Raw genomic sequence first — 57,671 nt, forward strand, 5'->3', positions numbered from 1 at the left:
CGGTAGTTCAGTTGGTTAGAATACCTGCCTGTCACGCAGGGGGTCGCGGGTTCGAGTCCCGTCCGTTCCGCCACTTATTAGAAAATTAAGCCTGCTTAGTAGCAGGCTTAATGATAAGAAAATTTAGGGGCGTAGCTCAGTTGGTAGAGCACCGGTCTCCAAAACCGGGTGTCGCGAGTTCGAGTCTCTCCGCCCCTGCCAGAAACAATCCTTAGCATTCTTGCTAAGGATTTTTTTTATCTGCAATTTGCGCTGTGCCTTCCAGTTGTTTTATTCCCGGCATCCTTGCCCGTATTTTCTTTAATCTTCCAGAATATTCGTTCTCAGCAAGTCGCAAATCAGTGCATGTTTATCGCTGTTTTGCAGCCAAACTGCATATAACGGGCGCGAAAGGGTTGTACTGTCAGTAACCGTATGGAGATCGCTTTTACCTTTAGCCCAACTGACCGGAAGCCAGCTAAAGCCTCTAAGGACTGAAAGTTGCTGCCTGGCCAATTCTGCCGAACTGGTGGTGAGTACCGGCACTTCATCTCCCGCAATCAATCCCGCTTCGTGTTGCTGAAAGTCAGGTCCCCATTCCAGACGCAGATAATTCAGTTCATCCTTGGTTTGCGAAGGAGAACTGCAATAGAGCGCCAGCGTGAAATATCCCAACAGTTGGCTGCTAAATTCGTCCATTTTGGGCGTTTCGGTAGTAATCAGTAGATCAAGCTGTCGTTCATGGAGCTGTTTTACTAACGACTGTCGCTGAGCGATCCTCGCTTCAAACTGCAGGCTGGATTGCGGCTCCTGGGATTGGTACAAACGCCCCAGCCAGCCATTAAGCATGCATTCCCAGAGGGATGCGCTGGCACCAATAGAAAACTCGTTATGCCGCGAGGTATTTGCAACCTCCTTACGTGCGGCTTGCCACGTATTCATCAGCGTTTCAGCGTAAGGCAGTAATTTTTCACCTGCAGCGGTTAAACGGATATTGTTTCTGTGTCGGGTGAACAGGTTTACACCCAATTGATTTTCCAGTTGTCTGATCCGGAAACTAACCGCTGATTGGGTCAGATAGAGCGCTTCAGCAGCTCTGCCAAAGTGGCGTGTCCGGCTAACTTCCAGGAAAGTTTTTAACAATTCCGTATCCACAACTCGCTCCATAAAATTATTTGTCGTTATGATTTAAATCTTTTGTTTGACGCTCTGTCAAGCGTAACTAATACTCCGCGCCATAAATAGCTCGGCCAAAGAATTAGGAGCGTGCAGGATGGCGGAAAGCTTTACGACGACTAATCGATATTTCGATAATAAATATTATCCCCGCGGATTCTCCCGTCATGGTGATTTCACCATTAAAGAAGCACAACTGCTTGAGCGTCACGGTTATGCTTTCAACGAGCTGGATCTGGGCAAGCGTGAGCCGGTAACGGAAGAAGAAAAACTGTTTGTTGCGGTATGCCGTGGTGAGCGCGAACCGGTTACCGAAGCTGAACGTGTGTGGTCCAAATACATGACGCGCATTAAGCGTCCAAAACGCTTTCACACGCTGTCTGGCGGGAAACCTCAGGTGGAAGGTGCGGAAGACTACACCGAATCTGATGATTAATAAAAAAAGGGCGAAAGCCCTTTTTTTATGCAAGTAGTTTCTGCAAATGAATGAGTAATCTGTCTATCGCCCGATACCCAACAGCCTCCTGTAAGTGCTGGCGAGAGATATGGTCAGATTGTTCTATATCCGCGATCGTTCGAGCAACCTTTATCAGGCGTAACCAGGCGCGGATGGATAATCCGAGATGCGCGAGCGTTTCTTCAAGCCACTGTGCATCGTCGCTGCGCAGTGGACAGTATTTATGGATATCCTGACTGTCCAGATGCGCGTTTAACTTATTTTGTCGTCGATACTGACGATCTTGCGCTGCCATAACACGTTGCTTCACCGTTGCGCTATCTTCCCCTTTTACCTGGTTCTGGCTGAGTATCCCGGGCGGTGGCAAAGGGATTTCGAGAGAGAGATCGAAGCGGTCAAGAAATGGACCTGATAATCGATTGAGGTAGCGTAGCGTCTGCTCTGGGGTACAGCGGTTATGGTTCCCCTGATAATGGCCTGTTGGGCTGGGATTCATGGCGGCTATGAGTTGAAAGCGAGCGGGATAGGTGATTTTTGCTCTGGTGCGGGATAGATGTATCTGTCCGGACTCAATGGGTTCGCGCAGTGCATCCAGCGTGCGCCGCTCAAACTCGGGTAGTTCATCCAGAAATAGTATGCCGTTATGCGCCAGAGAGATCTCGCCTGGCGCAGGAATAGAGCCTCCACCGACCATGGCGGTTAATGAAGCACTGTGATGCGGAGAGCGAAAAGGGCGTTGTTTCCACTGTTTCTGTAGCGTGTCGGAATTGACCAGACTAAGAATCGCGGCGCTTTCCAGTGCCTCATCGTTACTCAGTGGCGGAAGCAATCCTCTCAGGCGACTGGCCAGCATGGTCTTACCCGTACCCGGAGGGCCGATGAGTAAGAGGTTATGACCGCCAGCTGCGGTAAGCTCCAGCCCACGTTTACCCTGTTCCTGGCCGATAACATCGCTCAGATCATCTGCTAATGCGCAGGGGGTAAAATCTGCCGATGATGGTTTGTCTAAATCATGCTTACCTTCGAGGAATGCGCATACTGCCTGTAGATGATCGGCTATCAGGCACCCTTCACCGTGTATTAGTCCAACTTCAGCTGCATTCTCTTTTGCGACAATAATTCTCCTCCCTGCGCGAATGGCTTCGGTTGCACTTGATATCGCACCGGGAACGCCGCGTAACGCGCCTGTAAGCGCTAATTCGCCTACTAGCTCATATGTATCGAGATTATGGGTAGTAAGCTGCTCAGAAGCGGCCAGAAGCGCAACTGCGATAGGTAAATCATATCGTCCCCCTTCTTTTGGGAGATCGGCTGGAGCGAGGTTTATGGTTATCTTCTTTGCCGGGAATTCATAACCGCTATTAATTACCGCACTGCGAACCCGATCGCGGGCCTCTTTCACCGTTGTTTCGGGTAATCCCACCATGGTTAAACCAGGCAAACCATTGCTGATATGTACCTCGATGGTAATGGCCGGCGCATTCACGCCCAGCGCAGCGCGTGTGTGAACAATCGATAGTGACATAAGCCCTCCTGATGAAAGCATTATGTCGCAATACATCGCGGCAAGATTTCACATAATTACGGTTTTTAGAGGCTTATTCCCGTGTTTTTATGTGGCTCAACACTGATTACATTAAGTCTGGAATAGCGCTCGCAAACGCTTTTGCATGGCGTTTTTAGTAGGGAGTGGGTTGCCGAGAATTACCTGAAACGTGAAATATTTTCACCTTTGATTTTTTGTTTAAAAAACAACGATATTTATCTAAACCGTTAACGTCGTCAGAAAAACGAATAAAAAAATATCTTGTGTCATTTGCAAATTCTATGGTAACTCTTTAGGTATTCCTTCGAACAAGATGCAAGAAAATACAAAAATGACAGCCCTTCTACGAGTGATTAGCCTGGTCGTGATTAGCGTGGTGGTGATTATTATCCCACCGTGCGGGGCTGCACTTGGACGAGGAAAGGCTTAGAAAACAAGCCTTAACGAACTAAGACCCCCGCACCGAAAGGTTCGGGGGTTTTTTTTGACCTTAAAAACATACACGAGGAGCAGAAAGTGAACGGTAGCATAAAATTCTGTTTCTCAAGATTTCCGGCGGGGATGTAACTATGAATGGGGCACAGTGGGTGGTACATGCGTTGCGTGCACAAGGGGTTCAAACCGTCTTTGGTTATCCTGGTGGCGCAATTATGCCGGTTTACGATGCGTTATATGACGGCGGCGTAGAACACCTGTTGTGCCGACACGAGCAGGGCGCGGCAATGGCAGCAATTGGCTATGCCCGTGCGACCGGTAAAACCGGCGTGTGTATCGCCACTTCCGGGCCTGGTGCTACCAACCTGATCACGGGCCTTGCTGATGCGCTGTTAGATTCAGTTCCTGTGGTGGCGATCACCGGCCAGGTGGCATCACCTTTCATCGGAACGGATGCGTTCCAGGAAGTGGACGTTCTGGGTATGTCTCTGTCCTGCACCAAACACAGTTTCCTGGTGCAGTCACTGGAAGAGCTGCCGCGCATCATGGCTGAAGCTTTCGCTGTAGCGAATTCCGGTCGTCCGGGGCCGGTTCTGGTTGATATCCCGAAAGACATCCAATTGGCCAGCGGTACGCTGGAGCCGTATTTTACGACAGTCAAAAACGTAGAGGTTTTCCCGCACGCTGACGTTGAGCAGGCGCGTAAAATGCTGGCACAAGCGCAGAAACCTATCCTGTACGTAGGTGGTGGCGTTGGTATGGCGCAGGCGGTCCCGGCCCTGCGTGAATTTATCGCGGTAACCCAAATGCCGGTCGCCTGCACGTTGAAGGGGCTGGGCGCAGTAGAGGCTGACTACCCATACTATTTGGGTATGTTGGGAATGCACGGCACTAAAGCGGCAAATTTCGCGGTGCAAGAATGTGATTTACTGATTGCAGTGGGCGCGCGTTTTGATGACCGGGTGACCGGCAAGCTGAATACCTTCGCACCAAACGCCAGCGTGATCCACATGGATATCGACCCTGCGGAAATGAACAAGCTGCGCCAGGCGCACGTAGCATTGCAGGGTGATTTAAATTCTCTGCTGCCGGCATTGCAGCAATCGCTGAAGATTGACGCATGGCGTCAGCATAGTGCTGAACTGCGCACAGAGCATACCTGGCGCTATGATCATCCCGGTGAGGCTATCTACGCACCACTGTTGTTGAAGCAGTTGTCCGATCGCAAACCCGCGGACAGCGTAGTGACAACGGATGTTGGCCAGCATCAGATGTGGTCGGCGCAGCATATGACCTACACCCGCCCGGAAAATTTTATCACCTCGAGCGGCCTGGGTACGATGGGCTTTGGCTTGCCAGCAGCGGTTGGCGCGCAGGTTGCTCGCCCGAACGATACGGTAATCTGTATCTCCGGTGACGGTTCCTTCATGATGAATGTACAGGAGCTCGGCACCGTAAAACGCAAGCAGTTGCCGCTGAAGATAGTTTTACTCGACAACCAGCGGTTAGGCATGGTGCGACAATGGCAGCAGCTGTTTTTCCAGGAACGTTATAGCGAAACCACCCTTACCGATAACCCCGATTTCCTCATGTTGGCCAGCGCCTTCGGCATACCAGGTCAACACATCACCCGTAAAGACCAGGTTGAAGCGGCACTCGACACCATGCTGAACAGCGAGGGGCCATACCTGCTTCATGTCTCAATCGACGAACTTGAGAATGTCTGGCCTCTGGTACCGCCAGGTGCCAGTAACTCAGAAATGCTGGAGAAATTATCATGATGCAACATCAGGTCGCCGTTGAGGCTCGGTTCAATCCGGAAACGTTAGAACGTGTTTTACGCGTGGTACGCCATCGCGGTTTTCAGGTGTGCTCCATGAATATGGAAGCTGCCAGCGATGCGCAGAATATAAATATCGAATTGACCGTTGCCAGCCCCCGGTCGGTCGACTTACTGTTTAGTCAGTTAAGTAAACTGGTAGACGTTGCACATGTTGCTATCTGCCAGAGCACAACCACATCACAACAAATCCGCGCCTGAGCGCAAAAGGAAGAAAAATGACGACGAAAAAAGCTGATTACATTTGGTCTAATGGCGAGATGATTCGTTGGGAAGACGCTAAGGTTCACGTGATGTCCCACGCGCTGCACTACGGTACTTCTGTATTTGAAGGCATCCGTTGCTACGATTCTCACAAAGGGCCGGTGGTGTTCCGTCATCGTGAACATATGCAGCGTCTGCGTGATTCAGCCAAGATCTATCGTTTTCCGGTTTCTCAGAGCGTTGATGAGCTGATGGAAGCTTGCCGTGAGGTGATTCGTAAAAACAATCTGACCAGCGCCTATATCCGTCCGCTGGTGTTTGTTGGCGACGTGGGGATGGGCGTTAACCCGCCAGCGGGATACACCACTGACGTGATCATCGCTGCGTTCCCGTGGGGCGCTTACCTTGGTGCTGAAGCGCTGGAACAGGGGATCGACGCGATGGTTTCTTCCTGGAACCGCGTTGCGCCGAACACCATCCCTACAGCGGCTAAAGCGGGCGGTAACTATCTGTCTTCGCTGCTGGTGGGTAGTGAAGCGCGTCGTCATGGCTATCAGGAAGGCATTGCGCTGGATGTGAATGGTTACATCTCTGAAGGCGCGGGTGAAAACCTGTTTGAAGTAAAAGACGGCATTCTGTTTACCCCGCCGTTTACCTCTTCTGCACTGCCGGGTATCACCCGTGACGCGATCATTAAGCTGGCGAAAGATCTCGATATCGAAGTGCGTGAGCAGGTGCTGTCCCGTGAATCGCTGTACCTGGCCGACGAAGTGTTCATGTCCGGTACCGCGGCCGAAATCACCCCAGTACGCAGCGTCGATGGTATCCAGGTGGGCGAAGGCCGCTGCGGTCCGGTCACCAAACGCATCCAGCAGGCCTTCTTTGGCCTCTTCACTGGTGAAACGGAAGATAAATACGGCTGGTTGGATCAGGTTAATCAATAAACATAAATTTGGGACGGCACGCACCGTCCCAATTATTAGACAGACGGGAGTTAATCAAGCATGCCTAAGTATCGTTCTGCTACCACCACCCACGGCCGCAATATGGCGGGTGCCCGCGCACTGTGGCGCGCCACCGGGATGACCGATGATGACTTCGGTAAACCGATTATCGCTGTGGTGAACTCTTTTACCCAGTTTGTGCCGGGTCACGTCCACCTGCGCGATCTCGGTAAATTGGTTGCCGAACAAATCGAAGCCTCAGGCGGCGTGGCGAAAGAGTTCAACACCATTGCTGTGGATGATGGTATCGCCATGGGGCACGGTGGCATGCTGTATTCACTGCCGTCCCGCGAGCTGATTGCTGACTCCGTTGAGTACATGGTTAACGCCCACTGCGCCGATGCGATGGTCTGCATCTCTAACTGCGACAAAATCACCCCTGGGATGTTAATGGCCTCTTTGCGCCTGAATATTCCGGTGATCTTTGTTTCCGGCGGTCCGATGGAAGCCGGGAAAACCAAGCTCTCTGACCAAATCATCAAGCTCGACTTGGTTGATGCCATGATTCAGGGCGCAGACCCGAAAGTCTCCGACTCACAAAGCGAGCAGGTTGAACGTTCCGCCTGTCCAACCTGCGGCTCATGCTCTGGGATGTTCACCGCCAACTCGATGAACTGCCTGACCGAGGCGCTGGGCCTGTCGCAGCCGGGTAACGGTTCGCTGTTGGCGACTCACGCCGACCGTAAAGAACTGTTCCTCAACGCAGGTAAACGCATCGTTGAGCTAACTAAACGCTACTATGAGCAGGATGATGCTTCTGCGCTTCCGCGCAACATTGCCAGCAAGGCGGCGTTTGAGAATGCCATGACGTTGGATATCGCCATGGGCGGCTCCACCAACACCGTTCTGCACCTGCTGGCGGCAGCGCAGGAAGCGGAAATCGACTTCACCATGAGTGATATCGACAAGCTGTCCCGCAAAGTCCCACAACTGTGTAAAGTGGCGCCGAGCACGCAGAAATACCATATGGAAGACGTGCACCGCGCAGGCGGCGTACTGGGTATTTTAGGCGAACTGGATCGTGCCGGACTGCTGAACCGCGACGTGAAAAATGTGCTGGGTCTGACTCTGCCGCAAACGCTTGATCGGTATGACGTGATGTTGACCAAAGACGACGTGGTGAAAAAAATGTTCCGCGCCGGACCGGCGGGCATCCGTACCACCCAGGCGTTCTCGCAGGACTGCCGTTGGGATACGCTGGATGACGACCGCGCTGAAGGCTGCATCCGCTCGCTGGAACATGCTTACAGCAAAGACGGCGGTCTGGCAGTCCTGTACGGTAACTTTGCGGAAAACGGCTGTATCGTAAAAACTGCAGGCGTGGATGACAGTATCCTGAAATTCATCGGCCCGGCAAAAGTGTATGAAAGCCAGGACGATGCGGTTGAAGCAATCCTCGGCGGTAAAGTGGTGGCTGGCGACGTGGTTGTCATTCGCTACGAAGGGCCGAAAGGCGGGCCAGGCATGCAGGAAATGCTCTACCCAACCACCTTCCTGAAATCGATGGGCCTCGGCAAGGCTTGTGCGCTGATTACCGATGGTCGTTTCTCCGGCGGTACTTCGGGGCTTTCCATCGGTCACGTTTCTCCGGAAGCGGCCAGCGGCGGTAATATCGCGATTATCGAAGATGGTGACATGATTGCCATCGATATCCCGAATCGTGGCATTCAACTGCAACTGAGTGATGCGGAAATCGCTGCGCGCCGTGAAGCGCAGGAAGCTCGCGGTGACAAAGCCTGGACGCCAAAAGATCGTCAACGTCAGGTCTCCTTTGCACTGCGCGCCTATGCCAGCCTGGCAACCAGTGCCGACAAAGGTGCGGTGCGCGATAAGTCGAAGCTCGGGGGATAATGACCATGGCGGATTCACAACCTCTATCCGGTGCTCCTGAGGGCGCTGAGTATCTCAGAGCGGTACTGCGTGCGCCGGTATACGAAGCGGCACAGGTAACGCCGCTACAGAAAATGGAAAAGCTCTCTTCGCGCCTCGATAACGTCATTCTGGTGAAGCGCGAAGACCGTCAACCCGTTCACAGCTTCAAGCTACGCGGTGCCTATGCCATGATGGCGGGCTTGACCGAAGAGCAAAAAGCGCATGGGGTCATCACCGCATCGGCGGGTAATCATGCTCAGGGTGTCGCGTTCTCTTCTGCGCGATTAGGCGTGAAGGCGCTGATTGTCATGCCAACGGCTACCGCCGATATCAAAGTCGATGCCGTTCGCGGCTTCGGCGGAGAAGTGCTGTTGCACGGCGCGAATTTTGATGAAGCCAAAGCCAAAGCGATTGAACTGTCACAGCAGCAGGGTTTTACCTGGGTTCCACCGTTTGATCATCCGATGGTGATTGCCGGGCAGGGCACGCTGGCGCTGGAGCTGCTCCAGCAGGACGCTCATCTCGATCGCGTATTCGTGCCTGTTGGTGGTGGCGGATTAGCGGCAGGTGTTGCGGTGCTGATTAAACAGCTGATGCCGCAAATCAAAGTGATTGCCGTGGAAGCGGGAGATTCGGCCTGCCTGAAGGCGGCGCTGGATGCCGGTCATCCGGTGGATCTGCCGCGTGTGGGTCTCTTTGCCGAAGGCGTAGCGGTGAAACGTATTGGCGATGAAACCTTCCGTCTGTGCCAGGAATATCTCGACGATATTATCACTGTCGATAGCGATGCTATTTGTGCGGCAATGAAAGACCTGTTCGAGGATGTACGTGCGGTGGCTGAGCCTTCCGGGGCGCTGGCGCTGGCGGGGATGAAAAAATACATCGCCCAGCACAATATTCGCGGTGAACGTCTGGCGCACGTGTTGTCCGGTGCGAACGTTAACTTCCACGGCCTGCGCTATGTCTCCGAACGTTGCGAGCTGGGGGAACAACGTGAAGCCCTGCTGGCGGTGACCATCCCGGAAGAGAAGGGAAGTTTCCTGAAGTTCTGCCAGCTGTTGGGTGGCCGTTCGGTAACGGAGTTTAACTACCGCTTTGCCGATGCGAAAGACGCCTGCATTTTTGTCGGTGTACGCCTGAGCCGTGGGCTGGAAGAGCGTAAGGAAATCCTGCAACTGCTCAACGAGGGCGGCTACAGCGTGGTGGATCTGTCTGATGACGAGATGGCGAAGCTACACGTGCGCTATATGGTCGGTGGACGTCCGTCGAAACCCTTACAGGAACGTCTCTACAGCTTCGAATTTCCTGAATCGCCGGGGGCGTTGCTCAAATTTCTGCATACCCTGGGGACGCACTGGAATATTTCATTGTTCCACTATCGCAGTCACGGTACCGACTATGGTCGCGTACTGGCGGCGTTTGAGTTGGGTGAACACGAGCCTGATTTCGAAACGCGGCTAAATGAACTGGGTTATGACTGTCACGATGAAACACATAACCCGGCGTTCAGGTTCTTCCTGGCGGGTTAACAACAGCCATTAAAAAAGGGTTCATGTAAAAACATGAACCCTTTTTGCTACTGTATCAGCAGATTACAGCGTGATAACGTCGAATTCGACTTCGGTGTTCACGTCAGCATCGTAGTCCACGCCGTCGAGGCCAAAACCGAACAGGTTCAGGAATTCCTGCTTGTAGCCTGCATAATCGGTTTCTTGCGCCAGGTTTTCGGTGGTGATCAGCGGCCACAGGTCGCGACATGCCTGCTGAATGTCATCACGCAGTTCCCAGTCATCCATACGGATACGCTGGTTGTCATCAAGCGCCACTTTGTCACCGTACAGGCTGGTGGTCATCAGACGGTTGATTTGCTCGATACAACCTTCATGAATCCCCTGTGCTTTCATCAGCTTGAAGACCATGGAGATGTACAGCGGCATCACTGGAATGGCGGAAGACGCCTGAGTGATAACGGATTTCAGTACGGCAACGTTCGCGGAACCGTTCAGCGGAGCCAGCTGGTTACGCAGTTCGCCCGCGGCGCGATCAAGGTCTTCTTTCGCTTTGCCCAGCGCGCCGTGCCAGTAGATTGGCCAGGTCAGGTCGGTACCGATGTAGGAGTAGGCTACGGTTTTCACGCCGTCAGCCAGCACGCCCGCTTCGCTCAGCGCGCCCATCCACAGTTCCCAGTCTTCGCCGCCCATGACGGTGACGGTGTTCTGCACTTCTTCTTCGGTTGCCGGCTCAATGCTGGCGGTGATGATCTGATCTTTGTTGGTATCGATCGCTTTAGAGGTGTAAACCTCACCGATTGGCTTCAGCGCAGAACGGACGATTTCACCGGTTTTCGGCATTTTACGCACTGGAGAAGCCAGTGAATAAACGACCAGGTCAATCTGACCCAGGTCTTCTTTTATCAGTTTGATCACTTCATCACGGCATTCGTCAGAGAACGCATCGCCGTTGATGCTTTTGGAGTACAGACCTTCACGCTTAGCGGCTTCATCGAAGGCGGCAGAGTTATACCAGCCTGCGGAACCCGGTTTGGTATCCGTGCCCGGTTTTTCGAAAAATACGCCGATAGTGGCGGCTCCGCTGCCAAAGGCGGCAGAAATTCTGGAAGCCAGACCGTAACCGGTGGAAGCACCGATCACCAGCACGCGGGACGGGCCGTTCTCGATTTTCCCGTTCTGCTTAACATACTCGATCTGCTTTTCCACGTTGACTTTGCAGCCAGTCGGATGGGTCGTTGTACAGATGAATCCACGAATTTTTGGTTTGATTATCATAATGATGGCTAATTAAGTTTGTATTTTCGCTGTCAAGTGCGCAATGACACCGTCTGTTCTGGCCTGCTTAACGCGATGGTTAACAAGCCCCCCACTACAATGGATCACGACATTATACAGAAAAGGAGCGCCAATACTGAATCTACCACTGATTTTAGGCCTGACGCTGGCGCTAGTCGGCAGATTTACGTTCCAGAACAATCTTCCAGAACGCGTCGATCAGCGGTTCATGCAGCCGCTTTTTCGGCGCGCAGACGCCGAGCTCGAACGGCGTTTTCTCGTCGCTGCGTTCTAAAATCATCACGCGGTTACGTACCGGCTCCGGGCTGTTTTCCAGCACCACTTCCGGCAGCAGCGCCACGCCGCAGCCCAGCGCCACCATTGAGACCATCGCTTCATGACCGCCTACCGTAGCGTAAATCGATGGGTTGCTGATTTTGTGACGGCGGAACCACAGCTCAATGCGGCGGCGGACCGGCCCCTGGTCGGCCATGATAAACGGCACCGTCGACCAGTCGGGTTTCTCGACGGAAACCTGATTACGCACCGGGCAGGGCAGCGCCGGGGCGATCAGCACCACCGTCAGATTCTCCAGCATCGAGAACGCTACCGCGCCGGGCAGTGTCTCGGGCTTACCGGCAATCGCCAGATCGGCTTCACCAGTGACCACTTTGTCCATCGCATCGGCGGCATCGCCGGTGGTGAGCTTGATTTCAACCGACGGGTGTTCAGCGCGGAAGCGATCAAGTATCGGTGGCAGGTGGCTGTACGCGGCGGTGACGGAGCAGAAGATATGTAACTCGCCTGACAGTGACGGTCCTTGCTGATCGAGGGTGTGGCGCAACAGCTGGTATTGCAGCAGCGTCTGCTGGGCGAATACGCGCAGCTCTTCGCCCGCTTCGGTCAGCGTGACCGTACGGTTATCGCGCACAAACAGCGGCTGGCCGAGATCTTCTTCCAGGCGCTGAATCTGGCGCGAAAGCGTGGAGGGGCTGACGTGCATTGCCCGTGCGCTGCGGCCAAAGTGGCGACTTTCAGCCAAATGCAGGAACATTTTCAGATCGCGTAAATCCACAGACGAGCCTCCGATTTTCTACGTTGCATAAATTGCAACGTGATGTTGTGAATATATCAATTTCCGCAATAAATTTCCTGTTGTAATGTGGATTCAATCTCGCAAATACAAATCTGCGAACCGAATAATAAGCACCACAACACAACATCACGGAGTACACCATCATGGCTAACTACTTTAATACACTGAACCTGCGCCAGCAGCTGGCACAGCTGGGTAAATGTCGCTTTATGGGCCGCGACGAATTCGCCGATGGTGCGAGCTACCTTCAGGGTAAAAAAGTGGTCATCGTCGGCTGTGGCGCTCAGGGTCTGAACCAGGGCCTGAACATGCGTGACTCCGGTCTGGATATCTCCTACGCACTGCGTAAAGAAGCCATTGCTGAGAAGCGTGCTTCCTGGCGTAAAGCGACCGAAAACGGCTTCAAAGTGGGTACCTACGAAGAGCTGATCCCGCAGGCTGACCTGGTGGTTAACCTGACGCCAGACAAGCAGCACTCCGACGTTGTACGTTCGGTACAACCGCTGATGAAAGATGGCGCGGCGCTGGGCTATTCACACGGCTTCAACATCGTCGAAGTGGGCGAGCAGATCCGTAAAGACATCACCGTTGTGATGGTGGCACCGAAGTGCCCGGGTACTGAAGTTCGTGAAGAGTACAAACGTGGCTTCGGTGTACCGACCCTGATCGCCGTTCACCCGGAAAACGATCCGAAAGGCGAAGGTATGGCGATTGCTAAAGCCTGGGCTGCGGCCACCGGCGGTCACCGTGCGGGCGTGCTGGAGTCCTCCTTCGTTGCGGAAGTGAAATCTGATCTGATGGGTGAGCAGACTATCCTGTGCGGTATGCTGCAAGCCGGTTCTCTGCTGTGCTTCGATAAGCTGGTGGAAGAAGGTACTGACCCGGCATATGCTGAAAAACTGATTCAGTTCGGCTGGGAAACCATCACCGAAGCGCTGAAGCAGGGCGGCATCACCCTGATGATGGACCGTCTGTCTAACCCGGCGAAACTGCGTGCTTATGCGCTGTCCGAACAGCTGAAAGAGATTATGGCGCCGCTGTTCCAGAAACACATGGACGACATCATTTCCGGCGAATTCTCTTCCGGCATGATGGCTGACTGGGCTAACGACGATAAGAAACTGCTGACCTGGCGTGAAGAGACCGGTAAAACCGCGTTCGAAACCGCCCCGCAGTTTGAAGGTAAAATCGGTGAGCAGGAGTACTTCGATAAAGGCGTTCTGATGATTGCGATGGTGAAAGCGGGCGTTGAGCTGGCGTTCGAAACCATGGTGGATTCCGGCATCATCGAAGAATCTGCGTACTACGAATCACTGCACGAGCTGCCGCTGATCGCGAATACCATCGCCCGTAAGCGTCTGTACGAAATGAACGTGGTTATCTCCGATACCGCAGAATACGGCAACTACCTGTTCTCTTACGCTTGCGTACCGCTGCTGAAAGAGTTCATGACCACCCTGCAGACCGGCGACCTGGGCAAAGCGATTGCCGAAGGTGCGGTAGACAACGCGCAGCTGCGCGACGTGAACGAAGCAATCCGTAGCCACGCTATCGAGCAGGTTGGTAAGAAACTGCGCGGTTACATGACCGATATGAAACGCATTGCCGTTGCTGGCTAAATAGGATGTCGGGTGGCGCTTGCGCTTACCCGACCTACGCACAGCAGATGTAGGCCGGATAAGGCGTAGCCGCCATCCGGCAAAAAAATCCCGGTGCCTGAACGCTCCGGGATTTTTTATTAGTTACGGTACAGCACCTTAATGATGTGATAACCGAACTGGGTATGCAGCGGGCCGGTCGGCTCCAGCACCGGGCAGGAGAAGACGACTTTATCGAACGCCGGAACCATCTGGCCCTGACGGAATTCACCTAAATCACCGCCGCGTTTGCCTGATGGGCAGATAGAGTGTTTCTTCGCCAGCTTGCCGAAGTCTGCGCCGTTTTTAATCTGTTCCAGAAGATCCAGTGCCAGTTTCTCTTCTTTAACAAGGATATGCACTGCTGCTGCTGTTTTTGCCATGATCGTGCCTTGAGTGGGGTGGTTAAGGCTGGCTATACTACCACGCTGTTATTCTCCCCTCCCGACTTTCATGAGTGACCCTTTATGCGTTTGAACCCCGGACAACAACAAGCCGTCGAATTCGTCACCGGACCTTGCCTGGTGCTGGCGGGAGCGGGTTCCGGCAAGACGCGTGTTATCACCAACAAAATCGCCCATCTGATCCGTGAATGTGGTTATCAGGCACGCCATATTGCAGCCGTGACCTTTACCAATAAGGCTGCGCGCGAGATGAAAGAGCGCGTGGCGCAAACGCTGGGTCGTAAAGAGGCGCGTGGGTTGATGATCTCCACCTTCCACACCCTGGGACTGGATATCATTAAGCGTGAATATGCGGCGCTGGGGATGAAGTCTAACTTCTCGTTGTTTGACGATACTGACCAGGTGGCCTTGCTCAAGGAACTGACCGAAGGGCTAATCGAAGACGATAAGCTTATCCTCCAGCAGTTGATCTCGACGATCTCCAACTGGAAAAACGATCTGATGACTCCGGCACAGGCGGCAGCCAGCGCCAAGGGCGAGCGCGATCGTATTTTTGCCCACTGCTATGGTCTGTATGACGCGCATATGAAGGCGTGTAACGTCCTCGATTTTGACGATCTGATCCTGCTTCCCACGCTGCTGCTACAGCGCAATGAAGAAGTGCGTGAGCGCTGGCAAAACAGAATCCGCTACCTGCTGGTGGATGAATATCAGGATACCAACACCAGCCAGTACGAGCTGGTGAAGTTGCTGGTAGGTAAACGCGCGCGCTTTACCGTCGTGGGCGATGACGATCAGTCGATCTACTCCTGGCGCGGCGCCCGTCCACAGAACTTGGTACTGTTAAGCAAAGATTTTCCGGCTTTGCAGGTGGTGAAGCTGGAGCAAAACTACCGTTCATCAGGTCGCATCCTGAAGGCGGCGAACATCCTTATTGCGAACAATCCACACGTCTTTGAAAAGCGACTCTTTTCCGAGTTGGGTTACGGTGCTGAACTGAAGGTACTGAGTGCCAATAATGAAGAGCACGAAGCGGAACGCGTGACCGGGGAATTAATTGCCCATCATTTTGTGAACAAGACGCAGTATAAAGACTACGCCATCCTGTATCGCGGTAATCATCAGTCGCGCGTGTTCGAAAAGTTTCTAATGCAGAACCGTATCCCGTACAAAATTTCCGGCGGAACGTCGTTCTTCTCGCGTCCGGAGATTAAAGATCTGCTGGCTTATCTGCGCGTGCTGAGCAACCCGGATGACGATAGCGCATTTTTGCGGATCGTAAACACGCCAAAACGTGAAATCGGCCCGGCCACGCTGCAAAAGTTGGGGGAATGGGCGATGACACGTAATAAAAGCCTGTTTACCGCCAGCTTTGATATGGGGCTTAGCCAGACACTAACCGGGCGTGGGTATGATTCTCTGACTCGCTTTACGCACTGGCTGGGGGAAATTCAGCGTCTGGCGGAGCGTGAGCCGGTTGCCGCTGTGCGCGATCTTATCCACGGTATTGATTACGAATCCTGGCTGTATGAAACCTCGCCGAGCCCGAAAGCGGCTGAAATGCGTATGAAAAACGTCAATACGCTGTTCAGTTGGATGACGGAGATGCTGGAAGGCAGTGAGCTGGAAGAGCCAATGACCCTGACCCAGGTTGTTACCCGCTTTACCCTACGCGACATGATGGAACGTGGAGAGAGTGAAGAAGAGCTGGATCAGGTGCAATTAATGACACTGCATGCCTCAAAAGGGCTGGAGTTCCCATACGTGTTTATGGTGGGAATGGAAGAAGGATTTTTGCCGCACCAGAGCAGTATCGATGAAGACAATATCGACGAAGAACGTCGTCTGGCTTATGTAGGGATTACGCGTGCACAAAAAGAGCTCATCTTCACGCTATGTAAAGAGCGTCGTCAGTATGGTGAGCTGGTGCGTCCGGAACCGAGTCGTTTCCTTCTGGAGCTGCCACAGGATGACGTTATCTGGGAGCAAGAGCGAAAAGTGGTGAGCGCAGAGGAGCGGATGCAAAAAGGGCAGGCCAGCATCGCTAATATTCGGGCAATGATGGCGAAAGCTAAAGCGAAGTAGGTATTTTATGGGCCGGATATGTGTAAGCACTATCCGGCAACCAACATCTAATGAACGTCCAGCGGCCAGTGGACATAGCTTTGCCACTGGCTTTCCTGATCGATTAACTCTTTACCCAGCGGATGATGTTCCAGCCAGCCTTCTGGTAGAGTGACCGTCAGGTGCTCGTTTCTTGCATCCAATTGAATTTCCGGCACAAGATCGTCACGGCGACGACTGGCGAAGATGATCGCCAAGCGTAGCAAACGACAAAGATGCTCCGCGATGCGCGGCGGCACTGCGTTTTGCTGGTGGAGCGAAGAGAGATCGACGGGATTGGTCTGGTTGAGTAACAGCGTCGCTAGCAGTTTCTTTTGCGCAGGGGTAAAACCCGGGAGATCGAGATTGCGCACCAGATAAGCGGCATGCTGTGGTGCCTGTTTAAAATCAACGCTTAGGCCAATTTCATGCAGCTGACAGGCACTAATCAGTAATTCGCGGCTAATCGGTTCAAGATGCCACTTTTTTTCTACCTGATCGAGAAATTTAGTCGCCAAATTGGCAACGCGATGTGCTTGCTCTGTATCGACCATAAAGCGACGCTGGATATTGCGTAATGTGCGGCTACGAATATCCTGATCCACCGCCAGATGCAGCATACCGTAGACCAGACCTTCACGTAATGCGCCGCCGGCCAGGGTCATGCATTGAATGTTCAGTTCGGTGAAAATAGCAATCAAAATGGCCAGCCCGCTGGGGAAAACCAGCGCACGTTCCAGCGTTAACCCTTCGATCTCTAGCTCTTCCAGACGACCGCAGTGAATGGCGCGCTGCTTAAGCTGCTGAAGTTTGGCCAGCGTAATGCGCTCATCCATGCCCTGCGCCATCATGATTTCCTGCAACGCCTGGACGGTGCCAGAGGCACCAACGCAAACTTTCCAGCCATGAAAACGCAGTTTGTCGGCGACCGGGCGCAGAACTTCGCGAGCCGCTTTCTCGGCCTCGTCAAAGTTTTCCTGTGCCAGATTACGATCGGTAAAATAGCGTTCGAGCCAGGTGACGCAGCCCATTGACAGGCTGAACAGAGAAGTGGTTTGCGCGCCAGAACCGGTAACCAACTCTGTGCTGGCCCCGCCAATGTCGACGACCAGACGCTGATCCGCGCCGCCGGTAGTGTGGGCCACACCTTGATAAATCAGGCGCGCTTCTTCTTCACCGCTAATCACCTGGACAGGGCAGCCGAGGATCTCTTGCGCTTTAGCAATAAACACATCGGCATTTACGGCGATGCGTAATGTTGCCGTGGCGACCACGCGGATTTGTGGATGCGGAATATCCTGCAGACGTTCTGCAAACAGGCGCAAACATTGCCAGCCGCGCTCCATCGCTTCAACAGAGAGCTCGTTGTCACCGTTGAGTCCAGCAGCCAGACGCACTTTGCGTTTGATACGAGTGAGCGTCTGGATGCTTCCTGCCACCTCACGTACAACCAGCATATGAAAACTATTTGATCCGAGATCGATTGCCGCATACAGCGAAGTAGAATTCATACACTTCATCCTTCAACCTGTATCTGTGTTGGCTGCGTTCTCTCACCCGAATCACTTACTAAAGTAGGTTCATCGGGATTCGTTTTCTTGCCGCCTTGATACAGGCTGAATGATTTTGTGTATGGCATAACGTTTCTTAACCTGAACGACGACGATTACGCGGAGCACCACCGGTACGGCGTGGGCCATTGCCTGTGCGCGGGCGCGTTAAGCGCAAAGGCTTCGGCAGATCGGTCATCAGCGCATCCGGGTTATATTTGCTGACCGGAATCGAGTGGCCGATATAGGTCTCGATTGCGGGTAAATTTAGCGCGTACTCTTCACAAGCGAGGCTGATAGAGTGACCGCTTGCGCCAGCACGACCGGTACGACCGATACGGTGAACGTAATCTTCACAGTCATCCGGCAGGTCATAGTTAAATACGTGCGTTACGGCTGGGATATGCAGACCACGTGCAGCAACATCCGTCGCAACGAGAATGTCGATATCGCCACGGGTGAATTCATCAAGGATTCGCAGACGTTTTTTCTGCGCCACGTCACCGGTCAGCAGACCGACACGATGGCCGTCTGCAGCAAGGCTGCCCCAGATATCTTCACAACGATGCTTGGTGTTAGCAAAAACAATGGCGCGATCTGGCCACTCTTCTTCAATCAGCGTTTGCAGCAAACGCATTTTCTCTTCGTTGGAGGGGTAGAAGAGCTCTTCTTTAATGCGATGGCCAGTTTTCTGTTCCGGTTCGACTTCAACGTACTCAGCGTTATTCATTTGTTCGAACGCCAGTTCGCGAACGCGATAAGAGAGGGTTGCAGAAAACAGCATATTCAGACGTTGGGTGGTTGGCGGCATACGACGGAACAGCCAACGGATATCTTTAATAAAGCCCAGATCGTACATACGATCGGCTTCATCCAGCACCACGACCTGAATCGCGCCCAGATTAATGTGGTTCTGTTTTGCATAGTCGATAAGACGACCGGTCGTGCCGATAAGAATATCGACGCCGCTTTCCAGCACTTTCAGCTGTTTATCGTAACCGTCGCCGCCATACGCCAGGCCTAATTTCAGACCAGTGGTCTGTGCCAGCGGCTCGGCATCAGCGTGGATCTGCACGGCTAACTCACGCGTTGGCGCCATAATTAACGCACGCGGTTGGTTCACCTTGCGATCGGCAATCGCGGGATGAGAGAGAAGATAATGAAACGTTGACGTCAGGAACGCCATCGTTTTTCCGGTACCGGTTTGCGCCTGCCCGGCAACATCACGACCAGCCAGCGTTAGCGGCAGCGCGAGGGCCTGAATGGGCGTACAGTTATGAAAGCCTTTGTTTTCAAGGGCTTCTATCACCTTTGGGTGCAGGGCGAAGTCGGAAAACTTCTGTTCTGTTAAATGTGTTTTGCTCATAGTGTGGTAGAATATCAGCTTACTATTGCTTTACGAAAGCGTATCCGGTGAAATAAAGTCAACCTTTAGTTGGTTAATGCTACATCAACACGTCGTTGATTAATGCTACACCAATGCACCAGGCTTATTCCTGTGGAGTTATTATGAGCGATAAAATTATTCACCTGACTGACGACAGTTTTGACACGGATGTACTCAAAGCGGACGGAGCAATCCTCGTTGATTTCTGGGCAGAGTGGTGCGGTCCGTGCAAAATGATCGCTCCGATTCTGGATGAAATCGCTGACGAATATCAGGGCAAACTGACGGTTGCTAAATTGAACATTGACCAAAACCCAGGCACCGCGCCGAAGTATGGTATCCGTGGCATCCCGACCCTGTTGCTGTTTAAAAACGGCGAAGTTGCGGCGACAAAAGTCGGCGCGCTGTCCAAAGGTCAGTTGAAAGAATTCCTCGACGCTAATTTAGCGTAAGGAAGTCTCATGATCGGGCGACCATACTTCGAAATGATTCGGATGACTGGACGCCCGACTTGAGTCGTGCTAAGTTAGTGTTGACTTCGTATTAAACATACCTTATTAAGTTTGAATCTAGTTATATCCAATACTTCCCGTTGTTTCTCGCGCGAGAAGTGGACAGATTCCTGGCTTGTCACTCAATCCGTCTTGTCGTTTCAGTTCTGCGTACTTTCCTGTGACCAGACAGCGAACAGACATGAGTTGATGGCCGTAAACAGGCATGGATGACCCTGCCATACCATTCACAACATTAAGTTCGAGATTTACCCCAAGTTTAAGAACTCACACCATTATGAATCTTACCGAATTAAAGAATACGCCGGTTTCTGAGCTGATCACTCTCGGCGAAAATATGGGCCTTGAAAACCTGGCTCGTATGCGCAAGCAGGACATTATTTTTGCCATCCTGAAGCAGCACGCAAAGAGTGGCGAAGATATCTTTGGTGACGGTGTGCTGGAGATATTGCAGGATGGATTTGGTTTCCTCCGCTCTGCAGACAGCTCCTACCTCGCCGGTCCTGATGACATCTACGTTTCTCCCAGCCAAATCCGCCGTTTCAACCTCCGCACTGGTGATACCATTTCTGGTAAGATTCGCCCGCCGAAAGAAGGTGAACGCTACTTTGCGCTGTTGAAAGTTAACGAAGTTAACTACGACAAACCAGAAAACGCCCGTAACAAAATCCTCTTTGAGAACTTAACGCCGCTGCACGCAAACTCTCGTCTGCGTATGGAGCGTGGTAATGGTTCTACTGAAGATTTAACGGCGCGTGTACTGGATCTGGCATCGCCGATCGGTCGTGGCCAACGTGGTCTGATTGTTGCTCCGCCGAAAGCGGGTAAAACCATGCTGCTGCAGAACATCGCGCAGAGCATTGCATACAATCATCCTGACTGCGTGTTGATGGTGCTGCTGATTGACGAACGTCCGGAAGAAGTTACCGAGATGCAGCGTCTGGTGAAAGGTGAAGTGGTTGCGTCTACCTTTGACGAACCTGCCTCCCGCCACGTTCAGGTTGCGGAAATGGTTATCGAGAAGGCGAAACGTCTGGTTGAACACAAGAAAGACGTTATCATTCTGCTTGACTCCATCACCCGTCTGGCACGTGCATATAACACCGTGGTTCCTGCTTCCGGTAAAGTACTGACCGGTGGTGTGGACGCCAACGCCCTGCATCGTCCGAAGCGTTTCTTTGGTGCTGCACGTAACGTGGAAGAGGGCGGTAGCCTGACCATCATCGCGACTGCGCTGATTGATACCGGCTCTAAAATGGATGAAGTTATCTACGAAGAGTTTAAAGGTACCGGCAACATGGAACTGCATCTCTCCCGTAAGATTGCTGAAAAACGCGTCTTCCCGGCTATCGACTACAACCGTTCTGGTACCCGTAAAGAAGAGCTGCTCACCACCCAGGAAGAGCTGCAGAAAATGTGGATCCTGCGCAAAATCATCCATCCTATGGGTGAAATCGACGCAATGGAATTCCTCATTAACAAACTGGCGATGACCAAGACCAATGACGACTTCTTCGATATGATGAAGCGTTCCTGATTCGGGCATCATCTGAAAACGCCACGTTTTTACGTGGCGTTTTGCTTTTGTGGATGTAATCTTAACGACACAATAATAATAATCCGGTATGACATACCGCCTGGTGACGAAGGGTTGTAATTCGTATTTTGTGGTTAATAATCATACAGAACCACCTGATATGGAGTCGGGTTTCTCTTCTGAATAATCGCCTGGATGGTTATACTTCATATATTGATATTCTCTGAGAGTATGTATAGTGAATTTACTGACAGCAAGTACTGATCTCATCAGTATTTTTTTATTCACAACGCTGTTTCTTTTCTTTGCCCGCAAGGTTGCGAAAAAGATTGGATTGGTGGATAAACCCAACTTCCGTAAACGTCATCAGGGACTGATTCCGCTGGTTGGGGGGATTTCGGTTTACGCAGGCATTTGCTTTACCTTCCTCATCGCCGATTATTATATCCCGCATGCTACTCTCTACCTGGCCTGTGCCGGTGTGCTGGTGTTTATCGGTGCCCTGGACGATCGTTTTGATATCAGTGTAAAAATCCGCGCGACCATCCAGGCCCTTATTGGCATCATTATGATGTCAGTGGGCAAACTCTATCTGCTAAGCCTTGGCTATATTTTCGGCCCTTGGGAGATGGTGCTCGGTCCTTTTGGTTATTTCCTGACCCTGTTTGCCGTCTGGGCGGCGATTAACGCCTTCAATATGGTCGATGGGATCGATGGTCTGCTCGGTGGGCTATCCAGCGTCTCATTCGCAGCGATGGGGCTTATTCTGTGGTTCGATGGCCAGACAAGCCTGGCAATCTGGTGTTTTGCCATGATCGCCGCCATTCTGCCTTACATCCTACTGAACCTGGGGATTCTCGGACGCCGCTATAAAGTCTTTATGGGGGATGCGGGAAGTACGTTGATTGGTTTTACGGTGATTTGGATTCTGCTGGAGACTACCCAGGGGCCAACGCATCCTATTAGCCCGGTCACGGCTCTGTGGATTATTGCCATTCCGTTAATGGATATGGTGGCAATTATGTATCGCCGTTTACGTAAAGGCATGAGCCCTTTCTCCCCGGATCGCCAACATATTCACCATTTAATCATGCGCGCCGGGTTTACTTCCCGACAGGCTTTTGTCCTGATTACGCTGGCTGCTGCGATCCTGGCTTCTATCGGCGTGTTGGCTGAATATTCTCGTATTGTCCCGGAATGGGTGATGTTGGTGCTCTTTTTACTGGCGTTTGTCCTGTACGACATCTGTATAAAACGCGCCTGGAAGGTGGCGAGATTTATCAAACGCTGGAAGCGCAAGTTGCGTAGAAACCGTGACAGTAAACCAAACTTAACCAAATAAATTGAGGGTACGATGACACAACCATTACCGGGGGAACATGCCATGAGCGCTGAAAATGAACTGGACATCCGTGGGTTGTTTCGTACTTTGTGGACAGGGAAGGTGTGGATCGTCGGTATGGCTCTCGCCTTCGCGTTAGTCGCTCTCGCCTATACGTTCTTTGCTCGTCAGGAGTGGAGTGCGACGGCGATTTCAGACAGGCCAACGGTCAATATGTTGGGCGGCTATTACTCTCAGCAGCAGTTTTTGCGTAACCTGGACATCAAGGCCAGTCTTGCATCTGCGGATCAACCGTCAGTGATGGATGAAGCCTATAAAGAATTTATTATGCAGCTTGCCTCATGGGATACGCGCCGTGAATTCTGGCAGCAGACAGATTACTACAAGCAACGTATGGTGGGTAACAGCAAAGCCGATGCGGCGATGCTGGATGAACTGATCAATAACATTCAGTTTATGCCTGGCGATGCGGTTCGTAATACCAATGACAGCGTGAAGCTGATTGCCGAGACGGCACCTGATGCCAACAATCTGTTGCGTCAGTACGTTGCGTTTGCCAGTCAGCGTGCTGCGCGTCATCTGAACGACGAGTTAAAGGGAGCCTGGGCTGCACGCACCGTGCAGATGAAGGCACAAGTTAAACGCCAGGAAGAAGTGGCGAAATCGCTCTTCTCCCGCCGTGTTCACAACATTGAGCAGGCGCTCAAAATTGCTGAACAGCATAATATTTCGCGTACTTCTACGGATGTTCCTGCTGAGGAATTACCGGATTCTGAACTGTTCTTGCTTGGACGTCCTATGCTGCAGGCGCGACTCGAGAACCTGCAATCTGTTGGTCCTGATTTCGATCTGGACTACTTCCAAAACCGAGCCATGCTTAACACACTGAACGTTGGGCCAACTCTGGATCCGCGTTTTCAGACCTATCGTTATTTGCGTACGCCGGAAGAACCGGTAAAACGTGACAGCCCTCGTCGTGCTTTCCTGATGATTATGTGGGGCATCGTTGGGGCTCTGATCGGTGCTGGTGTCGCGTTAACCCGCCGCCGCACGATCTAGCAATATCGTTGCAGTGAGGGGCTGGGCCCTCACTGCCAATCCGAAGAGAATCGATGTGAAAGTACTGACTGTATTTGGCACGCGACCAGAGGCCATAAAAATGGCACCTCTGGTTCATGCGTTGGCAAAAGATCCTGATTTTGAGGCAAAAGTTTGCGTCACGGCGCAGCATCGGGAGATGCTCGATCAGGTGTTGAACCTCTTTTCCATTGTACCTGACTACGATCTCAACATTATGCAGCCAGGTCAGGGACTAACAGAAATTACCTGCCGAATACTGGAAGGATTAAAGCCAATTCTGGCTGATTTTAAACCTGATGTGGTGTTGGTTCATGGTGATACCACAACGACCATTGCCACGAGTCTGGCTGCGTTCTATCAGCGCATCCCGGTGGGGCATGTAGAGGCTGGTTTACGTACTGGTGATCTCTACTCTCCCTGGCCAGAAGAGGCGAATCGGACGCTGACCGGGCGTCTGGCTATGTATCATTTTGCGCCAACAGAAAACTCGCGCCAAAATTTGTTACGGGAAGCTATTCCCGAAAATCGTATTTTCGTCACAGGCAATACGGTGATTGATGCGTTGATCTGGGTTCGCGACCGCGTACTGGCGAACGATGAATTGCGTGCTGAATTAGCAGAGCATTATCCTTTCCTGAGCTCGGATAAAAAGATGATACTGGTGACCGGTCATCGTCGTGAAAGCTTCGGTCGCGGTTTTGAACGCATATGTCACGCGCTGGCGGAAATTGCTGCGGCTAATCAGAACGTACAGATTGTCTATCCGGTGCACCTGAATCCTAACGTTAGCGAACCGGTTAATCGCATTCTGGGTCACGTTGAAAACGTCATCCTGATTGAACCGCAGGATTACATGCCGTTTGTCTGGCTGATGAATCATGCCTGGCTGATCCTGACCGACTCCGGTGGGATTCAGGAAGAAGCCCCATCTTTGGGGAAACCGGTACTGGTGATGCGCGAAACGACGGAACGTCCGGAAGCGATTACTGCAGGTACAGTACGTCTGGTAGGGACAGACCCGCAGCGTATTGTCGAAGAAGTCACGCGTTTGCTGCATGACGATAATGAATATCAGACCATGAGCCGCGCCCATAATCCGTATGGTGACGGGCAGGCATGTGGCCGCATTTTACACGCGTTAAAAAATAATCGGATATCGCTATGAGTTTTACGACCATTTCTGTCATTGGGCTGGGTTATATCGGACTGCCGACGGCGGCTGCCTTTGCTTCCCGTCAAAAGCATGTGATTGGCGTAGATGTAAATCAACACGCGGTGGATACCATTAATCGCGGTGAAATTCATATCGTTGAGCCAGATTTGGGCGCCGTGGTGAAAACGGCGGTCGAAAATGGATTTCTGCGTGCGACCACAACCCCTGTAGATGCGGATGCCTTTCTGATTGCTGTGCCTACTCCGTTTAAGGGGGAGCACGAACCCGATATGGTTTATGTGGAAGCCGCAGCCAAGTCTCTTGCTCCGGTGCTGAAAAAAGGCGCGTTGGTGATCCTTGAATCGACGTCGCCTGTCGGGGCTACCGAACAGATGGCCACATGGCTGGCTGAAATGCGTCCTGATTTGACTTTCCCGCAGCAGGTCGGTGAACAGGCTGACGTTAACATTGCTTATTGTCCAGAACGCGTGCTGCCGGGCCAGGTGATGGTTGAACTGATTAAAAACGACCGCGTGATTGGGGGAATGACCTCCGTCTGTTCCGCGCGTGCTAGCGAACTGTACAACATTTTCCTTGAGGGTGAATGTGTCGTGACCAACGCGCGCACTGCGGAAATGTGCAAGCTGACTGAAAATAGCTTCCGCGACGTCAATATCGCCTTCGCTAATGAGTTGTCGCTGATTTGCGCCGATCAGGGGATCAACGTCTGGGAACTGATTCGCCTGGCAAATCGCCATCCGCGCGTGAATATTTTGCAACCGGGTCCGGGTGTTGGCGGGCACTGTATTGCGGTTGATCCGTGGTTTATCGTGGCGCAGAACCCGCAGCAGGCGAAATTGATTCGCACCGCGCGTGAGGTAAACGACGGTAAGCCTCATTGGGTGGTCGATCGGGTAAAAGCTGCCGTGGCCGACTGTCTGGCAGATACCAATAAACGGGCCAGCGAAGTGAAAATTGCCTGTTTTGGTCTGGCATTTAAACCGAATATTGATGATTTACGTGAAAGCCCGGCGATGGGAATTGCGCAAAGTATCGCGCATTGGCACAAAGGCGAAACATTGGTGGTGGAACCGAATATCCATCAACTGCCGAAAAAACTGGACGGTCTGTGCCAACTGGCAACGCTGGACGATGCCCTGGGAAGCGCCGATGTGCTGGTCTTGCTGGTTGACCACAATGAATTTAAAGTCATTAAAGGCGATGCGGTTCACCAGCAATATGTCGTTGATACCAAAGGGGTCTGGCGGTGAAAATCCGCGCCAGTATTGAGCCGCTTAGCTGGGAAAATACGTTCTTTGGCGTCAATAGCGCCATTGTACGTTTTGACCAACATGCGCCGGTTCTGACTGCGGATGCGTTGCAGCCCTGGTCGCGGGTACAGGCAAAAATACCTGCCGCCAATACCCAAGCATTAGATGCCCTGCAACAGCTGGGCTTCTCACTGGTTGAAGGTGAAGTGGATTTTGTGCTGCCAGTGACGTGTGCACATGGTGACCCCGGTGCGCAGGTCGCACAAACTACGGATATCCCTGCATTACGCCATCTGGCAGGACAGGTGTTCGCGCAAAGTCGTTTTCGCGCCCCGTGGTATGCCGCAGATGCCAGCGCGCGTTTTTATGCGCAGTGGATTGAAAACGCGGTGCTGGGGACGTTCGATCATCAATGCCTCGTTTTTCGTACACCAACAGGTGAGATTCGTGGCTATGTCTCGCTGCGTGAACTGAATGCGACCGAGGCGCGAATTGGCCTGCTAGCCGGGCGTGGGGCGGGAGCAGAACTGATGCAGGCCGCGCTTTGCTGGGCGCAGGCTCACGGTAAAACAGCACTGCGTGTGGCGACCCAAATGGGCAATACCGCCGCGCTTAAACGTTATATACACAGTGGTGCGAATGTGGAAAGCACCGCGTATTGGTTATACAGGTGACACGATGATTCCATTTAACGCACCGCCGGTGGTGGGCACTGAACTCGATTACATGCAGGCTGCGATGAACAGCGGCAAACTGTGTGGCGACGGCGGTTTTACCCGTCGCTGCCAGCAGTGGCTGGAACAGCATTTTGGCAGCGAGAAAGTATTGCTGACGCCTTCCTGCACCGCATCGCTTGAGATGGCGGCATTGCTGCTGGATATCCAGCCTGGCGATGAAGTCATTATGCCAAGCTATACGTTTGTCTCCACGGCCAATGCTTTCGTGCTGCGAGGCGCGAAAATTGTCTTTGTTGATATCCGCCCGGATACCATGAACATTGACGAAACGCTGATTGAAGCGGCGATCACCGACAAAACCCGCGCGATTGTGCCGGTGCATTACGCGGGTGTGGCCTGCGAAATGGATACTATTATGACGCTGGCGACCAAACATAACCTGTTTGTGGTGGAAGATGCGGCCCAGGGCGTTATGTCGACTTACAAAGGTCGGGCGCTGGGGACGATTGGTCACATCGGTTGCTTTAGCTTTCATGAGACCAAAAACTATACCGCAGGTGGTGAAGGCGGCGCGACGCTGATTAATGATAAAAAATTAGTCGAACGTGCAGAGATCATCCGTGAAAAAGGGACAAACCGCAGCCAGTTTTTCCGTGGCCAGGTAGATAAATATACCTGGCGTGATATCGGCTCCAGTTATTTGATGTCCGATCTACAGGCCGCCTATCTGTGGGCGCAGCTGGAAGCAGCGGACCGCATTAACCAGCAGCGTCTGACTCTGTGGCAGAACTACTATGATGCTCTTGAACCGCTGGCGCGTACCGGACGTATCGAGCTGCCTTCTGTACCGGACGACTGCGTGCAAAACGCCCATATGTTTTACATCAAGCTGCGCGATATCGACGATCGCACGGCGTTGATTAACTTCCTAAAAGAAGCTGAAATTATGGCGGTGTTCCACTATATCCCGCTGCATGATTGCCCGGCTGGCGACAAATTCGGCGTATTTGCCGGTGTTGATCGTTACACCACCAAAGAGAGCGAGCGTTTGCTGCGTTTACCGTTGTTCTACAACCTGTCGCCGGTCAACCAGCGAACGGTAATTTCGACCTTACTCAACTACTTCGCCTGAAATGTCGCTTGCTAAAGCGTCCTTATGGACGGCAGCCAGTACGCTGGTAAAAATTGGTGCGGGTTTGCTGGTCGTGAAGCTGCTGGCGGTGTCGTTTGGCCCGGCAGGCGTGGGGCAGGCGGGTAACTTCCGCCAGATGGTCACCGTGCTTGGTGTCCTGGCGGGGGCCGGCATTTTCAACGGCGTCACGAAATATGTTGCGCAGCACCATGACGATCCGACCCGGCTCCGCAAGGTCGTCGGTACATCTTCCGCGATGGTGCTGGGATTCTCTACGCTGATGGCGGTGATTTTTCTGCTGGCGGCCGCACCAATCAGTCAGGGATTGTTTGGTCATACTCATTATCAGGGGCTGGTAAGACTGGTTGCGCTGGTGCAGATGGGCATTGCCTGGGCGAATCTGCTGTTGGCGTTGATGAAGGGTTTTCGAGATGCGGCGGGTAACGCGCTGTCGCTGATTGTGGGTAGCCTGGTGGGCGTAGTGGCTTATTATGGCTGTTATCGCCTGGGAGGGTATGAAGGCGCTTTGCTGGGTTTGGCGTTAGTGCCCGCGTTGGTCGTTATCCCTGCCGCTATTATGCTGATTAAGCGCGGGGCGATTCCTCTGCATTACCTGAAACCCTCGTGGGATAACGGTCTGGCTGGACAGCTAAGCAAGTTTACGCTGATGGCGCTGATTACCTCCGTAACGTTGCCTGTGGCATACGTGATGATGCGAAACCTGCTGGCGGCGCAGTACAGTTGGGATGATGTTGGGATTTGGCAGGGGGTAAGCAGTATCTCTGATGCTTATCTGCAATTCATTACCGCTTCATTCAGCGTTTACTTGCTGCCGACGTTGTCGCGACTGACTGAAAAGCGCGACATTACGCGCGAGGTGGTTAAGTCGCTGAAGTTCGTGTTACCAGCAGTTGCCGCTGCGAGCTTTACCGTTTGGCTACTGCGTGACTTTGCTATCTGGCTGCTTTTCTCCGCAAAATTCACCGCCATGCGCGATCTGTTTGCCTGGCAACTGGTTGGCGATGTACTAAAAGTTGGGGCGTATGTCTTTGGGTATCTGGTGATCGCGAAAGCATCACTGCGGTTTTATATTTTGGCTGAAATTAGCCAGTTCATGTTATTGACGGTGTTTGCTCACTGGCTGATCCCTGCACATGGTGCGCTGGGAGCGGCACAGGCTTATATGGCAACGTACATCGTCTATTTTTCTCTTTGTTGTGGCGTGTTTTTACTCTGGCGTAGGCGGGCATGACTGTACTGATTCACGTTCTGGGATCGGATATCCCTCACCATAACCAAACCGTGCTGCGGTTTTTCAACGACTCGCTTGCCGCGACGAGCGAGCACGCGCGCACGTTTATGGTTGCCGGTCAGGATGCGGGATTCAGTGAGAGCTGCCCGGCGTTATCGCTGAGTTTCTACAGCGGGAAAAAAGCGTTAGCCGAAGCAGTTATTGCGAAAGCAAAAGCGAATCGCCAACAGCGATTCTTCTTCCACGGTCAGTTCAACACCAGCCTGTGGTTGGCGCTGCTGAGCGGGGGAATTAAACCGACGCAGTTTTACTGGCATATCTGGGGTGCTGATTTATACGAAGTCTCCAGTGGGCTGAAATTCCGCCTGTTTTACCCGATTCGCCGCATGGCGCAGAACCGCGTGGGCTGCGTATTTGCCACGCGGGGCGATTTACGTTATTTCGCCGAGCAGCATCCGCATGTACGGGGTGAGTTGCTCTATTTCCCAACGCGAATGGATCCTTCACTCAATAACATGAGCAATGATTGTCAGCGCAGCGGCAAGATGACGGTGCTGGTTGGCAACTCTGGCGATTGCAGCAATGAGCATGTTGCCGCGCTGCGTGCTGTCCATCAGCAGTTCGGCGACACGGTGAACGTGATTGTGCCGATGGGTTACCCCGCCAATAATGATGCCTATATCGACGAGGTTCGCCAGGCCGGTATGGCATTATTTAGCGCTGATAATCTGCAAATTTTAAGTGAAAAGCTGGAATTTGATGCCTATCTAACATTATTGCGGCAATGCGATTTGGGTTACTTTATTTTTGCCCGGCAGCAGGGGATCGGTACCCTGTGTTTGCTGATCCAGGCGGGTATCCCGTGCGTGCTCAACCGTGAAAATCCCTTCTGGCAGGATATGGTGGAACAGAATCTTCCAGTGTTATTTACCACGGATGATCTCAATGAAGGCGTCGTACGTGAAGCGCAGCGCCAGTTGGCATCGGTAGATAAAAACACGATTACCTTCTTTAGCCCGAATTATCTGCAGCCGTGGTATAACGCGCTGCGCATTGCTTCAGGAGAAACCGTATGAGCCTGATGCAATTCAGCGGTCTGCTGGTAGTCTGGCTGCTCTCTACCTTATTTATCGCCACGCTGACCTGGTTTGAGTTCCGCCGCGTACGTTTTAACTTCAATGTTTTCTTCTCATTGTTGTTCTTGCTGACGTTCTTCTTCGGATTCCCGTTAACCAGCATCCTGGTGTTCCGCTTTGATGTGGCAGTGGCTCCGCCGGAGATCCTGCTGCAGGCCTTGCTGTCAGCAGCCTGTTTCTATGCCGTCTACTACGTGACGTATAAAACGCGATTGCGTAAGCGAGTAGAGGGTAAGCCGCGCAGGCCGCTGTTTACCATCAATCGCGTTGAAGCCCATTTGACCTGGGTTATCCTGATGGCGATTGCGCTGGTGAGCGTGGGCGTCTTCTTTATGCACAACGGATTCCTGCTGTTCAGACTGCAATCCTATAGCCAGATTTTTTCCAGCGAAGTCTCTGGGGTCGCTCTGAAGCGTTTCTTCTACTTCTTCATTCCGGCCATGCTGGTGGTTTATTTCCTGCGTCAGGACAGCAAAGCGTGGTTGTTCTTCCTGGTGAGCACCGTCGCGTTTGGTTTGCTGACCTATATGATTGTGGGCGGGACACGCGCCAATATCATAATCGCGTTTGCCATCTTCTTGTTTATCGGCATTATTCGCGGCTGGATTTCTCTGTGGATGTTGGTCGCCGCAGGCGTGCTGGGTATTGTCGGGATGTTCTGGCTGGCCTTGAAGCGCTACGGAATGAGCGTTAGTGGCGATGAGGCGTTCTATACGTTCCTGTACCTTACGCGCGACACTTTCTCGCCGTGGGAGAACCTGGCGCTGTTGCTGCAGAATTACCACAATATTGAGTTCCAGGGGCTGGCGCCGATTGTCCGTGACTTCTACGTCTTTATTCCTTCCTGGCTGTGGCCTGGGCGGCCGAGTATTGTACTCAACTCAGCGAACTACTTTACCTGGGAAGTGTTGAACAACCACTCAGGACTGGCGATTTCGCCGACGTTAATTGGTTCGCTGGTGGTGATGGGCGGGGCGCTTTTTATACCATTAGGCGCGATTGTCGTTGGACTCATTATCAAGTGGTTCGACTGGCTGTATGAGCTAGGTAACCAAGAAACCAATCGCTATAAGGCGGCGATTTTGCACAGTTTCTGTTTTGGCGCCATTTTCAATATGATCGTGTTGGCACGTGAAGGGCTGGATTCGTTTGTCTCGCGAGTGGTCTTTTTCCTCGTGATTTTTGGCGTTTGCCTACTGATGGCAAAACTGCTGTTTTGGCTATTCGATAGCGCAGGACTCATCCATAAACGAATCAAGTCGCTGCCCCGGACACAAATTGAAGGATCGTAATGACAGATAATACAACTGCGCCGCTGTATTCGCTGCGCGGATTACAACTGATTGGCTGGCGCGATATGCAACATGCGCTGAATTACCTGTTTGCCGAAGGACACCTCAGGTCAGGAACGCTGGTGGCTATCAACGCTGAGAAAATGCTGACAGCAGAAGATAATCCTGAAGTGAGGGAGCTGATCAACGCCGCGGAGTTCAAATATGCTGATGGGATTAGCGTGGTGCGTTCGGTGCGCAAAAAATTCCCGCAGGCGCAGGTTTCACGTGTGGCCGGTGCTGACCTTTGGGAAGCGCTGATGGCGCGAGCTGGGCAAAACGGAACGCCTGTTTTCCTGGTTGGTGGCAAGCCTGAAGTTCTGGCGCAAACAGAAGCAAAACTACGTGCACAGTGGCGTGTGAACATTGTGGGTAGCCAGGATGGTTATTTTACCCCAGAGCAGCGTCAGGCGTTATTTGAGCGTATTCACGCCAGCGGCGCGCAAATTGTGACGGTGGCGATGGGGTCGCCGAAACAAGAGATCTTTATGCGTGATTGCCGCAAGACTCACCCTGACGCGCTGTATATGGGCGTGGGTGGCACTTACGACGTCTTTACCGGTCACGTTAAGCGTGCGCCTAAAATCTGGCAAAATCTGGGGCTGGAGTGGCTGTATCGCTTATTGTCGCAACCGAGCCGTATTACTCGACAACTTCGCTTATTACGCTATCTCCGCTGGCACTATACAGGCAACCTCTGACGCCCTCTCTCCTCTGATAAGTAGCGTGATCTGCTAATTACGCTACTTATTTACAACATAATCGCTGCTTTCTCGCACAATATATTCATTTTTTGAATGCTTTAATTGCCATTTAAGCGATTTTAGGAAACCATTCGCAACAATCATTCCAGTGCCGTGGAGTTTTGACGCCAACCGCTAAGCGGTCGGTGTCGTATGGCCTGTTATGACATAACAAGATGTACCCATAACGAGAACCGGTAATACCGGACAGCATGCAAACACAACAAGAGGATTTATGGCCGAGAACAAACCTGAGCTACAGCGTGGGCTGGAGGCTCGTCACATCGAATTAATTGCCCTCGGGGGCACTATTGGCGTCGGGCTGTTTATGGGGGCCGCCAGTACCCTGAAATGGGCGGGACCTTCGGTTCTGCTGGCGTATATCGTCGCCGGGCTGTTCGTATTTTTCATTATGCGTTCTATGGGGGAGATGTTATTCCTCGAGCCGGTTGCCGGTTCATTCGCTGTTTACGCTCACCGTTATATGAGCCCCTTCTTTGGCTATCTCACCGCCTGGTCATACTGGTTTATGTGGATGGCGGTGGGGATCTCAGAGATTACCGCCATCGGGGTGTACGTCCAGTTCTGGTTCCCGGAAATGGCGCAATGGATACCCGCACTGATCGCGGTCGGATTGGTTGCATTGGCGAACCTCGCCGCAGTTCGCTTGTATGGTGAAATTGAGTTCTGGTTTGCCATGATCAAAGTGACCACCATCATTGTGATGATCGTCATTGGGTTAGGGGTGATTTTCTTCGGTTTTGGTAATGGCGGTCAGGCGATCGGCTTTGGCAACCTGACCGAACACGGCGGTTTCTTTGCCGGTGGTTGGAAGGGCTTCCTGACGGCATTGTGTATTGTCGTGGCTTCTTACCAGGGCGTGGAGCTGATCGGCATTACTGCAGGTGAAGCGAAGAACCCACAGGTCACGCTGCGTAGCGCGGTAGGTAAAGTGCTGTGGCGTATCCTGATTTTCTACGTTGGCGCAATTTTTGTTATCGTCACTATTTTCCCGTGGAATGAGATTGGCAGCAACGGCAGTCCGTTTGTTCTCACCTTTGCCAAGATTGGTATTACCGCCGCGGCGGGGATTATTAACTTTGTGGTCCTGACGGCGGCGCTGTCTGGCTGTAACAGCGGCATGTACAGCTGTGGGCGTATGCTCTACGCGCTGGCCAAGAATCGCCAGCTCCCCGCCGCTGTTGGGAAAGTTTCTCGCCATGGCGTACCGGTTGCCGGCGTGGCCATTTCTATCGCGATCCTGCTGATTGGTTCGTGCCTGAACTACATCATTCCCAATCCGCAGCGCGTGTTTGTTTATGTCTATAGCGCCAGCGTGTTGCCGGGGATGGTGCCGTGGTTTGTGATCCTGATAAGCCAGCTGCGTTTCCGTCAGGCGCATAAAGCGGCGATTGCCAGTCATCCATTCCGCTCCATTCTGTTCCCGTGGGCGAATTATTTGACGATGGCGTTCCTGATTTGCGTATTAATTGGCATGTACTTTAATGAAGATACCCGAATGTCGCTTTTTGTTGGCATGGGTTTCTTACTGGCCGTGACGTTCATTTATAAGGTTTTTGGTCTGAATCGTCATGGCACAGCCCATAAATTGCGGGAATAAGCGACAAAACGCACAAACCATGACCAAACGATAATTTATTTTAAAAAAGCACTAGACAGAAGACCGAGACCTCCGTAATATCCAGCCCCGCAACGGCGCTAAGCGCCCGTAGCTCAGCTGGATAGAGCGCTGCCCTCCGGAGGCAGAGGTCTCAGGTTCGAATCCTGTCGGGCGCACCATTTAGTAGGGTGCCAGAGCTGCGGTGGTTTTAATACCGCGTAAAAGATTTGCAGTGGTGGCTATAGCTCAGTTGGTAGAGCCCTGGATTGTGATTCCAGTTGTCGTGGGTTCGAATCCCATTAGCCACCCCATTAATTTAAAGTTGTGAAATGCGAAGGTGGCGGAATTGGTAGACGCGCTAGCTTCAGGTGTTAGTGTCCTTAGGATGTGGGGGTTCGAGTCCCCCCCCTCGCACCACGACTTAAAGAATTGAACTAAAAATTCAAAAAGCAGTAAAACGGCGAGTAGCGCAGCTTGGTAGCGCAACTGGTTTGGGACCAGTGGGTCGGAGGTTCGAATCCTCTCTCGCCGACCAATTTTGAACCCCGCTTCGGCGGGGTTTTTTGTTTTCTGATTTTCCCTTCTCTGCCTTTATTCCCGCGAATTACCTGATGTCTTAAAAAGTCCGAATACCTGGTTTTTGCAGTGCAATCGTGGCATGCCTTGTGCAATAATATGCAGGTAGATGCTCATTCCATCTCTTATGTTCGCCCTCTGGCCTCATAAACTCAGGAATGATGCAGAGCCGTTTACGGTGCTTATCGTCCACAGACAGATGTCGCGTAGCCTCATCAAACACCATGGACATAACGTTGAGTGAAGCACCCATTTATGTTGTCATACAGACCTGTTTAACGCCTGCTCCTTACCGAGCGGGCGTTTTTTTATGCATACACAAAATCCTTCGAGCTGCTTCTCGAATGATTTTGTGTATACGAGATGAAAAATATGTAGGCCCGGTAAGCGAAAGCGCCACCGGGCATTCAGGAGTTACTGCGGGGGATTGTTGTTCTGCAACGTCAACATCAGGCCATCACGACGCATGGTGGCGGCTTCTTCCGGCTGATGCAGTCTGTCCAGCGCGTCAGCAAGCCAGGCGTAGTCATAGGCATCCGGGCGCTGTTTGAGAGCGGCACGGAAGGCGAGCGTGGCTTCCTGCCATTCCCCATGCTTCATTAACGACTGACCCAGCGTACTCCACAGCAACGGGCGATCGCCCACGGCTTTAATCTGCTGGCGCAGCACTTTTTCTATCTGTTCCGGATTATTGGTTTTCAGACGCGGGATTGGCAGCACCAGGCGGTCATCGTACTGACGTTTCAAACCATCAATGATGACCTGCTGCGCCGTATCGTGATCGTCACACTCAATCAGATGTTCAGCCATTGCTACCTGCAAAGCAACCTGATGACGGGTTTTACGGTTCTGGTTTTTCCACCATGCACGCAGCCCCTCGCTGCCCTGATCGGCACGGACCTGATCCATCAAGCCAACCCATGCCTGTTGTTCCAGCATGGCGCGGTGCTCGTCATCACCCACATGCGCTTTTGCCATGGATGGGATAATATCCAGCAAGGAACTCCATGCGCCGGTGCGAATGTAGGCCTGCTCAGCCAGACGCAGCACTTCCGGATGACGTGGCGTTACTTCCAGCAGTTTGTCTATGCTGTGGCGTGCGGCGTGATTTTCATTACGCGCCAGTTGCAGGCGAACGCGAGCGATTTCTACCGGGATCGTATCATTTCCCGCCAGTTCGGTAGCACGCTCAAGGTGTTGGTTGGCGCGAGCTTCGTCACCGCGCTGCTGAGCCGCTTCTGCCGCCAGCAGGTAATTCACTACTGGCTGTTCTGCATGATCGGCATTTTTCGACATCAGCTTCTCAACCTGCTGATAGTCACCTTCTGCCAGTTTGAGCAGCGCCTGTTCGGTCTGCTTACGGGCGCGACGACGTTTACGACCCACAAACCACCCACGGGTATGTGCGCCAGTGCGGAAAATTCGGCGCAACAGCCATTCAATCGCAAACAGGACGACCATGGCGACGATCAGTATGATCACCAGGCCCGTCACACTGGTTTCGATATTGTAGTTATCCGTCTGGATCAACACGTAGCCCTGATGACCGGCTATCATCGGACCGACGACGATCCCGGCGATCAACAGCACAAAGAGCAACAATACTTTTAGCATCATTATTCTCCTTGCGGCGCGGTTGCCGGAGCGTCTGTCGAAGGCGCTGGCGCTGCTGCTACCGGTGCTGTGGCAGGTTGCGCCAGTAAATTACGTACGCGGGTCTGCATTAACTTGTCGAGAATAGCCTGACTCTGCAGCGTTTCCGGGACATCCATACTGATGCTTTGCTGGCTCAGTTGGTCTACTTCTTCAAGGAACGCTTTGGTCGCTGCATCGTCGGTGTCGTAGTAAGCACGCACCCATGTGGAGACATTTTCCAGCGCCTGGCGGTATGTCTCTTCCTGATGACGCGGCACGGCCTGGGCCGCTACTAACAGGCGGGAACGGATATTTTCACGTAAGTAAACGTCCTGGTTCGGTGCCAGCAGCGGTACGGCAGTTTCATCACGACGGCGCACGGTGATAAAGCTGTCCATAAAGTTCTGCCAGCTTTTTTGCAGATTGACGCGCCATTCGCTAATAGAGCTGGAAAGCTCGCTGCTGTCCGAGTCCATCGGTGAATCGTCGGTGTCGTTGTCGGCCAAACGCAGGTTATCGATCTGATTAGAGAGTTGATTCACTTTCAGGATAATGCCGTCATAGTCGACCTGAGTCACCGCGGAGAGGCTCGCGATATCGTCAGTAATCGCACGTCGCGCGGTAATTAAGCTCGGGTCGTTCATATCTGCCAGACTGGCATCAGCGCTTTTCAGAAGCGCCGCGGCGGTAGTGACGTCCTGATCGCTCCATAATTTGCGACCAGCCAGTTTCACCAGGAAATCAGCCTGCGCCAGCAGCCATGTTCCAGCATCGCTGCCGGAGATGGTGGCGACTTTTTGCTGGACTTCATCAAGCTGTTTGACCAGCGCGGCCTGCTGGCGAGTGGCTTCATCCAGCTGCGTTGCCTGCTGTTTAATAATGCCTTCCAGCTCAGCTTTTTGGCTTTCCTGCGCTTTTTGCAGTGCCGTCAGCTGGTTCGCCAGCGCATCGCTGGTTGCCGTTTGTGTTGTTGCCTGTTGTTTCCCCCAGCCGTACAGCCCAACGCCTGCTGCCAGCGCAATAGCAATCGCCACAGCGCTCAGAATCAGCGCGGTGCTGTTCTTACTCTTTTTTTCAGTATTAACTGGCTGTGACGTGGTTTCCACGGCCTCCCTGGTCTCTTCAACCACGGCGGAGGATTTTTCTTGTTCCGTCATTATGGCATCCCATTATGAGAGTTATTGTAATGCGCGTAGTAGCGCATCGTTGTCGGCGTTATCAGCGACCTTAATATCTTGCCAGCCCAGTTCCCGGGCGAGGTGCGCCAGACGCTCACTGACGACCAGCAGCCGACAGCGTAGTAACCAGTGCTCACGATACCACTGTGGAATGAGCGTCCAGAGTTGTTGTAGCATCTCTCCGCTAGTGACAACCACCGTGGTTACGCCACGGGATTGCCAGCGCATCGCTTCTTCTGCACCATCGTAATGTTTTTCACTGCGTTGATAACATTCACAAAAATCGACATCGGCTCCGCGTGCCGTCAGGGTTTCACCTATCAGCTCACGGCCACCGTTGCCGCGTAATATAAGCGCGCGTTTTCCCGCAATATTTTGTAATTCAGGTAATTGTAGCAAGACTTCGCTAATTTCCCGATCCAGAGGGTAGTGAATATTGAAGCCGCTAACAGTATGCAGCGCCAGCGCCGTTGTACGGCCAATGGCAAAATATCGCGGAAGGGATGGCCAGCTTTTCTCTTGCTGCTGAAGCTCGGCATCTGCAAAGGTAACGGCGTGCTGCGAGAGGGCGAAGACCAGATCGTTCTCCGTCAGCGCCGACAGTCGGGAAGCAAGCGTTGCCAGTTCCCGACCAGGTGAAAACTCGATGAGCGGAAAACTCCAGGCCACCTGCCCCAGTGTGCGCAGACGGCTCACTAACTCTTCCCCAGCGGGAGACGGGCGGGTGACCAGAATACTCATGCGGGTGCTTCTCCGTTATAAACTTCAGCCAGAATGGCGCGCGCACCGTTCTCCAGCAGTTCTTCTGCCAGAGAGATGCCCATCTGTTCGGCATCCTGTGTGGCGCCGCGACGTTCTCCGCATACCATCTGTGAACCGTCTGGCGCGCCGACCAGCGCACGTAGCCAAATCTCACCGTCGATGATTTCGGCATAGCTACCAATAGGTACCTGACATCCCCCTTCCAGGCGGGTGTTCATGGCGCGTTCTGCTTTGACGCGTAGCGCGGTTTCTTCATGGTTGAGCGGCGCTAACAGCGCCTGAGTGCGCATATCATCCAGTCGACATTCTATGCCTACTGCGCCTTGTCCGACAGCGGGCAGGGAGACTTCCGGCGGCAGAGCGGTACGGACTCGCGACTCAAGACCTAAACGTTTTAATCCAGCGACCGCCAGAATAATGGCATCATAATCGCCGTTATCCAGTTTGCTGAGGCGCGTGCCTACGTTGCCGCGCAGCGAACGGATGACGAGATCCGGGCGACGCTTCGCCAACTGGCACTGGCGACGCAAACTGGATGTCCCAACGATGCTGCCTGCGGGGAGTTCATCCAGCGTGTTGTACTTATTTGAGACGAAAGCATCACGCGGATCCTCTCGCTCGCAAATGGTGACCAGTCCAAGACCGTCAGGGAATTCAACCGGCACATCCTTCATGGAATGCACGGCGATATCGGCGCGTTTTTCCAGCAGCGCGACTTCCAGCTCTTTAACAAACAACCCTTTCCCTCCGACTTTCGCCAGCGGGGTATCAAGGATCACATCGCCACGGGTTACCATAGGAACCAGTTCCACGATCAGACCTGGGTGGTTTGCCATTAAGGCGTCTTTGACATAATGTGCCTGCCAGAGCGCAAGGGGGCTTTGGCGTGTGGCAATTCTCAAAACATTGTCTAACATGCTTGTTACCGTCATTATCAATCATTGACCATCCTAACATCCTTATCAAAGGGATGTCAGCGTTACGCTCAAACGTAAGTGAGAGGAAAAGGCGCTGCATCATCACTGTCAGTGAATAATGACGAGAAAAACCTCCCGACCGTATGAAGGAATTTACACGTAACGAACGGTGCTACACTGGTATGTAGCGCATCTTTCTTTACGGTCAATGAGCAAGGTGTTAAATTGATCACGTTTTAGACCATTTTTTCATCTGTAACTAATAAAAGTGCAGGGGAAAAAGGTAACGGTAATTTTTGACATACGGTTTATCCGGACTGATGACGAGGGTGGTAAGCGTTTGCGCCGCCGCTATCGACGCCATGACGGATGCAACATCAGGCGATACGTCTTGTACCTCTATATTGAGACTCTGAAACAGAGACTGGATGCCATAAATCAACTGCGTGTGGATCGCGCGCTTGCTGCCATGGGACCTGCTTTCCAGCAGGTATACAGTCTGCTGCCGACATTATTGCACTACCACCATCCGCTGATGCCGGGTTACCTTGATGGTAACGTTCCCAAAGGCATATGCCTTTACACGCCTGATGAAACCCAACGCCACTACCTGAACGAACTGGAACTGTACCGCGGTATGTCGCCGCAGGACCCGCCGAAGGGCGAACTGCCGATCACCGGCGTTTACTCGATGGGCAGTACCTCTTCGGTAGGGCAAAGTTGTTCGTCTGACCTTGATATCTGGGTCTGCCATCAATCCTGGCTGGATAGCGAAGAGCGCCAACTGCTGCAGCGTAAATGTAGCCTGCTGGAAAGCTGGGCGGCCTCGTTGGGCGTGGAAGTCAGTTTCTTCCTGATTGACGAAAACCGTTTCCGTCACAATGAAAGCGGCAGTCTGGGTGGTGAAGACTGTGGCTCGACGCAGCATATCCTGTTGCTGGATGAATTCTATCGCACCGCTGTGCGCCTCGCGGGTAAACGTATTCTGTGGAATATGGTGCCGGGCGACGAAGAAGAGCACTACGACGATTACGTCATGACGCTCTACGCACAGGGGGTGTTAACGCCAAACGAATGGCTGGATCTCGGCGGACTCAGTTCGCTTTCCGCCGAAGAGTACTTTGGCGCCAGCCTCTGGCAGTTGTACAAGAGTATCGACTCCCCGTACAAAGCGGTACTGAAAACGCTGTTGCTGGAAGCCTATTCCTGGGAATATCCCAACCCACGACTGTTGGCGAAAGACATTAAACAGCGCTTGCATGACGGCGAGATCGTCTCTTTTGGTCTCGACCCTTACTGCATGATGCTGGAGCGCGTTACCGAGTACCTCACGGCGATCGAAGATCCGACGCGCCTGGATTTAGTACGTCGATGTTTCTACTTAAAAGTGTGCGAGAAGCTGAGCCGTGAGCGCGCCTGCGTGGGCTGGCGTCGTGAAGTATTAAGTCAGTTAGTGAAAGAGTGGGGCTGGGATGACACTCGTCTGACCATGCTGGATAACCGCGCTAACTGGAAGATTGACCAGGTACGTGAAGCGCATAACGAACTGCTCGATGCGATGATGCAGAGCTATCGTAACCTGATCCGCTTTGCGCGGCGCAATAACCTCAGCGTCAGCGCCAGTCCGCAGGATATCGGTGTGCTGACCCGTAAGCTGTATGCTGCGTTTGAAGCGTTGCCGGGTAAGGTCACGCTGGTGAACCCGCAGATATCTCCGGATCTCTCGGAACCGAATCTGACCTTTATCCATGTACCGCCGGGTCGTGCCAACCGTTCGGGTTGGTATCTCTACAACCGCGCGCCTAACATGGACTCGATCATCAGCCATCAGCCGCTGGAATATAACCGCTATCTCAACAAGCTGGTGGCGTGGGCCTGGTTCAATGGCCTGCTGACCTCGCGTACGCATTTGTTTATTAAGGGCAACGGCATTGTTGATTTGCCGAAGCTGCAGGAAATGGTCGCCGATGTGTCGCACCACTTTCCGCTGCGACTGCCTGCGCCAACGCCGAAAGCGCTCTATAGCCCATGCGAAATTCGCCATCTGGCGATTATCGTTAACCTCGAATATGACCCGACGGCAGCGTTTCGCAATCAGGTGGTGCATTTTGATTTCCGTAAGCTGGACGTCTTCAGTTTTGGTGAAGAGCAAAAATGCCTGGTGGGTAGCGTAGACCTGCTGTACCGCAACTCGTGGAATGAGGTGCGTACGCTGCACTTCAACGGCGAGCAGGCGATGATTGAAGCGTTAAAAACGATTCTGGGCAAAATGCACCAGGATGCCGCGCCGCCAGACAGCGTCGAGGTTTTCTGCTATAGCCAGCATCTGCGCGGTTTAATTCGCACCCGCGTTCAGCAACTGGTGTCTGAGTGCATCGAACTACGCCTCTCCAGCACCCGTCAGGAAACCGGACGTTTCAAAGCGCTGCGTGTTTCCGGCCAGACGTGGGGATTGTTCTTCGAGCGCCTGAACGTTTCGGTACAGAAGCTGGAAAATGCGATTGAATTCTATGGCGCGATTTCACATAACAAACTGCACGGGCTTTCCGTCCAGGTTGAGACCAACCATGTGAAACTGCCGTCGGTGGTAGACGGTTTTGCCAGTGAAGGGATTATTCAGTTCTTTTTCGAAGAAACGGGTGATGAGCAGGGCTTTAATATCTACATTCTGGACGAAAGCAATCGGGCTGAGGTGTATCACCACTGCGAAGGTAGTAAAGAGGAACTGGTACGCGACGTCAGCCGTTTCTACTCATCGTCGCACGATCGTTTTACCTACGGCTCCAGCTTCATCAACTTTAACCTGCCGCAGTTCTATCAGATTGTGAAAACCGACGGGCGCGCGCAGGTGATTCCGTTCCGCACCCAGCCGATTAGCGCTGTTCCGCCCGTCAATCAGGACAACGATGCGCCGCAGTTGCAGCAGTATTTCTCTTAAGCATAGTGCCGGATGGCGGTGTAAACACCTTATCCGGCCTCCAAATGCGCGAGATGCCCAGGCCGGATAAGCGAAGCGCATCCGGCAATCACACTTAGTGGAAGCTCACCTCTTCACCTGCCTGCTGCGTTGCCGCCTGTTCCAGCAGATCCCAGAACGTTTCGCCGCTTCGGTCGCAGATCCACTCGTCGCCTTTCAGGTCAAAGTGGTAGCCGCCCTGTTTGGTCGCCAGCCATACCTGGTGCAGCGGCTCCTGACGGTTAATGATAATTTTGCTGCCGTTTTCGAAACTGATGGTCAGAACGCCGCCGTTGATCTCACAATCAATATCGCTGTCGCCATCCCAGTCATCCAGACATTCTTCAATGGTCATCCACAGGGTGTCAGCAAGGCGATGAAATTCACTGTCGTTCATTTTCTTATCCTATTTTTCGTGATGCCCGCAGTATAACGTGGAATAAATCGCGATGCAGTTTTTAGCCAAACTCTTGCTTTTACGCCTTCTCCTGCGATGATAGAAAACAGAAAGCATGAACTTTACAGGCAATCAATAATGAAAAACGTGTTAAAGCCACTCGCTGTCATTTTTACTCTGTTCAGCCTGACGGGCTGTGGGCTAAAAGGCCCGCTCTATTTCCCGCCAGCTGATAAAACCGCGCCGCCTCCGACCAAGAGCGTTCAGCCGCAATCGCAATCCACCACGCCTGAGAAAAACGATCGTGGGATTAGTGATGGGCCTTCTCAGGTGAATTACTAACGGCAGGAATAGATTTTACATTTCTGTACCCGCGTGAACGGAGTGAATGATGCAATTCTCTAAAATGCATGGCCTTGGCAACGATTTTATGGTCGTCGACGCGGTAACGCAGAATGTCTTTTTCTCACCAGAGCTGATCCGCCGCCTGGCCGACAGACATCTCGGCGTTGGATTTGATCAACTGCTGGTGGTTGAACCTCCGTATGATCCGGAGCTGGATTTCCACTACCGTATTTTTAATGCCGACGGCAGTGAAGTGTCACAGTGCGGCAATGGCGCCCGCTGTTTTGCCCGTTTTGTTCGCCTGAAAGGGCTGACCAATAAGCGCGATATTCGCGTCAGTACCGCGAATGGTCGTATGGTATTAACCGTAACCGACGACGAGCTGGTGCGGGTGAATATGGGCGAACCCAATTTTGAACCCTCGCAGGTTCCTTTTCGCGCTAATAAAGCAGAGAAGACCTATATTATGCGCGTGGCCGAACAGACAGTATTGTGCGGCGTGGTTTCAATGGGGAACCCGCACTGCGTGATTCAGGTTGATGATGTTGATACGGCCACGGTAGAAACACTGGGACCGGTTCTGGAAAGCCATGAACGCTTCCCTGAACGCGCCAACATCGGATTTATGCAGGTGGTAAAACGCGAGCATATCCGACTGCGCGTCTATGAGCGCGGCGCGGGTGAAACGCAGGCCTGCGGCAGCGGTGCATGCGCCGCCGTTGCAGTCGGTATCCAGCAGGGGCTGCTGGCAGAAGAAGTGAGGGTGGAATTACCGGGCGGTCGACTTGATATCGCCTGGAAAGGTCCGGGTCATCCGCTGTATATGACTGGCCCGGCGGCACATGTCTACGACGGATTTATTCACTTATGAAGCAACCAGGGGAAGAACTACAGGAAACGCTCATGGAGCTCGACGATCGGGCGGTCGTCGATTATCTGCAACGTAATCCTGAGTTTTTTATCCGTAATGCCCAGGCCGTTGAAGCGATGCGAGTTCCGCACCCAGTGCGGGGCACGGTCTCTTTAGTGGAATGGCATATGGCGCGGGCGCGTAATCATATTAACGTGCTGGAAGAGAACATGGCGTTGTTGATGGAACAAGCCAACGCCAATGAAAGCTTGTTCTATCGTCTGTTAAGTCTGCAAGGGCGGCTGGTGTCGGCCAGCAGTCTTGACGACATGCTGATGCGCTTGCATCGCTGGGCGCGTGAGCTAGGGCTGGCCGGAGCGACGGTTCGTCTGTTCCCGGATCGCTGGCGACTTGGCGCGCCATCAAAATTCACCCATCTGGCATTAAGCCGTCAGGCTTTTGAACCGTTGCGTATCCAGCGTTTGGGCCAGTCGCAGCACTATCTTGGGCCGCTCAATGGTCCTGAATTGCTGGTGATGATGCCGGAGGCGAAAGCCATAGGCTCAGTCGCGATGTCGATGCTCGGGCAGGATGGATCCCTTGGCGTGATGCTGTTTAGCAGTCGTGATGTTAATCATTACCAGCAGGGGCAAGGCACGCAATTGCTGCAGGAAATCTCGCTGATGTTGCCGGAGCTGCTGGAGCGCTGGATTGAACGCGTATGACCGATTCACCCCTTTCTCAGGATGTGGCGCGCTTTTTGCGCTATCTGGGCGTTGAGCGTCAGCTTAGCCCGATCACCTTGCTTAATTATCAGCGTCAGCTTGATGCCATCATTGCGTTAGCCGGAGAGACCGGTCTGCAAAGCTGGCAACAATGTGATGCGCTCATGGTCCGCAGTTTTGCTGTTCGCAGCCGTCGTAAAGGACTGGGGCCGGCGAGTCTGGCGCTGCGTCTCTCCGCGTTACGCAGTTTCTTCGACTGGCTGGTTAATCAGGGCGAACTGAAAGCCAATCCGGCAAAAAGCGTTTCCGCGCCGAAAGCACCGCGTCATCTGCCTAAAAATATCGATGTCGACGACGTTAATCGTCTGCTGGATATCGATCTCAACGACCCCCTTGCCGTGCGTGATAGAGCGATGCTGGAAGTGATGTACGGCGCGGGTCTGCGTTTATCTGAACTGGTTGGGCTGGATATTAAACATCTCGATCTCGACACCGGCGAAGTGTGGGTGATGGGTAAGGGCAGTAAAGAGCGTCGCCTGCCGATTGGCCGCAATGCGGTGGCGTGGATTGAACACTGGCTGGATCTGCGCGGACTCTTTGGCTGCGATGACGATGCGCTATTTCTGTCCAAACTGGGCAAACGCATCTCGGCGCGTAACGTGCAGAAACGCTTTGCTGAATGGGGTATCAAGCAGGGGCTGAACAGCCACGTACATCCCCACAAATTACGCCACTCCTTTGCGACGCATATGCTGGAGTCGAGCGGCGATCTGCGCGGAGTGCAGGAGTTATTGGGTCATGCCAATCTCTCCACAACTCAAATCTATACCCATCTTGATTTTCAACACCTGGCTTCAGTGTACGATGCGGCGCATCCGCGCGCCAAACGGGGGAAATAATGCGTTTTTACCGGCCTTTGGGGCGCATTTCTGCGCTCACCTTTGACCTTGATGACACCCTTTACGATAACCGTCCCGTTATCACACGCACCGAGCAGGAAGCGCTCGCGTTTGTACAGAATTACCATCCGGCGTTGAATTCGCTGCAAAATAGCGACCTACAGCGCTTGCGTCAGGCCGTTCGCGACGCCGAGCCGGAAATCTATCACGATGTTACCCAATGGCGTCACCGGGCCGTAGAACGCGCTATGCTGGAGGCGGGTTTGTCAGCGGCAGAAGCCAGAATGGGGGCGAATGCGGCGATGATGAATTTTGCCAAATGGCGTAGCCGCATTGAAGTCCCACAGACGACGCATGACACGCTGAAAGCGCTGGCTCGCAAATGGCCGCTGGTGGCGATCACCAACGGTAACGCGCAGCCGGAACTGTTTGGCCTGGGTGATTACTTTGAGTTTGTGCTGCGCGCCGGCCCCGACGGACGATCAAAACCGTTCAGCGACATGTACACGCTGGCGGCGGAAAAACTGAAAATGCCTGTAGGTGAGATCCTGCATGTGGGTGATGACCTGACGACAGACGTCGCGGGCGCCATCCGTTGTGGTATGCAGGCCTGCTGGATCAAACCGGAAAATGCCGACCTGATGCACACCGCAGACAGTCGTTTGCTGCCGCATATCGAAATTTCACAGTTGGCATCTCTGACCTCGCTGATATAATCACCAACAACTCTGTATAAATTCCCAGGGGTCCGGCTGGGCCCTGTTGATTCCGGCGGTGCCAATGGACGTTTCTTACCTGCTCGATAGCCTCAATGACGAACAGCGCCAGGCTGTGGCCGCGCCACGCATCAACATGTTGGTTCTGGCAGGCGCGGGGAGTGGTAAAACGCGCGTGCTGGTGCACCGTATCGCCTGGTTACTGACGGTAGAGAACAACTCGCCGTATTCGATTATGGCGGTAACCTTTACCAACAAAGCGGCGGCGGAAATGCGCCACCGTATTGGTCAGATCATGGGAACCAGCCAGGGCGGTATGTGGGTGGGGACGTTCCACGGTCTGGCGCACCGTCTGCTGCGCGCGCACCATATGGATGCCAACCTGCCGCAGGATTTCCAGATCCTCGACAGTGAAGACCAATTGCGTCTGCTTAAGCGCCTGATCAAGGCGATGAACCTGGATGAGAAGCAGTGGCCGCCGCGTCAGGCGATGTGGTTTATTAATAGTCAGAAAGACGAAGGGCTGCGCCCGCACCATCTGCAGAGCTATGGCAACCCGGTTGAGCAAACCTGGCAGAAAGTGTATCAGGCTTACCAGGAAGCGTGTGACCGCGCCGGGTTGGTTGATTTCGCCGAGCTGCTGCTGCGCGCCCATGAACTGTGGCTCAACAAGCCGCATATCCTGCAGCACTATCGCGAACGCTTTACCAATATCCTGGTGGACGAATTTCAGGATACCAACAACATTCAATACGCCTGGATCCGCCTGCTGGCGGGCGATACCGGTAAAGTGATGATCGTGGGTGATGACGACCAGTCGATCTACGGCTGGCGCGGGGCGCAGGTGGAAAACATCCAGCGCTTCCTCACCGATTTCCCGGGCGCAGAAACCATTCGTCTGGAGCAGAATTACCGCTCGACCAACAATATCCTCAGCGCAGCTAACGCCCTGATTGAGAACAACAACGGGCGTCTGGGTAAAAAGCTGTGGACCGACGGTGTCGACGGTGAACCGATCTCGCTTTACTGCGCGTTCAACGAACTTGATGAAGCGCGTTTTGTGGTTAACCGCATCAAGACCTGGCAGGACAACGGCGGCGCACTTGAACAATGCGCTATTCTGTACCGCAGCAACGCCCAGTCGCGCGTACTGGAAGAGGCGTTGTTACAGGCCAGCATGCCGTATCGGATTTATGGCGGGATGCGCTTCTTCGAACGCCAGGAAATCAAAGATGCGCTCTCTTACCTGCGTCTGATCGCTAATCGCAATGACGACGCCGCATTTGAGCGCGTGGTGAATACACCGACCCGCGGGATTGGCGATCGTACTTTAGATGTGGTGCGTCAGACCTCCCGTGACCGCCAGCTAACGTTGTGGCAGGCTTGTCGTGAGCTGTTGCAGGAAAAAGCCCTCGCGGGGCGCGCTGCCAGCGCCTTACAGCGTTTTATGGAGCTGATTGACGCACTGGCCCAGGAGACCGCCGATATGCCGCTGCACGTGCAAACTGACCGGGTGATTAAAGACTCCGGCCTGCGCATGATGTACGAGCAGGAAAAAGGCGAGAAGGGCCAGACGCGTATCGAAAACTTAGACGAACTGGTGACGGCAACGCGCCAGTTCAGCTACAACGAGGAAGATGAAGACTTAATGCCGCTGCAGGCGTTCCTGTCTCACGCCGCGCTGGAGGCGGGCGAAGGGCAGGCGGATACCTGGCAGGATGCGGTTCAGCTGATGACCCTACACTCGGCGAAAGGTCTGGAGTTCCCGCAGGTGTTTATCGTCGGCATGGAAGAAGGCATGTTCCCCAGCCAGATGTCGCTGGACGAAGGCGGACGTCTCGAAGAGGAACGCCGCCTGGCCTACGTCGGCGTGACCCGCGCGATGCAAAAGCTGACGCTGACCTACGCCGAAACGCGTCGTCTGTACGGCAAAGAGGTTTACCATCGCCCGTCGCGCTTTATTGGTGAACTGCCGGAAGCGTGTGTTGAAGAGGTACGTCTGCGCGCCACGGTCAGCCGCCCGGTAAGCCATCAGCGAATGGGCACGCCAATGGCGGAAAACGATACCGGCTATAAGCTTGGCCAGCGCGTACGCCATGCCAAGTTTGGCGAGGGCACCATTGTCAATCTGGAAGGCAGCGGCGAGCACAGTCGTTTGCAGGTCGCGTTCCAGGGGCAGGGAATCAAATGGCTGGTGGCGGCCTATGCTCGACTGGAAACGGTATAACTTTCAGAAAAATATCATTATTTTGTAACGATCTGCTAGCCTTACTGATGAGCAGGTAATTTATCCAGGCTAGCGTTTCGTTGCGTGTTGACGTCAAAATTTTGCTGGCGTAACATGCGCGCACGATTACGCTAAGAGGACATTCGCCTTGGACACACCCAGTAGATACTGGCTCATTATCCTGTCATCCAGGATCAACTCCTAAGGCTATCCCTTTTTGCTGATAGCCTTCGCGGTTGTCAGCGACCTTCTGTTTTTCCCGTCGCGCTGAGTCAGGCTGTTTAATGGTCTGAAACCCAATTTGTTTCTGTGTGCCCTCCGAACTGTCCGATAATTTTTTGCATTGGGAGTCCCGGTCATGCTGAGCGCATTTCAACTGGAAAACAATCGTTTAACTCGCCTTGAGGCAGACGAGATCGAGCACCTTGCCAGTTCGGTTTGGGTCGATTTAGTCGAGCCGGATGACGAAGAACGAAACCGTGTGCAAAAGGACTTGGGCCAGAATCTGGCTACGCGCCCTGAACTGGAAGACATCGAAGCATCCGCGCGTTTTTTTGAAGACGAAGACGGTCTGCACATTCACTCCTTCTTCTTTTATGAAGACGCCGACGATCACGCGGGTAACTCAACCGTCGCATTTACTATTCGCGAAGGCCGTCTGTTTACCCTGCGCGAGCGCGAATTGCCGGCCTTTCGCCTGTACCGCATGCGTGCGCGTAACCAGGCTATGGTGGATGGCAATGCCTACGAGCTGTTGCTCGACCTGTTCGAAACCAAAATTGAACAGCTGGCGGATGAGATCGAAAACATCTACAGCGACCTGGAAAAACTCAGCCGTGTGATCATGGAAGGGCGTCAGGGCGATGAATATGACGAAGCGCTGTCGACGCTGGCGGAACTGGAAGATATCGGCTGGAAGGTACGCTTGTGTCTGATGGATACCCAACGCGCACTGAACTTCCTGGTGCGTAAAGCGCGGTTGCCGGGCAGTCAGCTGGAGCAGGCGCGTGAGATCCTGCGCGATATCGAATCTCTGCTGCCGCACAATGAATCGCTGTTCCAGAAGGTTAACTTCCTGATGCAGGCGGCGATGGGTTTTATCAACATCGAGCAGAACCGCATCATCAAGATCTTCTCAGTGGTTTCTGTGGTGTTCCTGCCGCCGACGCTGGTGGCGTCCAGCTATGGGATGAACTTTGAGTTCATGCCGGAACTGCACTGGAGCTTTGGTTATCCTGGGGCGATTGTCTTTATGATGCTCGCCGGTCTGGCGCCGTATCTGTACTTTAAGCGCAAGAACTGGCTGTAATGGCGGTGACTTATCCGGCCTACGGTGATGTGTTTTTGTAGGCCGGATAAGCGAAGCGCCATCCGGCAATCCCCTAGCTCCGACGAACCCGTCGTTGCGTATAAATCGCATCCATTACGAAAATCGCCAGCGCGACCCAGATAAACGCGAAAGTGACCATCTTGTCCGCACCCGGTACTTCACCGTAGAACGTTACCGCCAGCAGGAACATCAGCGTAGGGCCAATGTACTGGAAAAAACCCAGCGTCGACAGACGCAGGCGGGTTGCCGCGCCGGTAAAGCACAGCAGCGGTATGGTGGTCACGACACCCGCAGCAATCAGCAGCAGATTGAGCGACATCGGGTTTTGCCCCATATGGCTGGTTGGGCTGTCCGCAATGCCAAACAGATAGATGGCTGCAACGGGTAAAAGCCACAGGGTTTCGATCAGCATGCCGGTTTGTGCTTCGACCGCAATCTTCTTGCGCACCAGGCCATAGAACGCAAAGCTGAACGCCAGTCCCAGCGCGATGATTGGCAGCGATCCGAAGGTCCACAGCTGTACCAGCACGCCGCAGGCGGCTAACAGTACCGCCAGCCACTGCATGCGGCGAAAGCGTTCGCCGAGGAATAGCATTCCCAGCACAATATTCACCAGCGGGTTAATAAAATAGCCGAGGCTGGCTTCCAGCATATGGTGATTATTGACTGCCCAAATGAACAGCAGCCAGTTTCCGCCGATGAGCACCGCCGAGAGCGCCAGCAGGAAGATCTTCTTTGGCGTTTGGAGCAGCGTTTTGACACCCGACCATTGGCGGCTGATGCTCATCAGCACCACCATGAAGAAAAATGACCAGATGACGCGGTGCGTCAGGATCTCATCCGCCGGGACATAGTAAATCAGCTTGAAGTAGGCAGGCGCGATACCCCAAATAAAATAAGCAGCAAGAGCGAGTAACACGCCCTGCCGCGTTTGTTTAGCATCCATCGGGAAAACTCATTGCAGAAATGTAACAGCAGTTTACCTTTTTTTGGCTGCTTACCCCACCATATAAGTGGCGGTTGCGCTGGCAATATAAAGCTGTTCTTCGTTATGCAGTTCCACGCGTGCCACGGCGACTTTATTACCCGCCCGCAGCAGGCTGCTGGTGGCGGTAAAGCGATTCCCTCTCCCTGGGCGCAGGTAATCAACGCGCAAATCGATGGTTCCCATGCGTGACATCCGCTGACGCAGTTCGTCCTCACTGATCGTCTCATGGCGGGTTAGCGTACTGCCAACGCACACCAGTCCGGCGGCGACGTCCAGCGCCGAGGCGATCACGCCGCCATGCAAAATGCTTTGCGCCCAGTTGCCGACCATCATCGGTTGATTATTAAAGGCTAATTGAGCAAATTCTTTCTCATAGCGTTCAAGCTCCAGTCCCAGCGCCCGGTTAAACGGCATATGATAGACAAACATTTCACCCACTAACTTCAGCGCTTCCTCAGCAGTAAGTACGGCAGACATATGATCCCTACATCTTAATGGTTAATGAAATGTTGATATTATGCTTATTATTTGTTGTTTTCTACTTTAGGACGGGATAACTAACGAGGAACTCGCTAAGTATGTAGAATACTTGCCAGATAATTATACAATTCATCAATATTTTGGTTCAGGAGAACAGTACTGATGCGGGCGATTCTGGGATGGTTACTACCAGCAGTCATGCTGCCGTTGACCGCGTATGCGCAGGAAGCGACAGTGAAAGAGATTCATGATGCACCGGCGGTTCGTGGCAGTATTATCGCCAACATGCTGCAGGAACATGACAACCCTTTCACGCTTTATCCTTATGACACTAACTATCTTATCTACACCAATACCAGTGACATGAACAAAGAGGCGATCAGCAGCTATAGCTGGTCCGAAAATGCGCGCAAAGATGAGGTTAAGTTTCAGCTAAGCCTGGCGTTTCCGCTCTGGCGCGGGATATTAGGCCCAAAGTCGGTACTCGGCGGCTCCTATACCCAGAAGTCCTGGTGGCAGCTTTCTAACAGTGAAGAGTCTTCACCGTTTCGCGAAACCAACTACGAACCGCAATTGTTCCTCGGTTTCGCCACCGACTACCGCTTTGCCGGTTGGACGCTTCGTGATGTCGAAATGGGTTATAACCATGACTCCAACGGTCGCTCCGATCCCACTTCACGTAGCTGGAACCGTCTTTATACTCGTCTGATGGCTGAAAACGGTAACTGGCTGGTGGAAGTTAAGCCGTGGTACGTCATTGGCAGCACTGATGATAACCCGGATATCACAAAATATATGGGCTACTATCAGCTCAAACTGGGTTATCACCTCGGTGACGCCGTCTTAAGTGCGAAAGGTCAGTACAACTGGAATACCGGTTACGGCGGCGCTGAGTTGGGTGTCAGTTACCCCATTACGAAGCATGTACGTCTTTACACCCAGGTTTACAGCGGTTACGGCGAATCGCTGATTGACTATAACTTCAATCAGACCCGTGTTGGTGTGGGCGTGATGCTCAACGATATCTTCTGATAAGTATTGAGAGTATTTTAATCATTGCAGTTTCTCTCTCAGGCGCTGAAAATAGCGCCTGTTTTTATTTCAGGCTAATGGGGTTAATGTGGCGCAGGCGGAAGTGTTGAATCTGGAAATGGGCGCTAAACAGGTTTTGCAAGAAACCTTTGGCTACCAACAGTTTCGCCCTGGTCAGGAAGAAATCATTGATACCGTGCTCTCTGGTCGCGACTGCCTGGTCGTTATGCCGACCGGCGGCGGTAAATCCCTGTGCTATCAAATTCCCGCATTATTGCTAAACGGACTCACCGTTGTTGTTTCTCCGCTGATTTCCTTGATGAAGGATCAGGTCGATCAACTGCTGGCCAACGGCGTGGCGGCGGCGTGCCTTAACTCTACTCAAAGTCGTGAGCAGCAGCTTGAGGTGATGGCAGGCTGTCGTACAGGACAGATTCGCTTACTGTACATTGCGCCCGAACGCCTGATGCTGGATAACTTCCTTGAGCATCTGGCGCACTGGAATCCGATGCTGCTGGCGGTTGATGAAGCGCACTGTATTTCGCAGTGGGGGCATGATTTCCGCCCCGAATACGCGGCGCTGGGACAGTTGCGCCAACGTTTCCCAACCCTGCCGTTTGTGGCGCTGACCGCGACCGCGGATGAGACAACCCGGCTGGACATTGTGCGTCTGCTGGGACTCAACGACCCGTTAATTCAGATCAGCAGCTTTGATCGCCCGAACATTCGCTACATGTTGATGGAGAAGTTTAAGCCGCTCGATCAGCTGATGCGCTACGTGCAAGAGCAGCGCGGTAAGTCCGGCATTATCTACTGTAACAGTCGCGCTAAAGTCGAGGATACCGCCGCGCGTCTGCAAAGCCGTGGCATCAGCGCCGGGGCTTATCATGCCGGGCTGGAAAATGCCGTACGCGCCGAGGTGCAGGAGAAATTCCAGCGCGATGACCTGCAAATCGTGGTGGCGACCGTGGCGTTCGGTATGGGGATCAACAAACCTAACGTACGCTTCGTGGTGCATTTCGACATTCCGCGCAATATCGAATCCTATTACCAGGAAACCGGCCGCGCCGGGCGTGATGGCTTGCCCGCGGAAGCGATGCTGTTTTACGATCCGGCTGATATGGCATGGCTACGCCGTTGCCTCGAAGAGAAACCCGCTGGGCAACTGCTGGATATCGAACGGCATAAGCTCAATGCGATGGGGGCGTTTGCCGAGGCGCAAACCTGTCGTCGCCTGGTGCTGCTGAATTATTTTGGCGAAGGGCGTCAGGAGCCTTGCGGTAACTGCGACATCTGCCTCGATCCGCCAAAACAGTACGACGGACTTATGGATGCGCGCAAAGCGCTGTCGACGATTTACCGTGTTAACCAACGCTTTGGTATGGGGTACGTCGTGGAAGTGTTGCGCGGAGCGAATAACCAGCGTATTCGCGAACTGGCTCATGACAAACTGCCGGTCTATGGCATTGGTCGCGAGCAAAGCCACGAACACTGGGTGAGCGTTATTCGCCAGCTTATTCACCTGGGCCTGGTGACGCAGAATATTGCTCATCACTCCGCGTTACAGTTAACCGAAGCCGCGCGTCCGGTGCTGCGCGGTGAAGTTCCACTACAGCTTGCGGTACCGCGTATTGTGGCGCTGAAACCGCGCGCGATGCAGAAATCCTTCGGCGGCAACTATGACCGCAAACTGTTCGCCAAATTGCGTAAGCTGCGTAAAGCCATTGCCGATGAAGAGAACATCCCGCCGTACGTGGTGTTCAACGACGCTACGTTGATTGAAATGGCCGAACAAATGCCGGTTTCACCGAGTGAAATGCTGAGCGTCAACGGCGTGGGAATGCGTAAACTTGAGCGTTTCGGTAAAGAGTTTATGGCGCTTATTCGCGCACATGTTGATGGTGACGACGAAGAGTAGTCAGCCGGGCAAAAAAGTGCCAGGATGGTGACTCACTGAACTATTCCCCCGCGAGTCATTTTTATGTTAACGCTATTTTTCACCGTTGCGTTGGTGCACATCGTTGCGCTGATGAGTCCCGGTCCCGATTTCTTTTTTGTTTCTCAAACTGCGGTTAGCCGTTCGCGCAAAGAAGCGATGATGGGCGTGCTGGGTATTACCTGCGGCGTCATGGTCTGGGCAGGCGTGGCGCTGCTCGGCCTGCATCTGATTATCGAAAAAATGGCCTGGCTGCACACCATTATTATGGTCGGTGGGGGTCTGTATCTGTGCTGGATGGGCTACCAGATGCTGCGCGGCGCGTTTAAAAAACAGGATGTTGCGACCCCGACACCACAGGTTGAGCTGGCGCAGAGCGGACGCAGCTTCTTGAAAGGTCTGCTGACCAATCTGGCGAACCCTAAAGCCATTATCTATTTTGGCTCCGTCTTCTCATTGTTCGTTGGCGACAACGTCGGAACGGGCGCGCGTTGGGGAATTTTTGCTCTGATTATCGTGGAAACGCTGGCGTGGTTTACCGTGGTCGCCAGCCTGTTTGCGCTACCGAAGATGCGTCGTGGCTATCAGCGCCTGGCGAAGTGGATTGATGGTTTTGCCGGGGCGCTGTTCGCGGGCTTCGGTATCCACCTGATTATTTCGCGCTAAGTTCGCTCCAGACCGGATGAGCGTTAGCGCGTCCGGCCCTGTTATCAGGCATGCCTTGCCGATGCCAGCAGGGCGCCTATCAGCATAAACAGCGAGCCGAACACTTTGTTCAGCGCCTTCATTTGCTTTGGCCCTTTAATCCAGCCAGCAATGCGCGTGGCCAGCGTTGCGTAACCGATCATCACAATGATATCGACCACGATGGTCGTAACGCCAAGCACCACGTACTGCATCAGTTGCGGTTCCTGCGGCAGGATAAACTGCGGGAACAGGGCGGCAAGAAAAACAATGCTCTTGGGGTTGGTCAGATTCACAAAGACCGCGCGTTTGAACAGGCGGCTGCGTGATTGTGTATTCGCCATGGTGTTCAGATCGATAGCGCCCGCAGCCCGCCATTGTTGAATACCCAGCCAAATCAGATAGGCCGCTCCCGCCCACTTCAGCACCTCAAATGCGATCACCGAACGTGAAAATAGCGTTCCTAGCCCCACGCCTACCAAAACGATATGAATGCCCAGCCCGGTCTGTAAACCTGCAATCGACGCGCTGGCACCGCGATAACCATGGCTGATGGCAGTGGTCATAGTGTTGATTGCGCCAGAGCCTGGAGACAAGCTCAAAATAATAGAGGTCAGCAGGTAGGCGAACCACCATTCAAAGGTCATGAGAAACTCCCGGATTGTCTATTTTTATGCCACAATACGCTACTGCCGTTAGGTTGTATCAGCGACGGCGAAAAAAACGATTTTACTTGGTCAGCGAGGCTGGATACCCGATGTTTCAGCAGCAAAAGGACTGGGAAACAAGAGAAAACGCGTTTGCTGCTTTTTCCATGGGGCCACTGACAGATTTCTGGCGTCAGCGGGAAGAAGCGGAATTTACGGGTGTGGATGATATCCCCGTACATTTTGTGCGTTTTCATGCAGAAAAAAACGATCGCGTCATCGTCGTCTGTCCTGGACGCATTGAAAGCTATGTGAAATACGCTGAACTGGCGTATGACCTGTTTCATTCTGGTTTTGACGTGCTCATTATCGATCACCGTGGTCAGGGGCGTTCCGGGCGAATGCTTTCGGATCCACATCGCGGTCATGTCGATAACTTTAATGACTATGTCGACGATCTAACCGCCTTCTGGCAGCAGGAGGTGCTACCCGGCCCGTGGAGAAAACGCTATATCCTGGCGCATTCAATGGGCGGGGCGATTGCCACGTTATTCCTGCAGCGCCACCCGAATCAGTGTGATGCCATCGCGCTTTGTGCACCGATGTTTGGTATTGTGATGCGCTTTCCCGACTGGATGGTGCGCCACATTCTGGATTGGGCTGAAGGGCACCCGCGGATCCGCGAAGGCTATGCGATGGGAACCGGGCGCTGGCGGGCGCTGCCGTTCGGTATGAATGCGTTAACCCATAGTCGACAGCGCTATCGGCGCAATCTACGCTTCTATGCTGATGAGCCGCGGTTGCGCGTTGGCGGTCCCACCTATCACTGGGTACGCGAAGGGATTCTGGCTGGTGAACAGGTTTTGGCTGGCGCTGGGGATGATGCGACGCCGACGCTGCTGATTCAGGCTGAAGAAGAACGTGTAGTGGATAACCGCATGCACGATCGTTTTTGTGAACTCCGCGCCGCAGCGGGCCATCCTGTAGAAGGAGGTCAGCCGCTTGTCATAAAAGGCGCGTACCATGAGATCCTTTTTGAAAAGGACGCCATGCGCTCAGTCGCGCTTAACGCTATTGTCGAATTTTTCGACAAGCATAACTCATCCAGCGGAACCCGCTTTGCCTAGAGGTTGAATTTTCTTATGTATCAGGTTGTTGCGTCTGATTTAGACGGTACGCTGCTTTCCCCCGACCATACTCTGTCCCCTTATGCCAAAGAGACGCTGAAGTTATTGACCGCTCGCGGCGTTAACTTCGTGTTTGCGACTGGCCGTCATCATGTTGATGTGGGGCAAATTCGCGATAACCTCGGCATTAAAACCTACATGATCACGTCCAACGGCGCGCGGGTGCATGATTCTGACGGGAATCTGGTTTTTTCCCATAACCTGGATCGCGACATTGCCAGCGACCTGTTTGGCGTAGTGAATGCAAACCCGGACATCGTGACCAACGTTTATCGCGATGATGAATGGTTTATGAATCGCCATCGTCCGGACGAAATGCGATTCTTCAAAGAAGCAGTGTTTAATTATTCCCTGTTTGAACCTGCATTACTGGAGCCTGAAGGCGTCAGCAAAGTGTTCTTCACCACCGACTCTCACGAAAGACTGCTACCGCTGGAGCAGGCGATTAACGCCCGCTGGGGCGATCGCGTCAACGTCAGCTTCTCTACGCTTACCTGTCTGGAAGTCATGGCGGGCGGCGTGTCGAAAGGTCATGCGCTGGAAGCGGTAGCGAAAGCGATGGGCTACAGCCTGAAAGACTGCATCGCTTTTGGCGACGGGATGAACGACGCGGAAATGCTCTCCATGGCGGGCAAAGGCTGCATCATGGGCAATGCCCATCAGCGCCTGAAGGATCTGCATCCGGAGCTGGAAGTCATCGGACTCAACGCCGACGATGCCGTGCCGCACTACCTGCGCGATCTCTTTTTAAAGTGATTGTTCTTTAGTTGACCAGTTGTCAACTAAACTCTCCGCTACAATGGATGTTCCCTGTTCTAAGAGACATCCATTGTGGCGCTACTCATCATTACCACTATTTTGTGGGCATTTTCCTTCAGCCTGTTTGGCGAGTACCTTGCCGGTCATGTCGATAGCTATTTTGCGGTGCTGGTGCGCGTTGG

At 53.1% G+C, this 57,671-nt stretch carries 53 protein-coding genes and 5 tRNA genes (1 of these 58 running past the window's edge); 43 read left to right on the plus strand and 15 right to left on the minus strand.

The annotated features are described in order from the left end of the window. Positions 1-125 precede the first annotated feature (125 nt). Positions 126-201, plus strand: a tRNA-Trp gene (locus OGV85_RS01130). A gap of 99 nt (positions 202-300) precedes the next feature. Here OGV85_RS01130 and hdfR read toward each other — a convergent pair. Further along, positions 301-1,146 (minus strand): HTH-type transcriptional regulator HdfR, encoded by an 846-nt coding sequence (gene hdfR / locus OGV85_RS01135; RefSeq protein WP_085952510.1) that lies wholly within the window; start codon positions 1,144-1,146, stop codon positions 301-303. 106 nt (positions 1,147-1,252) lie between these two features. Between hdfR and maoP the strand changes: the two genes are divergently transcribed. Then, positions 1,253-1,591, plus strand: coding sequence for a macrodomain Ori organization protein MaoP (gene maoP / locus OGV85_RS01140; protein ID WP_003018025.1), 339 nt, complete (start codon positions 1,253-1,255; stop codon positions 1,589-1,591). Between the two features lie 25 nt (positions 1,592-1,616). Here the strand turns inward: maoP and OGV85_RS01145 are convergent, their stop codons facing one another. After that, positions 1,617-3,137 (minus strand): YifB family Mg chelatase-like AAA ATPase, encoded by a 1,521-nt coding sequence (locus OGV85_RS01145; RefSeq protein ID WP_181522679.1) that lies wholly within the window; start codon positions 3,135-3,137, stop codon positions 1,617-1,619. Positions 3,138-3,489: 352 nt separating this feature from the next. Here OGV85_RS01145 and ilvL point away from each other — a divergent pair, with 352 nt between their 5' ends. The 6 genes from ilvL to ilvA all read left to right on the plus strand — a co-directional run bounded on the left by ilvL (position 3,490) and on the right by ilvA (position 10,042). Beyond that, the gene (gene ilvL / locus OGV85_RS01150) at positions 3,490-3,588 is read left to right on the plus strand and encodes an ilv operon leader peptide (RefSeq protein ID WP_001311244.1); all 99 of its coding nucleotides are present in this window, start codon (positions 3,490-3,492) and stop codon (positions 3,586-3,588) included. A 139-nt stretch (positions 3,589-3,727) separates the two neighbouring features. Beyond that, on the plus strand, positions 3,728-5,374 hold the full coding sequence (gene ilvG, locus OGV85_RS01155; protein ID WP_061547934.1) for an acetolactate synthase 2 catalytic subunit: 1,647 nt from the start codon (positions 3,728-3,730) through the stop codon (positions 5,372-5,374). Then, a complete protein-coding gene (gene ilvM, locus OGV85_RS01160) occupies positions 5,371-5,634 on the plus strand; it encodes an acetolactate synthase 2 small subunit (protein ID WP_003018017.1) in 264 nt (87 codons plus the stop codon). Before ilvG ends, ilvM begins: the two co-directional genes overlap by 4 nt. Positions 5,635-5,651: 17 nt before the next feature. Then, complete coding sequence (locus OGV85_RS01165; protein WP_003018014.1) at positions 5,652-6,581, plus strand: branched-chain amino acid transaminase; 930 nt, start codon at positions 5,652-5,654, stop codon at positions 6,579-6,581. 60 nt (positions 6,582-6,641) lie between these two features. After that, positions 6,642-8,492, plus strand: coding sequence for a dihydroxy-acid dehydratase (gene ilvD, locus OGV85_RS01170; protein WP_061547935.1), 1,851 nt, complete (start codon positions 6,642-6,644; stop codon positions 8,490-8,492). A gap of 5 nt (positions 8,493-8,497) precedes the next feature. After that, entirely contained in the window at positions 8,498-10,042 is a 1,545-nt protein-coding gene (ilvA, locus tag OGV85_RS01175) for a threonine ammonia-lyase, biosynthetic (protein WP_061547949.1), read from the plus strand. A 63-nt stretch (positions 10,043-10,105) separates the two neighbouring features. Here the strand turns inward: ilvA and fabV are convergent, their stop codons facing one another. Together fabV and ilvY are read right to left on the minus strand one after the other, a co-directional pair. Continuing rightward, entirely contained in the window at positions 10,106-11,299 is a 1,194-nt protein-coding gene (gene fabV / locus OGV85_RS01180) for an enoyl-ACP reductase FabV (RefSeq protein WP_003844612.1), read from the minus strand. Positions 11,300-11,471: 172 nt separating this feature from the next. Continuing rightward, complete coding sequence (ilvY, locus tag OGV85_RS01185; RefSeq protein ID WP_061547936.1) at positions 11,472-12,374, minus strand: HTH-type transcriptional activator IlvY; 903 nt, start codon at positions 12,372-12,374, stop codon at positions 11,472-11,474. Between the two features lie 164 nt (positions 12,375-12,538). Between ilvY and ilvC the strand changes: the two genes are divergently transcribed. After that, positions 12,539-14,014 carry a ketol-acid reductoisomerase gene (gene ilvC, locus OGV85_RS01190; RefSeq protein ID WP_003018001.1) on the plus strand — a complete coding sequence of 492 codons (1,476 nt, stop codon included), beginning with the start codon at positions 12,539-12,541 and terminating at the stop codon, positions 14,012-14,014. Between the two features lie 119 nt (positions 14,015-14,133). On the opposite strand, the gene ppiC is transcribed toward ilvC, so the two are convergent. Further along, on the minus strand, positions 14,134-14,415 hold the full coding sequence (gene ppiC / locus OGV85_RS01195; RefSeq protein ID WP_003017999.1) for a peptidylprolyl isomerase PpiC: 282 nt from the start codon (positions 14,413-14,415) through the stop codon (positions 14,134-14,136). A gap of 84 nt (positions 14,416-14,499) precedes the next feature. Between ppiC and rep the strand changes: the two genes are divergently transcribed. After that, complete coding sequence (rep, locus tag OGV85_RS01200; protein ID WP_003829018.1) at positions 14,500-16,521, plus strand: DNA helicase Rep; 2,022 nt, start codon at positions 14,500-14,502, stop codon at positions 16,519-16,521. Positions 16,522-16,568: 47 nt separating this feature from the next. Here rep and gppA read toward each other — a convergent pair whose 3' ends face one another. Both gppA and rhlB read right to left on the minus strand, forming a co-directional pair. Further along, complete coding sequence (gene gppA, locus OGV85_RS01205; protein ID WP_003017996.1) at positions 16,569-18,050, minus strand: guanosine-5'-triphosphate,3'-diphosphate diphosphatase; 1,482 nt, start codon at positions 18,048-18,050, stop codon at positions 16,569-16,571. 136 nt (positions 18,051-18,186) lie between these two features. Continuing rightward, entirely contained in the window at positions 18,187-19,455 is a 1,269-nt protein-coding gene (gene rhlB / locus OGV85_RS01210; protein WP_003017994.1) for an ATP-dependent RNA helicase RhlB, read from the minus strand. A gap of 143 nt (positions 19,456-19,598) precedes the next feature. Between rhlB and trxA the strand changes: the two genes are divergently transcribed. The 18 genes from trxA (at position 19,599) to OGV85_RS01300 (ending at position 34,798) form a co-directional block, all read left to right on the plus strand. Beyond that, entirely contained in the window at positions 19,599-19,928 is a 330-nt protein-coding gene (gene trxA / locus OGV85_RS01215) for a thioredoxin TrxA (RefSeq protein ID WP_001280776.1), read from the plus strand. 130 nt (positions 19,929-20,058) lie between these two features. After that, positions 20,059-20,178, plus strand: a complete 120-nt coding sequence (locus OGV85_RS01220; protein WP_049259789.1) for a rho operon leader peptide — start codon at positions 20,059-20,061, stop codon at positions 20,176-20,178. A gap of 87 nt (positions 20,179-20,265) precedes the next feature. Then, positions 20,266-21,525 (plus strand): transcription termination factor Rho, encoded by a 1,260-nt coding sequence (gene rho, locus OGV85_RS01225; RefSeq protein WP_002437993.1) that lies wholly within the window; start codon positions 20,266-20,268, stop codon positions 21,523-21,525. 238 nt (positions 21,526-21,763) lie between these two features. Then, complete coding sequence (gene wecA, locus OGV85_RS01230; RefSeq protein ID WP_003017991.1) at positions 21,764-22,867, plus strand: UDP-N-acetylglucosamine--undecaprenyl-phosphate N-acetylglucosaminephosphotransferase; 1,104 nt, start codon at positions 21,764-21,766, stop codon at positions 22,865-22,867. A gap of 12 nt (positions 22,868-22,879) precedes the next feature. Continuing rightward, complete coding sequence (gene wzzE / locus OGV85_RS01235; RefSeq protein ID WP_032950620.1) at positions 22,880-23,926, plus strand: ECA polysaccharide chain length modulation protein; 1,047 nt, start codon at positions 22,880-22,882, stop codon at positions 23,924-23,926. A 55-nt stretch (positions 23,927-23,981) separates the two neighbouring features. After that, entirely contained in the window at positions 23,982-25,112 is a 1,131-nt protein-coding gene (wecB, locus tag OGV85_RS01240; RefSeq protein WP_032950621.1) for a non-hydrolyzing UDP-N-acetylglucosamine 2-epimerase, read from the plus strand. Next, on the plus strand, positions 25,109-26,371 hold the full coding sequence (gene wecC / locus OGV85_RS01245; protein ID WP_061547937.1) for a UDP-N-acetyl-D-mannosamine dehydrogenase: 1,263 nt from the start codon (positions 25,109-25,111) through the stop codon (positions 26,369-26,371). The genes wecB and wecC overlap by 4 nt, the downstream gene beginning before the upstream one ends. After that, positions 26,368-27,045: a dTDP-4-amino-4,6-dideoxy-D-galactose acyltransferase gene (gene rffC / locus OGV85_RS01250; RefSeq protein ID WP_061547938.1), complete on the plus strand. Its 678-nt coding sequence runs from the start codon at positions 26,368-26,370 to the stop codon at positions 27,043-27,045. The genes wecC and rffC overlap by 4 nt, the downstream gene beginning before the upstream one ends. Positions 27,046-27,049: 4 nt before the next feature. Further along, a complete protein-coding gene (gene rffA / locus OGV85_RS01255; RefSeq protein WP_061547939.1) occupies positions 27,050-28,180 on the plus strand; it encodes a dTDP-4-amino-4,6-dideoxygalactose transaminase in 1,131 nt (376 codons plus the stop codon). A gap of 1 nt (position 28,181) precedes the next feature. Then, positions 28,182-29,432 carry a lipid III flippase WzxE gene (wzxE, locus tag OGV85_RS01260; protein ID WP_003017971.1) on the plus strand — a complete coding sequence of 417 codons (1,251 nt, stop codon included), beginning with the start codon at positions 28,182-28,184 and terminating at the stop codon, positions 29,430-29,432. Beyond that, entirely contained in the window at positions 29,429-30,508 is a 1,080-nt protein-coding gene (locus OGV85_RS01265) for a TDP-N-acetylfucosamine:lipid II N-acetylfucosaminyltransferase (protein WP_003017969.1), read from the plus strand. The genes wzxE and OGV85_RS01265 overlap by 4 nt, the downstream gene beginning before the upstream one ends. Next, on the plus strand, positions 30,505-31,860 hold the full coding sequence (gene wzyE, locus OGV85_RS01270) for an ECA oligosaccharide polymerase (RefSeq protein WP_003017967.1): 1,356 nt from the start codon (positions 30,505-30,507) through the stop codon (positions 31,858-31,860). The genes OGV85_RS01265 and wzyE overlap by 4 nt, the downstream gene beginning before the upstream one ends. Then, positions 31,860-32,600 carry a lipopolysaccharide N-acetylmannosaminouronosyltransferase gene (wecG, locus tag OGV85_RS01275; protein ID WP_003017964.1) on the plus strand — a complete coding sequence of 247 codons (741 nt, stop codon included), beginning with the start codon at positions 31,860-31,862 and terminating at the stop codon, positions 32,598-32,600. The genes wzyE and wecG overlap by 1 nt, the downstream gene beginning before the upstream one ends. 277 nt (positions 32,601-32,877) lie before the next feature. Beyond that, positions 32,878-34,263, plus strand: coding sequence for a bifunctional threonine/serine APC transporter ThrP (thrP, locus tag OGV85_RS01280; protein ID WP_003017961.1), 1,386 nt, complete (start codon positions 32,878-32,880; stop codon positions 34,261-34,263). 102 nt (positions 34,264-34,365) lie between these two features. After that, positions 34,366-34,442, plus strand: a tRNA-Arg gene (locus OGV85_RS01285). A 56-nt stretch (positions 34,443-34,498) separates the two neighbouring features. Continuing rightward, a tRNA-His gene (locus OGV85_RS01290) sits at positions 34,499-34,574 on the plus strand. A 20-nt stretch (positions 34,575-34,594) separates the two neighbouring features. Next, a tRNA-Leu gene (locus tag OGV85_RS01295) sits at positions 34,595-34,680 on the plus strand. A gap of 41 nt (positions 34,681-34,721) precedes the next feature. Further along, positions 34,722-34,798 (plus strand) — tRNA-Pro (locus OGV85_RS01300). A 455-nt stretch (positions 34,799-35,253) separates the two neighbouring features. On the opposite strand, the gene hemY is transcribed toward OGV85_RS01300, so the two are convergent. The 4 genes from hemY to hemC are packed head-to-tail and all read right to left on the minus strand — an operon-like array spanning position 35,254 to position 39,331. Then, positions 35,254-36,453: a protoheme IX biogenesis protein HemY gene (hemY, locus tag OGV85_RS01305; RefSeq protein WP_032938472.1), complete on the minus strand. Its 1,200-nt coding sequence runs from the start codon at positions 36,451-36,453 to the stop codon at positions 35,254-35,256. A 2-nt stretch (positions 36,454-36,455) separates the two neighbouring features. After that, the gene (gene hemX, locus OGV85_RS01310) at positions 36,456-37,631 is read right to left on the minus strand and encodes a uroporphyrinogen-III C-methyltransferase (protein WP_003017955.1); all 1,176 of its coding nucleotides are present in this window, start codon (positions 37,629-37,631) and stop codon (positions 36,456-36,458) included. Between the two features lie 21 nt (positions 37,632-37,652). Next, positions 37,653-38,393: a uroporphyrinogen-III synthase gene (gene hemD / locus OGV85_RS01315; RefSeq protein WP_061547940.1), complete on the minus strand. Its 741-nt coding sequence runs from the start codon at positions 38,391-38,393 to the stop codon at positions 37,653-37,655. Continuing rightward, on the minus strand, positions 38,390-39,331 hold the full coding sequence (hemC, locus tag OGV85_RS01320; protein ID WP_003841203.1) for a hydroxymethylbilane synthase: 942 nt from the start codon (positions 39,329-39,331) through the stop codon (positions 38,390-38,392). Before hemC ends, hemD begins: the two co-directional genes overlap by 4 nt. A 391-nt stretch (positions 39,332-39,722) precedes the next feature. Between hemC and cyaA the strand changes: the two genes are divergently transcribed. Further along, entirely contained in the window at positions 39,723-42,269 is a 2,547-nt protein-coding gene (cyaA, locus tag OGV85_RS01325) for a class I adenylate cyclase (protein ID WP_003017946.1), read from the plus strand. Between the two features lie 94 nt (positions 42,270-42,363). On the opposite strand, the gene cyaY is transcribed toward cyaA, so the two are convergent. Continuing rightward, complete coding sequence (gene cyaY / locus OGV85_RS01330) at positions 42,364-42,684, minus strand: iron donor protein CyaY (protein ID WP_061547941.1); 321 nt, start codon at positions 42,682-42,684, stop codon at positions 42,364-42,366. A 138-nt stretch (positions 42,685-42,822) separates the two neighbouring features. Here cyaY and lptM point away from each other — a divergent pair, with 138 nt between their 5' ends. The 8 genes from lptM (at position 42,823) to corA (ending at position 49,755) form a co-directional block, all read left to right on the plus strand. Then, positions 42,823-43,026: an LPS translocon maturation chaperone LptM gene (gene lptM / locus OGV85_RS01335; RefSeq protein WP_003017937.1), complete on the plus strand. Its 204-nt coding sequence runs from the start codon at positions 42,823-42,825 to the stop codon at positions 43,024-43,026. Positions 43,027-43,075: 49 nt separating this feature from the next. Then, the gene (gene dapF, locus OGV85_RS01340; RefSeq protein WP_003841207.1) at positions 43,076-43,900 is read left to right on the plus strand and encodes a diaminopimelate epimerase; all 825 of its coding nucleotides are present in this window, start codon (positions 43,076-43,078) and stop codon (positions 43,898-43,900) included. Beyond that, a complete protein-coding gene (locus OGV85_RS01345) occupies positions 43,897-44,604 on the plus strand; it encodes a DUF484 domain-containing protein (protein ID WP_003017931.1) in 708 nt (235 codons plus the stop codon). The genes dapF and OGV85_RS01345 overlap by 4 nt, the downstream gene beginning before the upstream one ends. Continuing rightward, complete coding sequence (gene xerC, locus OGV85_RS01350; protein ID WP_003841210.1) at positions 44,601-45,503, plus strand: tyrosine recombinase XerC; 903 nt, start codon at positions 44,601-44,603, stop codon at positions 45,501-45,503. Before OGV85_RS01345 ends, xerC begins: the two co-directional genes overlap by 4 nt. Further along, positions 45,503-46,219 carry a 5-amino-6-(5-phospho-D-ribitylamino)uracil phosphatase YigB gene (gene yigB / locus OGV85_RS01355; RefSeq protein ID WP_003017925.1) on the plus strand — a complete coding sequence of 239 codons (717 nt, stop codon included), beginning with the start codon at positions 45,503-45,505 and terminating at the stop codon, positions 46,217-46,219. The genes xerC and yigB overlap by 1 nt, the downstream gene beginning before the upstream one ends. A gap of 64 nt (positions 46,220-46,283) precedes the next feature. Beyond that, positions 46,284-48,446: a DNA helicase II gene (uvrD, locus tag OGV85_RS01360; RefSeq protein WP_061547942.1), complete on the plus strand. Its 2,163-nt coding sequence runs from the start codon at positions 46,284-46,286 to the stop codon at positions 48,444-48,446. Positions 48,447-48,594: 148 nt separating this feature from the next. Further along, positions 48,595-48,651 carry a YsgD/CorL family protein gene (ysgD, locus tag OGV85_RS01365; protein ID WP_212723238.1) on the plus strand — a complete coding sequence of 19 codons (57 nt, stop codon included), beginning with the start codon at positions 48,595-48,597 and terminating at the stop codon, positions 48,649-48,651. A gap of 153 nt (positions 48,652-48,804) precedes the next feature. Then, positions 48,805-49,755: a magnesium/cobalt transporter CorA gene (gene corA, locus OGV85_RS01370; RefSeq protein ID WP_003017920.1), complete on the plus strand. Its 951-nt coding sequence runs from the start codon at positions 48,805-48,807 to the stop codon at positions 49,753-49,755. A gap of 73 nt (positions 49,756-49,828) precedes the next feature. Here the strand turns inward: corA and rarD are convergent, their stop codons facing one another. Further along, positions 49,829-50,722: an EamA family transporter RarD gene (gene rarD, locus OGV85_RS01375; RefSeq protein WP_003841213.1), complete on the minus strand. Its 894-nt coding sequence runs from the start codon at positions 50,720-50,722 to the stop codon at positions 49,829-49,831. A 51-nt stretch (positions 50,723-50,773) separates the two neighbouring features. Beyond that, entirely contained in the window at positions 50,774-51,241 is a 468-nt protein-coding gene (yigI, locus tag OGV85_RS01380) for an acyl-CoA thioesterase YigI (protein WP_003017917.1), read from the minus strand. Between the two features lie 165 nt (positions 51,242-51,406). On the opposite strand from yigI, the gene pldA reads away from it, so the two are divergent. From pldA to rhtC, 3 genes are all read left to right on the plus strand, one after another. Further along, positions 51,407-52,276 carry a phospholipase A gene (pldA, locus tag OGV85_RS01385; protein WP_061547943.1) on the plus strand — a complete coding sequence of 290 codons (870 nt, stop codon included), beginning with the start codon at positions 51,407-51,409 and terminating at the stop codon, positions 52,274-52,276. A gap of 88 nt (positions 52,277-52,364) precedes the next feature. Then, positions 52,365-54,194 (plus strand): ATP-dependent DNA helicase RecQ, encoded by a 1,830-nt coding sequence (gene recQ / locus OGV85_RS01390; RefSeq protein WP_003841217.1) that lies wholly within the window; start codon positions 52,365-52,367, stop codon positions 54,192-54,194. Between the two features lie 63 nt (positions 54,195-54,257). Beyond that, positions 54,258-54,878, plus strand: coding sequence for a threonine export protein RhtC (gene rhtC, locus OGV85_RS01395; RefSeq protein ID WP_016155134.1), 621 nt, complete (start codon positions 54,258-54,260; stop codon positions 54,876-54,878). A gap of 44 nt (positions 54,879-54,922) precedes the next feature. Here rhtC and rhtB read toward each other — a convergent pair whose 3' ends face one another. Then, complete coding sequence (gene rhtB, locus OGV85_RS01400) at positions 54,923-55,543, minus strand: homoserine/homoserine lactone efflux protein (protein WP_003828938.1); 621 nt, start codon at positions 55,541-55,543, stop codon at positions 54,923-54,925. Positions 55,544-55,653: 110 nt separating this feature from the next. On the opposite strand from rhtB, the gene pldB reads away from it, so the two are divergent. From pldB to OGV85_RS01415, 3 genes are all read left to right on the plus strand, one after another. Beyond that, positions 55,654-56,670 carry a lysophospholipase L2 gene (pldB, locus tag OGV85_RS01405; RefSeq protein ID WP_003017911.1) on the plus strand — a complete coding sequence of 339 codons (1,017 nt, stop codon included), beginning with the start codon at positions 55,654-55,656 and terminating at the stop codon, positions 56,668-56,670. Positions 56,671-56,685: 15 nt separating this feature from the next. Further along, the gene (yigL, locus tag OGV85_RS01410; protein ID WP_003017910.1) at positions 56,686-57,486 is read left to right on the plus strand and encodes a sugar/pyridoxal phosphate phosphatase YigL; all 801 of its coding nucleotides are present in this window, start codon (positions 56,686-56,688) and stop codon (positions 57,484-57,486) included. Between the two features lie 75 nt (positions 57,487-57,561). Next, positions 57,562-57,671, plus strand: the 5' portion of a protein-coding gene (locus tag OGV85_RS01415; RefSeq protein WP_032950638.1) for a carboxylate/amino acid/amine transporter. The gene runs 790 nt beyond the window's last position; the window shows 110 of its 900 coding nt (coding positions 1-110); the start codon lies at positions 57,562-57,564; the stop codon falls past the right edge of the window.

The sequence above is a fragment of the Citrobacter sp. Cf132 genome (assembly GCF_030333885.1).
GTDB lineage: Bacteria > Pseudomonadota > Gammaproteobacteria > Enterobacterales > Enterobacteriaceae > Citrobacter > Citrobacter freundii.

Coding starts and splice junctions, on each gene's coding strand:
- ilvM (WP_003018017.1), top strand. CDS start 5,371: ATGATGCAACATCAGGTCGCCGTTGAGGCTCGGTTCAATCCGGAAACG.
- ilvD (WP_061547935.1), top strand. CDS start 6,642: ATGCCTAAGTATCGTTCTGCTACCACCACCCACGGCCGCAATATGGCG.
- hemC (WP_003841203.1), bottom strand. CDS start 39,331: ATGTTAGACAATGTTTTGAGAATTGCCACACGCCAAAGCCCCCTTGCG.
- cyaY (WP_061547941.1), bottom strand. CDS start 42,684: ATGAACGACAGTGAATTTCATCGCCTTGCTGACACCCTGTGGATGACC.
- hdfR (WP_085952510.1), bottom strand. CDS start 1,146: ATGGAGCGAGTTGTGGATACGGAATTGTTAAAAACTTTCCTGGAAGTT.
- ppiC (WP_003017999.1), bottom strand. CDS start 14,415: ATGGCAAAAACAGCAGCAGCAGTGCATATCCTTGTTAAAGAAGAGAAA.
- fabV (WP_003844612.1), bottom strand. CDS start 11,299: ATGATAATCAAACCAAAAATTCGTGGATTCATCTGTACAACGACCCAT.
- ilvL (WP_001311244.1), top strand. CDS start 3,490: ATGACAGCCCTTCTACGAGTGATTAGCCTGGTCGTGATTAGCGTGGTG.
- rhlB (WP_003017994.1), bottom strand. CDS start 19,455: ATGAGCAAAACACATTTAACAGAACAGAAGTTTTCCGACTTCGCCCTG.
- yigI (WP_003017917.1), bottom strand. CDS start 51,241: ATGTCTGCCGTACTTACTGCTGAGGAAGCGCTGAAGTTAGTGGGTGAA.
- OGV85_RS01145 (WP_181522679.1), bottom strand. CDS start 3,137: ATGTCACTATCGATTGTTCACACACGCGCTGCGCTGGGCGTGAATGCG.
- ilvG (WP_061547934.1), top strand. CDS start 3,728: ATGAATGGGGCACAGTGGGTGGTACATGCGTTGCGTGCACAAGGGGTT.
- rffA (WP_061547939.1), top strand. CDS start 27,050: ATGATTCCATTTAACGCACCGCCGGTGGTGGGCACTGAACTCGATTAC.
- trxA (WP_001280776.1), top strand. CDS start 19,599: ATGAGCGATAAAATTATTCACCTGACTGACGACAGTTTTGACACGGAT.
- yigL (WP_003017910.1), top strand. CDS start 56,686: ATGTATCAGGTTGTTGCGTCTGATTTAGACGGTACGCTGCTTTCCCCC.
- wzzE (WP_032950620.1), top strand. CDS start 22,880: ATGACACAACCATTACCGGGGGAACATGCCATGAGCGCTGAAAATGAA.
- maoP (WP_003018025.1), top strand. CDS start 1,253: ATGGCGGAAAGCTTTACGACGACTAATCGATATTTCGATAATAAATAT.
- ilvC (WP_003018001.1), top strand. CDS start 12,539: ATGGCTAACTACTTTAATACACTGAACCTGCGCCAGCAGCTGGCACAG.
- yigB (WP_003017925.1), top strand. CDS start 45,503: ATGCGTTTTTACCGGCCTTTGGGGCGCATTTCTGCGCTCACCTTTGAC.
- dapF (WP_003841207.1), top strand. CDS start 43,076: ATGCAATTCTCTAAAATGCATGGCCTTGGCAACGATTTTATGGTCGTC.
- wzxE (WP_003017971.1), top strand. CDS start 28,182: ATGTCGCTTGCTAAAGCGTCCTTATGGACGGCAGCCAGTACGCTGGTA.
- rep (WP_003829018.1), top strand. CDS start 14,500: ATGCGTTTGAACCCCGGACAACAACAAGCCGTCGAATTCGTCACCGGA.
- rho (WP_002437993.1), top strand. CDS start 20,266: ATGAATCTTACCGAATTAAAGAATACGCCGGTTTCTGAGCTGATCACT.
- pldA (WP_061547943.1), top strand. CDS start 51,407: ATGCGGGCGATTCTGGGATGGTTACTACCAGCAGTCATGCTGCCGTTG.
- uvrD (WP_061547942.1), top strand. CDS start 46,284: ATGGACGTTTCTTACCTGCTCGATAGCCTCAATGACGAACAGCGCCAG.
- wecC (WP_061547937.1), top strand. CDS start 25,109: ATGAGTTTTACGACCATTTCTGTCATTGGGCTGGGTTATATCGGACTG.
- wzyE (WP_003017967.1), top strand. CDS start 30,505: ATGAGCCTGATGCAATTCAGCGGTCTGCTGGTAGTCTGGCTGCTCTCT.
- pldB (WP_003017911.1), top strand. CDS start 55,654: ATGTTTCAGCAGCAAAAGGACTGGGAAACAAGAGAAAACGCGTTTGCT.
- wecG (WP_003017964.1), top strand. CDS start 31,860: ATGACAGATAATACAACTGCGCCGCTGTATTCGCTGCGCGGATTACAA.
- ilvA (WP_061547949.1), top strand. CDS start 8,498: ATGGCGGATTCACAACCTCTATCCGGTGCTCCTGAGGGCGCTGAGTAT.
- OGV85_RS01265 (WP_003017969.1), top strand. CDS start 29,429: ATGACTGTACTGATTCACGTTCTGGGATCGGATATCCCTCACCATAAC.
- corA (WP_003017920.1), top strand. CDS start 48,805: ATGCTGAGCGCATTTCAACTGGAAAACAATCGTTTAACTCGCCTTGAG.
- rhtC (WP_016155134.1), top strand. CDS start 54,258: ATGTTAACGCTATTTTTCACCGTTGCGTTGGTGCACATCGTTGCGCTG.
- hemX (WP_003017955.1), bottom strand. CDS start 37,631: ATGACGGAACAAGAAAAATCCTCCGCCGTGGTTGAAGAGACCAGGGAG.
- thrP (WP_003017961.1), top strand. CDS start 32,878: ATGGCCGAGAACAAACCTGAGCTACAGCGTGGGCTGGAGGCTCGTCAC.
- gppA (WP_003017996.1), bottom strand. CDS start 18,050: ATGAATTCTACTTCGCTGTATGCGGCAATCGATCTCGGATCAAATAGT.
- rhtB (WP_003828938.1), bottom strand. CDS start 55,543: ATGACCTTTGAATGGTGGTTCGCCTACCTGCTGACCTCTATTATTTTG.
- OGV85_RS01345 (WP_003017931.1), top strand. CDS start 43,897: ATGAAGCAACCAGGGGAAGAACTACAGGAAACGCTCATGGAGCTCGAC.
- xerC (WP_003841210.1), top strand. CDS start 44,601: ATGACCGATTCACCCCTTTCTCAGGATGTGGCGCGCTTTTTGCGCTAT.
- rarD (WP_003841213.1), bottom strand. CDS start 50,722: ATGGATGCTAAACAAACGCGGCAGGGCGTGTTACTCGCTCTTGCTGCT.
- lptM (WP_003017937.1), top strand. CDS start 42,823: ATGAAAAACGTGTTAAAGCCACTCGCTGTCATTTTTACTCTGTTCAGC.
- hemY (WP_032938472.1), bottom strand. CDS start 36,453: ATGCTAAAAGTATTGTTGCTCTTTGTGCTGTTGATCGCCGGGATCGTC.
- OGV85_RS01165 (WP_003018014.1), top strand. CDS start 5,652: ATGACGACGAAAAAAGCTGATTACATTTGGTCTAATGGCGAGATGATT.
- hemD (WP_061547940.1), bottom strand. CDS start 38,393: ATGAGTATTCTGGTCACCCGCCCGTCTCCCGCTGGGGAAGAGTTAGTG.